Source organism: Sphingomonas citri, from assembly GCF_019429485.1.
In the GTDB taxonomy this organism is placed as follows: Bacteria; Pseudomonadota; Alphaproteobacteria; order Sphingomonadales; family Sphingomonadaceae; genus Sphingomonas; species Sphingomonas citri.
On record NZ_JAHXZN010000007.1, the window covers coordinates 111,286 to 165,384 of the forward strand.

General features: G+C 72.1%; 55 protein-coding genes and 1 riboswitch (1 of these 56 only partly in view). Of the genes, 29 read left to right on the forward strand and 26 right to left on the reverse strand.

All coding sequences use genetic code 11. The features are described from left to right. A protein-coding gene (locus KZ820_RS16860) for a ubiquinol-cytochrome C chaperone family protein (RefSeq protein WP_258048282.1) crosses the window boundary here: on the forward strand, positions 1–177 show its 3' portion. Its footprint begins 294 nt before the window's first position; 177 of the gene's 471 nt are visible here — the last part of the coding sequence; its start codon lies beyond the left edge, outside the window; the stop codon is at positions 175–177. Further along, positions 174–701 carry a YceD family protein gene (locus KZ820_RS16865; protein WP_219749829.1) on the forward strand — a complete coding sequence of 176 codons (528 nt, stop codon included), beginning with the start codon at positions 174–176 and terminating at the stop codon, positions 699–701. The genes KZ820_RS16860 and KZ820_RS16865 overlap by 4 nt, the downstream gene beginning before the upstream one ends. A 12-nt stretch (positions 702–713) precedes the next feature. Here the strand turns inward: KZ820_RS16865 and KZ820_RS16870 are convergent, their stop codons facing one another. Further along, positions 714–2,168, reverse strand: coding sequence for a S41 family peptidase (locus tag KZ820_RS16870; protein WP_219749831.1), 1,455 nt, complete (start codon positions 2,166–2,168; stop codon positions 714–716). Between the two features lie 129 nt (positions 2,169–2,297). On the opposite strand from KZ820_RS16870, the gene KZ820_RS16875 reads away from it, so the two are divergent. Continuing rightward, positions 2,298–2,654: a hypothetical protein gene (locus KZ820_RS16875; protein WP_219749833.1), complete on the forward strand. Its 357-nt coding sequence runs from the start codon at positions 2,298–2,300 to the stop codon at positions 2,652–2,654. A gap of 19 nt (positions 2,655–2,673) precedes the next feature. Here the strand turns inward: KZ820_RS16875 and KZ820_RS16880 are convergent, their stop codons facing one another. Next, positions 2,674–4,143 (reverse strand): M23 family metallopeptidase, encoded by a 1,470-nt coding sequence (locus KZ820_RS16880; RefSeq protein ID WP_308462259.1) that lies wholly within the window; start codon positions 4,141–4,143, stop codon positions 2,674–2,676. A gap of 203 nt (positions 4,144–4,346) precedes the next feature. Here KZ820_RS16880 and KZ820_RS16885 point away from each other — a divergent pair, with 203 nt between their 5' ends. From KZ820_RS16885 to KZ820_RS16900, 4 genes are all read left to right on the forward strand, one after another. Further along, positions 4,347–6,842 (forward strand): helicase-related protein, encoded by a 2,496-nt coding sequence (locus tag KZ820_RS16885; protein WP_219749835.1) that lies wholly within the window; start codon positions 4,347–4,349, stop codon positions 6,840–6,842. Positions 6,843–6,856: 14 nt separating this feature from the next. After that, the gene (locus KZ820_RS16890) at positions 6,857–7,147 is read left to right on the forward strand and encodes an RNA-binding S4 domain-containing protein (RefSeq protein WP_219749992.1); all 291 of its coding nucleotides are present in this window, start codon (positions 6,857–6,859) and stop codon (positions 7,145–7,147) included. 54 nt (positions 7,148–7,201) lie between these two features. Then, complete coding sequence (gene fdxA, locus KZ820_RS16895; protein ID WP_183922656.1) at positions 7,202–7,543, forward strand: ferredoxin FdxA; 342 nt, start codon at positions 7,202–7,204, stop codon at positions 7,541–7,543. Positions 7,544–7,607: 64 nt separating this feature from the next. Next, complete coding sequence (locus KZ820_RS16900; RefSeq protein WP_219749837.1) at positions 7,608–8,408, forward strand: glutaminyl-peptide cyclotransferase; 801 nt, start codon at positions 7,608–7,610, stop codon at positions 8,406–8,408. Positions 8,409–8,445: 37 nt separating this feature from the next. Here KZ820_RS16900 and KZ820_RS16905 read toward each other — a convergent pair whose 3' ends face one another. Further along, positions 8,446–9,225, reverse strand: a complete 780-nt coding sequence (locus KZ820_RS16905) for a sulfite exporter TauE/SafE family protein (protein WP_308462260.1) — start codon at positions 9,223–9,225, stop codon at positions 8,446–8,448. Positions 9,226–9,341: 116 nt separating this feature from the next. Continuing rightward, positions 9,342–10,484: a non-hydrolyzing UDP-N-acetylglucosamine 2-epimerase gene (gene wecB / locus KZ820_RS16910; RefSeq protein WP_219749840.1), complete on the reverse strand. Its 1,143-nt coding sequence runs from the start codon at positions 10,482–10,484 to the stop codon at positions 9,342–9,344. A gap of 53 nt (positions 10,485–10,537) precedes the next feature. On the opposite strand from wecB, the gene gnd reads away from it, so the two are divergent. From gnd to KZ820_RS16930, 4 genes are read left to right on the forward strand one after another with little or no spacing between them, the layout of a single operon-like run. Beyond that, a complete protein-coding gene (gene gnd, locus KZ820_RS16915) occupies positions 10,538–11,566 on the forward strand; it encodes a phosphogluconate dehydrogenase (NAD(+)-dependent, decarboxylating) (protein ID WP_308462261.1) in 1,029 nt (342 codons plus the stop codon). After that, complete coding sequence (locus KZ820_RS16920) at positions 11,566–12,372, forward strand: Cof-type HAD-IIB family hydrolase (protein ID WP_219749844.1); 807 nt, start codon at positions 11,566–11,568, stop codon at positions 12,370–12,372. Before gnd ends, KZ820_RS16920 begins: the two co-directional genes overlap by 1 nt. Then, entirely contained in the window at positions 12,373–13,125 is a 753-nt protein-coding gene (locus KZ820_RS16925; protein ID WP_219749846.1) for an HAD-IIB family hydrolase, read from the forward strand. A 22-nt stretch (positions 13,126–13,147) separates the two neighbouring features. Further along, positions 13,148–13,474, forward strand: a complete 327-nt coding sequence (locus KZ820_RS16930; protein WP_258048283.1) for a hypothetical protein — start codon at positions 13,148–13,150, stop codon at positions 13,472–13,474. Between the two features lie 127 nt (positions 13,475–13,601). Here KZ820_RS16930 and KZ820_RS16935 read toward each other — a convergent pair whose 3' ends face one another. Next, positions 13,602–14,396: a 3'(2'),5'-bisphosphate nucleotidase CysQ gene (locus KZ820_RS16935; RefSeq protein WP_219749848.1), complete on the reverse strand. Its 795-nt coding sequence runs from the start codon at positions 14,394–14,396 to the stop codon at positions 13,602–13,604. Next, the gene (locus tag KZ820_RS16940; RefSeq protein ID WP_219749850.1) at positions 14,389–15,735 is read right to left on the reverse strand and encodes a TldD/PmbA family protein; all 1,347 of its coding nucleotides are present in this window, start codon (positions 15,733–15,735) and stop codon (positions 14,389–14,391) included. The genes KZ820_RS16935 and KZ820_RS16940 overlap by 8 nt, the downstream gene beginning before the upstream one ends. 247 nt (positions 15,736–15,982) lie before the next feature. Between KZ820_RS16940 and KZ820_RS16945 the strand changes: the two genes are divergently transcribed. From KZ820_RS16945 to KZ820_RS16955, 3 genes are read left to right on the forward strand one after another with little or no spacing between them, the layout of a single operon-like run. Next, complete coding sequence (locus KZ820_RS16945; protein ID WP_183922676.1) at positions 15,983–16,294, forward strand: hypothetical protein; 312 nt, start codon at positions 15,983–15,985, stop codon at positions 16,292–16,294. Positions 16,295–16,308: 14 nt separating this feature from the next. Then, positions 16,309–17,160, forward strand: a complete 852-nt coding sequence (locus KZ820_RS16950) for a hypothetical protein (RefSeq protein ID WP_258048284.1) — start codon at positions 16,309–16,311, stop codon at positions 17,158–17,160. Continuing rightward, positions 17,157–17,531: a Rap1a/Tai family immunity protein gene (locus KZ820_RS16955; RefSeq protein ID WP_308462262.1), complete on the forward strand. Its 375-nt coding sequence runs from the start codon at positions 17,157–17,159 to the stop codon at positions 17,529–17,531. The genes KZ820_RS16950 and KZ820_RS16955 overlap by 4 nt, the downstream gene beginning before the upstream one ends. A gap of 24 nt (positions 17,532–17,555) precedes the next feature. Here KZ820_RS16955 and KZ820_RS16960 read toward each other — a convergent pair whose 3' ends face one another. From KZ820_RS16960 to KZ820_RS16975, 4 genes are all read right to left on the reverse strand, one after another. Then, positions 17,556–17,939 carry a hypothetical protein gene (locus KZ820_RS16960; protein WP_219749852.1) on the reverse strand — a complete coding sequence of 128 codons (384 nt, stop codon included), beginning with the start codon at positions 17,937–17,939 and terminating at the stop codon, positions 17,556–17,558. A gap of 131 nt (positions 17,940–18,070) precedes the next feature. Beyond that, positions 18,071–19,021, reverse strand: coding sequence for a phytoene/squalene synthase family protein (locus KZ820_RS16965; protein ID WP_219749854.1), 951 nt, complete (start codon positions 19,019–19,021; stop codon positions 18,071–18,073). Between the two features lie 24 nt (positions 19,022–19,045). After that, positions 19,046–19,627: an LOG family protein gene (locus KZ820_RS16970; protein WP_219749856.1), complete on the reverse strand. Its 582-nt coding sequence runs from the start codon at positions 19,625–19,627 to the stop codon at positions 19,046–19,048. Positions 19,628–19,687: 60 nt separating this feature from the next. Next, positions 19,688–20,089, reverse strand: coding sequence for a hypothetical protein (locus KZ820_RS16975; protein WP_219749858.1), 402 nt, complete (start codon positions 20,087–20,089; stop codon positions 19,688–19,690). Positions 20,090–20,195: 106 nt separating this feature from the next. Here KZ820_RS16975 and KZ820_RS16980 point away from each other — a divergent pair, with 106 nt between their 5' ends. After that, positions 20,196–20,540 (forward strand): MmcQ/YjbR family DNA-binding protein, encoded by a 345-nt coding sequence (locus KZ820_RS16980; RefSeq protein ID WP_219749860.1) that lies wholly within the window; start codon positions 20,196–20,198, stop codon positions 20,538–20,540. Positions 20,541–20,568: 28 nt separating this feature from the next. Here KZ820_RS16980 and KZ820_RS16985 read toward each other — a convergent pair whose 3' ends face one another. Genes KZ820_RS16985 through crtY form a run of 3 tightly spaced genes read right to left on the reverse strand, consistent with a single transcriptional unit; the run spans position 20,569 to position 23,558 of the window. Further along, positions 20,569–20,919, reverse strand: a complete 351-nt coding sequence (locus tag KZ820_RS16985; protein ID WP_219749862.1) for an energy transducer TonB — start codon at positions 20,917–20,919, stop codon at positions 20,569–20,571. Between the two features lie 9 nt (positions 20,920–20,928). Beyond that, positions 20,929–22,401 carry a phytoene desaturase gene (locus tag KZ820_RS16990; protein WP_219749864.1) on the reverse strand — a complete coding sequence of 491 codons (1,473 nt, stop codon included), beginning with the start codon at positions 22,399–22,401 and terminating at the stop codon, positions 20,929–20,931. Continuing rightward, positions 22,398–23,558 (reverse strand): lycopene beta-cyclase CrtY, encoded by a 1,161-nt coding sequence (crtY, locus tag KZ820_RS16995; protein ID WP_219749866.1) that lies wholly within the window; start codon positions 23,556–23,558, stop codon positions 22,398–22,400. Before crtY ends, KZ820_RS16990 begins: the two co-directional genes overlap by 4 nt. A 225-nt stretch (positions 23,559–23,783) precedes the next feature. Here crtY and KZ820_RS17000 point away from each other — a divergent pair, with 225 nt between their 5' ends. Together KZ820_RS17000 and KZ820_RS17005 are read left to right on the forward strand one after the other, a co-directional pair. Further along, the gene (locus KZ820_RS17000; RefSeq protein WP_219749868.1) at positions 23,784–24,329 is read left to right on the forward strand and encodes a peroxiredoxin; all 546 of its coding nucleotides are present in this window, start codon (positions 23,784–23,786) and stop codon (positions 24,327–24,329) included. A 164-nt stretch (positions 24,330–24,493) separates the two neighbouring features. Further along, a complete protein-coding gene (locus tag KZ820_RS17005; protein WP_219749870.1) occupies positions 24,494–25,528 on the forward strand; it encodes a GGDEF domain-containing protein in 1,035 nt (344 codons plus the stop codon). 217 nt (positions 25,529–25,745) lie between these two features. Here the strand turns inward: KZ820_RS17005 and KZ820_RS17010 are convergent, their stop codons facing one another. After that, on the reverse strand, positions 25,746–26,963 hold the full coding sequence (locus KZ820_RS17010; RefSeq protein WP_219749872.1) for an argininosuccinate synthase: 1,218 nt from the start codon (positions 26,961–26,963) through the stop codon (positions 25,746–25,748). Between the two features lie 117 nt (positions 26,964–27,080). On the opposite strand from KZ820_RS17010, the gene KZ820_RS17015 reads away from it, so the two are divergent. Further along, complete coding sequence (locus KZ820_RS17015; protein WP_219749874.1) at positions 27,081–27,515, forward strand: EF-hand domain-containing protein; 435 nt, start codon at positions 27,081–27,083, stop codon at positions 27,513–27,515. Between the two features lie 112 nt (positions 27,516–27,627). Here KZ820_RS17015 and KZ820_RS17020 read toward each other — a convergent pair whose 3' ends face one another. Then, entirely contained in the window at positions 27,628–28,854 is a 1,227-nt protein-coding gene (locus KZ820_RS17020; protein WP_219749876.1) for an SAM-dependent methyltransferase, read from the reverse strand. A gap of 97 nt (positions 28,855–28,951) precedes the next feature. Here KZ820_RS17020 and thrC point away from each other — a divergent pair, with 97 nt between their 5' ends. The 3 genes from thrC to KZ820_RS17035 all read left to right on the forward strand — a co-directional run bounded on the left by thrC (position 28,952) and on the right by KZ820_RS17035 (position 32,341). Next, a complete protein-coding gene (gene thrC, locus KZ820_RS17025; protein WP_219749878.1) occupies positions 28,952–30,349 on the forward strand; it encodes a threonine synthase in 1,398 nt (465 codons plus the stop codon). A 5-nt stretch (positions 30,350–30,354) separates the two neighbouring features. Continuing rightward, the gene (locus KZ820_RS17030; protein ID WP_219749880.1) at positions 30,355–31,224 is read left to right on the forward strand and encodes a class I SAM-dependent methyltransferase; all 870 of its coding nucleotides are present in this window, start codon (positions 30,355–30,357) and stop codon (positions 31,222–31,224) included. Between the two features lie 691 nt (positions 31,225–31,915). Continuing rightward, a complete protein-coding gene (locus tag KZ820_RS17035) occupies positions 31,916–32,341 on the forward strand; it encodes a DUF1810 domain-containing protein (protein WP_219749882.1) in 426 nt (141 codons plus the stop codon). Between the two features lie 7 nt (positions 32,342–32,348). Here the strand turns inward: KZ820_RS17035 and KZ820_RS17040 are convergent, their stop codons facing one another. The 4 genes from KZ820_RS17040 to KZ820_RS17055 all read right to left on the reverse strand — a co-directional run bounded on the left by KZ820_RS17040 (position 32,349) and on the right by KZ820_RS17055 (position 39,246). Then, complete coding sequence (locus KZ820_RS17040) at positions 32,349–33,746, reverse strand: efflux transporter outer membrane subunit (protein WP_219749884.1); 1,398 nt, start codon at positions 33,744–33,746, stop codon at positions 32,349–32,351. A gap of 26 nt (positions 33,747–33,772) precedes the next feature. Then, positions 33,773–36,955 carry an efflux RND transporter permease subunit gene (locus KZ820_RS17045; RefSeq protein ID WP_219749886.1) on the reverse strand — a complete coding sequence of 1,061 codons (3,183 nt, stop codon included), beginning with the start codon at positions 36,953–36,955 and terminating at the stop codon, positions 33,773–33,775. A gap of 79 nt (positions 36,956–37,034) precedes the next feature. Next, positions 37,035–38,291, reverse strand: coding sequence for an efflux RND transporter periplasmic adaptor subunit (locus tag KZ820_RS17050; protein ID WP_219749888.1), 1,257 nt, complete (start codon positions 38,289–38,291; stop codon positions 37,035–37,037). A gap of 427 nt (positions 38,292–38,718) precedes the next feature. Next, a complete protein-coding gene (locus KZ820_RS17055) occupies positions 38,719–39,246 on the reverse strand; it encodes a sterol desaturase family protein (RefSeq protein ID WP_219749890.1) in 528 nt (175 codons plus the stop codon). 50 nt (positions 39,247–39,296) lie between these two features. On the opposite strand from KZ820_RS17055, the gene KZ820_RS17060 reads away from it, so the two are divergent. After that, a complete protein-coding gene (locus KZ820_RS17060) occupies positions 39,297–40,904 on the forward strand; it encodes a lysine--tRNA ligase (RefSeq protein ID WP_219749892.1) in 1,608 nt (535 codons plus the stop codon). A 12-nt stretch (positions 40,905–40,916) separates the two neighbouring features. Here KZ820_RS17060 and KZ820_RS17065 read toward each other — a convergent pair whose 3' ends face one another. Genes KZ820_RS17065 through hemC form a run of 3 tightly spaced genes read right to left on the reverse strand, consistent with a single transcriptional unit; the run spans position 40,917 to position 43,365 of the window. Continuing rightward, on the reverse strand, positions 40,917–41,753 hold the full coding sequence (locus tag KZ820_RS17065; protein ID WP_219749894.1) for a mitofilin family membrane protein: 837 nt from the start codon (positions 41,751–41,753) through the stop codon (positions 40,917–40,919). A 43-nt stretch (positions 41,754–41,796) separates the two neighbouring features. Beyond that, on the reverse strand, positions 41,797–42,456 hold the full coding sequence (locus KZ820_RS17070; protein ID WP_219749896.1) for a uroporphyrinogen-III synthase: 660 nt from the start codon (positions 42,454–42,456) through the stop codon (positions 41,797–41,799). Between the two features lie 6 nt (positions 42,457–42,462). Continuing rightward, a complete protein-coding gene (gene hemC / locus KZ820_RS17075) occupies positions 42,463–43,365 on the reverse strand; it encodes a hydroxymethylbilane synthase (RefSeq protein ID WP_258048285.1) in 903 nt (300 codons plus the stop codon). 149 nt (positions 43,366–43,514) lie between these two features. Between hemC and tsaD the strand changes: the two genes are divergently transcribed. Both tsaD and KZ820_RS17085 read left to right on the forward strand, forming a co-directional pair. Further along, positions 43,515–44,540: a tRNA (adenosine(37)-N6)-threonylcarbamoyltransferase complex transferase subunit TsaD gene (gene tsaD, locus KZ820_RS17080; protein WP_219749898.1), complete on the forward strand. Its 1,026-nt coding sequence runs from the start codon at positions 43,515–43,517 to the stop codon at positions 44,538–44,540. Further along, the gene (locus KZ820_RS17085; RefSeq protein WP_219749900.1) at positions 44,537–45,514 is read left to right on the forward strand and encodes an NAD(P)H-dependent glycerol-3-phosphate dehydrogenase; all 978 of its coding nucleotides are present in this window, start codon (positions 44,537–44,539) and stop codon (positions 45,512–45,514) included. Before tsaD ends, KZ820_RS17085 begins: the two co-directional genes overlap by 4 nt. A gap of 118 nt (positions 45,515–45,632) precedes the next feature. On the opposite strand, the gene KZ820_RS17090 is transcribed toward KZ820_RS17085, so the two are convergent. Further along, a complete protein-coding gene (locus KZ820_RS17090) occupies positions 45,633–46,454 on the reverse strand; it encodes an inositol monophosphatase family protein (protein ID WP_219749901.1) in 822 nt (273 codons plus the stop codon). 46 nt (positions 46,455–46,500) lie between these two features. Between KZ820_RS17090 and KZ820_RS17095 the strand changes: the two genes are divergently transcribed. The 3 genes from KZ820_RS17095 to KZ820_RS17105 all read left to right on the forward strand — a co-directional run bounded on the left by KZ820_RS17095 (position 46,501) and on the right by KZ820_RS17105 (position 48,620). Further along, positions 46,501–47,367: a sterol desaturase family protein gene (locus KZ820_RS17095; protein WP_219749903.1), complete on the forward strand. Its 867-nt coding sequence runs from the start codon at positions 46,501–46,503 to the stop codon at positions 47,365–47,367. Next, a complete protein-coding gene (locus KZ820_RS17100) occupies positions 47,342–47,662 on the forward strand; it encodes a DUF2141 domain-containing protein (protein WP_373369035.1) in 321 nt (106 codons plus the stop codon). Before KZ820_RS17095 ends, KZ820_RS17100 begins: the two co-directional genes overlap by 26 nt. A 73-nt stretch (positions 47,663–47,735) precedes the next feature. Next, a complete protein-coding gene (locus KZ820_RS17105) occupies positions 47,736–48,620 on the forward strand; it encodes a MipA/OmpV family protein (protein ID WP_258048286.1) in 885 nt (294 codons plus the stop codon). A 205-nt stretch (positions 48,621–48,825) separates the two neighbouring features. On the opposite strand, the gene KZ820_RS17110 is transcribed toward KZ820_RS17105, so the two are convergent. From KZ820_RS17110 to KZ820_RS17120, 3 genes are all read right to left on the reverse strand, one after another. Next, a complete protein-coding gene (locus KZ820_RS17110) occupies positions 48,826–50,262 on the reverse strand; it encodes an NAD-dependent succinate-semialdehyde dehydrogenase (RefSeq protein WP_219749905.1) in 1,437 nt (478 codons plus the stop codon). 101 nt (positions 50,263–50,363) lie between these two features. After that, positions 50,364–51,068: an anti-sigma factor gene (locus KZ820_RS17115; RefSeq protein ID WP_219749907.1), complete on the reverse strand. Its 705-nt coding sequence runs from the start codon at positions 51,066–51,068 to the stop codon at positions 50,364–50,366. Then, complete coding sequence (locus KZ820_RS17120) at positions 51,058–51,636, reverse strand: sigma-70 family RNA polymerase sigma factor (RefSeq protein WP_373369036.1); 579 nt, start codon at positions 51,634–51,636, stop codon at positions 51,058–51,060. Before KZ820_RS17120 ends, KZ820_RS17115 begins: the two co-directional genes overlap by 11 nt. A 132-nt stretch (positions 51,637–51,768) precedes the next feature. Here KZ820_RS17120 and KZ820_RS17125 point away from each other — a divergent pair, with 132 nt between their 5' ends. Both KZ820_RS17125 and KZ820_RS17130 read left to right on the forward strand, forming a co-directional pair. Further along, complete coding sequence (locus KZ820_RS17125; protein ID WP_219749909.1) at positions 51,769–52,791, forward strand: ferritin-like domain-containing protein; 1,023 nt, start codon at positions 51,769–51,771, stop codon at positions 52,789–52,791. 58 nt (positions 52,792–52,849) lie between these two features. Then, on the forward strand, positions 52,850–53,863 hold the full coding sequence (locus KZ820_RS17130; RefSeq protein WP_219749911.1) for a ferritin-like domain-containing protein: 1,014 nt from the start codon (positions 52,850–52,852) through the stop codon (positions 53,861–53,863). Positions 53,864–53,965: 102 nt separating this feature from the next. Then, positions 53,966–54,077: riboswitch (TPP riboswitch) on the forward strand. Positions 54,078–54,099: the final 22 nt, after the last annotated feature.

Genomic DNA, 54,099 nt, shown 5'->3' on the forward strand with positions numbered 1-54,099 from the left:
GAGGGGCTGGCCGCGCCGGACGATGGCGCGCTCGACGCCGCGCTGGTCCGCAATCTTTACCGCGGCGCGCAGCCCGACGCCGCCGCGCTGGCGCATGTGCGCGGCGAGCTAAAGGCATTGCGCCGCGACCTCGACCTGCTCGGCGTGCCCGAACTGATGGAAGGACGAATGGCGTGACGACCGAATTCTCCCGCCTGGAGCGGCTCGACACGATCGGCGGTGAGGATCGCACCGTGACGATCACGGCCGACGCCAACGAGCGCGCCGCGCTGGCGCACCGCTTCGACCTGGTCGGGGTCGAGCGTCTCGAAGGCGCGTTCGCGGTCCGGCGCGATCCCGCGGGCGTGCTGGTGCGCGGCACCGTCCGCGCCGCGGTGGTGCAAGCCTGCTCGGTCACGGGTGACCCAATGCCCGCGACGATCGACGAGCCCGTTTTGCTGCGCTTCGTCGCGCCGGGCGCGGGGGGGGACGACGAGATCGAGCTCGGCAGCGACTCGATCGACACGGTCGAGCTCGAAGGCGGCGGGGTCGATCTCGGCGAGGTCGCCGCGGAGACGATGGCGCTGGCGCTCGATCCGTTCCCGCGCAGCCCGCGCGCCGAGGCGGTGCTACGCGAGGCGGGTGTGCTGAGCGAGGAGGAGGCCGGCCCCTTCGGCGCGCTCGCCGGGCTCAAGGCCAAGCTCGCCGCGCCGAAGGACTGAGCCTCCGGACGATCAGAACAGGCCGGGCTGGTCGCGCTGCGCCGCGTTCGGGTGCGGCGCGATCAGCGGGCGGTTGGCCGGCGCGAACAGCTGAGTCGAGCGGCTCGCACTCGCGCTCGTCCCGATCGGGGTGCAGCTGCGCCCGGCGATATAATCGAGCGCGGTGCGCAGCGAGAGTTCGGCGGGATCGCCGAGCGCATGGGAGACGTCGTCGTCCGCCTGGCAGCTCGCCTCGACCTTGGTGGCGAGGCCGTTGAAGTAATCGCCCTGCCGCGCCGAATTCTGCAGCGCGAGCGAGACCGCGAGGAGGCGGTCGTCGGTGCACGAGGGATTGTCGAACGGGATCTGGCCGACCGGCTTGCCGTAGGTGTTGCTGCCGATGAGCGCGACGCTGCTGTGAAGGTAGGGGATCAGCGCGTTGATCACATATTCGCTCGCCGAGGCGGTCGCACCGGTGCCGATGAAGGCCACGCGCGTGGGCGCGATCGCCTGCGCCTCCTGACGGAAATAGCGGATCCGGTCCTGGCTCGACTTGGACGGGCGATAGCTGGTGTAGGCCTGCACGTCCGAGGTCGAGCGTCCGCCGCCGAGCAGGTCGGTGAAGGTCTCCGCGGTGGCGAGCAGTCCGCCGCCATTGTAGCGCAGGTCGATCACCAGATCGGTCACCCCCTGCGAGCGGAAGGTGGCGAAGGCGCTGCGCAGCTGGTCGTCGGCGCTGGCGATGAAGGTGCGCAGGTTGATGTAGCCGACCTTGCGACCACCCGAGTCGAGCACCTTTGCGCCGTAGCGCGACGATAACGGTGCCAGCGAATAGTTCGCGGTCGTGAGCGTCACCACCCGCGTCCCGGCGGCGTCGCTGACGCGCAACACGCGCGCGCTGCCCGGCGTCGTGTCGTCGAACGGCGCGTTGAGCGCGTCATAATCGTTCTTGGCGATGATGTCGCTGATGTCGCGGAGGTTGGCGGTCGAGGTCCCGACCGCGAGGATCTCGGTGCCGCGATCGATGCCGGCGGCGAACGCGGGCGTGTCCTCGAACGCCTCGCGCACGAACAGCCGGTTGCTCGCGGTCAGCGCGAGCCGCACGCCGATGCCGGCCGTCTTGCCCGAGGCATAATAGGCCGCGTCGGCCGACGCCGAGGTGACATAGGTGAAATAGCGATCGCGATTCTGCGCCCGAGCCGGTGCGGTGAGCGCGTCGACATAGTCGTCGAGCGTGGTGTAGCTGCCCGGGTTGACGTTGCTCGCGAGCAGCTCGGGGTACCGATACCATTCGTTGAGGATGGAGAAGGCCCAGTCCTGCCGCGCGCGCAGCGTGCAGCCGCCGGTACTGCCGCTACTGCCGGTGCCGCCGCCCACCGCGGCCGATCCGCCGCTTGGGGCGGCAGCGCTGCCACGATCATCGCCGCCGCCGCACCCCGCCAGCATCCCTGCCAGCGCGAGCGCGCCCACCCACCGCGGTGTACGCATCACTTACTCCTACGAATCCAGCGCATTGGTATCGTGACACCAGCTACTTGTATATGGCGCCGCCGGTCGGCCGCGGCGGAGAACGCCCCGGACTGGCGCCATCGCGCCGCGATCTGCTAGCGTGCCGCCATGATCGCGCGCCCATTCCTCCCGCTCGCCCTCCCCGTCCTGCTCGCGCTCGCCGGCTGCGGCGGTGGCGAGACCGCCAACCAGGCCACCGCCGCGGTGCCGCGCGGCGACTATGTCGCGAAGATGCAGGCGCTCAACGAGAAGGAGCGCAACGTCGCGCTGTTCCGCGCGATCCGTGACGCGGGCCGCTCGTGCCAGCAGGTCGACCGCTCGGTGCCGACCGACCCGGTCGCGGGCAAGGCCGCCTGGGTCGCCACCTGCGACGACCAGTCCGCCTGGCTGATCACGCTGGACGACTCGGGCACCGCCACCGTGACCGACGCGCGCGCGATCGCGGGGCGCAGCGCGACCGGCTGAGCCGCCGGCCCGCGCGCATCTAACCGATCAGCCGCGCGATCTTGGCGCGCATCGCGCGGATCGTCTCGGCCGGCAGCGTCTGCACGCTCGACAGCGACAAGGTGCGCGGGTTGACCGTCTGGCCGTTTTTCCACACCTCCCAGTGCAGGTGCGGCCCGGTCGAGATACCCGTCGAGCCGACATAGCCGATCACCTGCCCGCGCCGCACGCGCGCGCCCTGCGCCACCGCGAAGCGGCTCATGTGACCGTAACCGGTGACCAGCCCGCCGCCGTGCGCCAGCTTGATGAAATTGCCGTAGCCGCCGGCGCGCCCGGCGAACTGCACGACGCCGTCGACCGCGGCGTAGATCGGGCTGCCGTAGGGCGCGCCGATGTCGGTGCCCTTGTGCATCCGCATGAAGCCGAGCAGCGGGTGCATCCGCATCCCGTAGGTGGAGGTGATCCGCCCCGCCACCGGCATCCCCATCGCGCCGCGTCGCTCGATCGTGCCCGAGGGATCGAGCATCTGCCCGCCTTCCCCGTCCTTGTCGCCCCAGCGCACCAGCCGCAGCTGGCGGCGACCGTGCGCCAGCCCGGCGTATTGCAGCTGACCCACCTCGACCTCGCCGGTCGCGGCGCGCGCCTGGTCGGCGACGATATCGAAGCGGTCGTCGCTGGCGAGCTGTCCGATCGGCAGCTGCGCCGCGATCGCCTTGATATAGGTCTCGACCACGCGCGCCGGGACGCCCGCGGCCCGCGCCGAGCGGTAGAGGCCGGCGCCGACCGTGCCGGTGACGTGGAGCGGCGTGCGATCGATCGCGATCGACTGGCGATCGAGCACCAGCCCCTCGCCGGCACGCTGCACCACCAGCTTGAGGTCGAACGCGGCGCGGAAGGCGAGCCGCTCGAGCGGGCGCGGCTGGAACTTGGTCGGGCGGCGACCGAGCGTCAGCGCCAGCACGGTGCCCGGCTTGAGGGAGTCGAGCGCGACCGCATCGCCGACCAGACCCGCGATCCGCCCCGCCTCGCCGCCGCCGACCCCGGCGCGCTGCAGCGCGGTGCGCAGCGTGTCGCCGTCGGCGAGCGCGGCGCTGAGCTCGATCTGCGGGCGCTCGGGCGTCTCGGCGAGCGGGCGCACCAGCGCGGTCGCCGCCATGCGCCGGCCGGTGGTGGCGCCGAGCGCGAGCGGCGCGATCCCCTGGGTGCGCGCCTCCTCCAGGCTGGCGCGGTCACCCGGTACGGCGCGGTCACCGGTGATCGCGGGCAGGCCGGGGTTGAGCTGCCACGCCCCCCAGCACAGCGCCGCGCAGGTGGCGAGGCCGCGCCACCAGGTGCGGCTGCCGATGTCCTGGCCGAGGTCCGGGACCCAGTCGATGCGTGCCAGCGCGACGCGGGCGCGGTCGAGCGCGCCGCGCTCGGCGAGCGGCACCAGCTGGCGCCCGAACGCGCGACCGTTGCCGCGTCCGCCGGCGCCCGCCAGCTCCATGCCCTGATCGTCGCGCAAGAACACGTCGGCCGCCGCCTTCCGTCACGCGCCGGACCTACCCCTCCGGCGCTTGGGTGGCAGCGTTGTGGAGAAGAGGTGCTAAAGTCAAATTAACCGCGTCCCGCCACGGTGATCGCTGCGGCGGACCGGTCGTGTCCGGCGGCGGGCCGCGCCGGAGACTGAGCGCGATTGCATCCGGTGGACACAGACCCGATGTAGTCTGGGTCATGTCGCTCACCCCTCGCCCGCACGACAGCTCGCGCGTGATCGCGGTGCTGGGTCCGACCAACACCGGCAAGACGCATCTCGCGATCGAGCGGATGTGCGCGCACGCCAGCGGCATGATCGGCTTCCCGCTGCGGCTGCTGGCGCGCGAGGTGTACGACCGCGTCGTCGCGATCAAGGGGCCGGAGCGGGTCGCGCTGATCACCGGCGAGGAGCGCATCGTCCCTCGGGACGCGCGCTGGTTCCTCTGTACCGCGGAGAGCCTGCCGCTCGAGCGCGACGTCGCCTTCGTCGCGCTCGACGAGGCGCAGCTCGGCGCCGACCGCGAGCGCGGCCATGTCTTCACCGACCGGCTGCTGCGCGCGCGCGGGCGCGAGGAGACGATGATCCTCGGCTCGGAGGCGCTGCGCCCGGTGCTGCGCGCCCTCGTACCCGAGGCGGAGATCATCGAGCGGCCGCGCTTCTCCACGCTGAGCTACGCCGGCGCCAAGAAGCTGTCGCGGCTGCCGCGGCGCTCGGCAATCGTCACCTTCTCGGCCGAGGAGGTCTATGCCACCGCCGAGATGCTGCGCCGGCTGCGCGGCGGCGCCGCGGTGGTGATGGGCGCGCTGTCCCCGCGCACGCGCAACGCGCAGGTGGCGATGTTCCAGGCGGGCGAGGTCGACTATCTCGTCGCCACCGACGCGATCGGCATGGGGCTCAATCTCGACGTCGGCCATGTCGCCTTCGCCGGCTTGTCCAAGTTCGACGGCCAGCAGCGCCGTCGCCTCACCGTCGCCGAGATGGCGCAGATCGCGGGTCGCGCCGGGCGCCACCAGCGCGACGGCACGTTCGGCGGGCTGACCGAGGAGGGGCCGGAGGCGTTCGAGCCCGAGGAGGTGGCCGCGATCGAGGCGCACCGCTTCCCGCGGCTCGACTGGCTCTACTGGCGCGACGGCACGCCCGACCTCTCCTCGATCGACGCGCTGCTGGCCTCGCTCGCGCGTCGCCCCGATCACGAGCGCCTCCGCGCCGCGCCCGAGGCGACCGACCTGCGCGTGCTCAAGCGGCTCGCCGAGGAGGCGGGGGTGCGCGACCGCGCGCGCGGCAACGTCGCGCGGCTGTGGGCGGCGTGCGGCATCCCCGATTTCGCCAAGCTCGGTATCGACCCGCACGCGCGATTCGTCGGGCGCGTGTTCGGCTATCTCGCGCAAGGGTACGTGCCGCACCAGTGGTTCGCCGACGAGGTGGCGCGGCTCGACCGCGTCGAGGGCGACGTCGAGACGATCGCGGGGCGGATCGCGGCGATCCGCAGCTGGGCCTATATCGCGCAGCGGCCCGACTGGCTGGCCGAGCCGGCGCACTGGGCCGCGCGCACGCTGGCGGTGGAGGAGCGGCTGTCGGACGCGCTCCACGAGAAGCTCACCCAGCGCTTCGTCGACAAGCGTACCACGGCATTGGCCAAGAAGATCGGCAGCGGCGTGGGCGCGCTGCCGGTCGAGATCGACGCCGAGGGCGAGGTGACGATCGACACGCACGCGATCGGGCGGCTGGAGGGGTTCCGCTTCATCGTCGCGCCCGACGCCACCGCCGCGGACAAGCGGCTGCTGCTCGCCACCGCGGAGAAACGGCTCGGCGCCGAGCGGCGGCGTCGCGCCGACGCGCTGGTGGCGCGCGACGACAGCGGCTTCGCGCTGGACGAGGACGGCGTGATCCTGGCGGACGGGCTGGCGGTGGCGCGGCTCAAGCGCGGTGCGTCCCTGGCGCGGCCGCAACTCGCGCTCGATGCGGCGCTCGACTGCCTCGATCCGGCGGTGCGCGAGTCGATCGCGACTCGGCTGCGCGCGTGGCTGACGGCGGCGATCGGCCGCGCGCTGCGCAGCGTCGCGGCAGCGGCCGAGGCGGCGCGCGCGCCCGCGGCGAGCCCGGCGCTGCGCAGCGTCGCGGCGGCGCTGGAGAGCGGCGCGGGCTTCGCCGAGCGGCTGCCGCTGCGCGCCGCGATCGAGTCGCTCAGCGCCGGCGACCGCCACTGGCTGCGGCGCCAGGGCGTGACGATCGGCGCGCTCGATCTGTTCGACCCGCGCTTGCTCAAGCCCGGCGCGCAGGCGTGGCGCCGCGCCTTGCTCGCCGCGGCGGGGACGCCCGCGCCGCCGTTGCCGCGCGCGGGCGCGACGACGCTGCCGCGCGGCAGCGCGGGCGCGGTGCCGCTGATGGGCTATCGCCCGCTCGGCGCGCAGGCGGTGCGGATCGACCTGGTCGAGCGCGTCGCGCGCGCCGCGCACGACGCGCGCGCCGCCGACGGCCGTGCCCCCTTCGCACCCGATCCCGCGCTGGCGGTGTCGATCGGGCTGGAGTCGGCGACGATCGCGCGGCTGATGGCCGAGCTCGGCTTCCGCCCCGCGTCCGTCAGCGCCGAGGGGCCGCCGCACTATGTCTGGCGCGGCCGTGCCCGCGCGCGTGAGTCGCGGCCAGCGCCCGACAATGCCTTCGCCGCGCTGGCCGAGCTGGTGCGGCGGTGAGCGGCGGCGAGGCGATGCGGCTCGACCGCTATCTGTGGTTCACCCGGCTCGCCAAGACGCGCGACGTCGCGCAGGCGCTCGCCTGCGACGGCCGGCTGCGCATCGACGGGCGCGCGATCGACCGCGCGCATGCGCCGGTGCGCGTCGGCAACATCCTCACCTTCTACCACGCCGGACGGGTGCGCGTGCTGCGCGTCGAGGCGCTGCCGGGGCGGCGCGGACCGGCGCCCGAGGCGCAGGCCTGCTACCAGGAACTGGTCGCCGGCGCGGGTGAGAACGGGTCGCAACGCGGTGACGAGCGTTGACGCGGGCGTGATGCGGCGCAAAAGCGGCGCGCGAGAAGCGAGGATATCCCGATCATGACCTACGTCGTCACCGACGCGTGCATCCGCTGCAAGTACATGGACTGCGTGGAAGTCTGCCCGGTCGACTGTTTTTACGAGGGCGAGAACATGCTCGTCATCAACCCGTCCGAGTGTATCGACTGCGGGGTGTGCGAGCCGGAATGCCCGGCCGAGGCGATCCTGCCCGACACCGAGAGCGGGCTGGAGCAGTGGCTCGAGCTCAACAACACCTTCTCGGCCCAATGGCCCAACGTCACGCGCAAGCTCGACCAGACCCCGCCCGACGCCGATTCGTTCAAGGGCCAGGACGGCAAGTTCGACAAGTTCTTCTCGCCCGAGCCCGGCAAGGGCGACTGAGTCGGCGCGAACCGGACGGCCAGCGCGGTTGCCGGTCGCGGCGCGCGCGCGTACCGCTGCGCGCATGATCCGCCGGTACGTCCCCGCGCCGCTCGCGCTGCTGCTCTCGCTCCCCGCCACGGCGTCGGCCGCGCCCGCGCCTCAGGCGGCACCCGCCGCCGCCGAGGCGCGACCCCCGGTGGTGGTGCCCACCGTCGTCGCGAGCTTCCCGCACGATCGCGAGGCCTTCACCGAGGGGCTGATCTGGCACGGCGGCGCACTCTACGAGAGCGTCGGGCTCGAGGGCCGCTCCGATGTCCGCCGCGTCGAGCTCGCCACCGGGAAGGTGGTGAAGCGCGCGGTCATCCCGCCGGCGCAGTTCGGCGAGGGGTTGGCGGCGTGGAAGGACCAGCTCGTCAGCCTCACCTGGCATGATGGGATCGCGCATCGCTGGGCGGCGGCGACGCTGCGGCCGCTCGGCACGGCGCGCTACAGCGGCGAGGGCTGGGGGCTGACGAGCGATCGCACCGCGCTGATCCGCTCCGACGGCAGCGCGACGCTGACCTTCCACGATCCGGTCACGCTGGCGGTGAAGCGGACGCTCAAGGTGACCTATATGGGTCAGCCGGTCGACCAGCTCAACGAGCTGGAGTGGGTCGAGGGCACGATCCTCGCCAATGTCTGGCACCAGCCGATGATCGTCCGGATCGACCCGGCGAGCGGGCGAGTCACTCAGGTGATCGACCTACGCGCGATCGTCGCCGAGGTGGGCGCGCGCGACCCCGAGGCGGTCGCCAACGGCATCGCCTGGGACGCCGCCCAGCGCCGCCTGTTCGTCACCGGCAAGCGGTGGCCGACCCTGTTCGAGATCCGGCTGCCGCGCTGAGGATCGGGCGCGTCGCCGCGGCGGGCCTCGGCTCAGCTCAGGCGAGCAGCCGCACGCCCACGATCAGCAGCACCACCGCGAGCAGCGGGGTGACGATCCGCTCGGGGAGACGGTCGGTGAGCTGCGCCCCCACGACCACGCCGGGGATCGAGCCGAGCAGCAGCGCGCCGAGCAGGTGCAGGTCGATGTTGCCGATCAGCGCGTGGCCGATCCCGCCGAGCAGCGCGACCGGCACGGCGTGGAGGATGTCCGTCCCCACCAGCCTCTTGGCGGTGAGCCGGAAGGGATAGAGCAGCAGCAGCAGCGTCGCCCCGAGCGCGCCCGCGCCCACAGAGGTCAGCGTGATCAGCGTGCCGAGCAGCGCGCCCGCCGCGATCGTCAGCGCCGGCTGGTAGCGCAGCAGCGCCTCGGTGCGCGCGCCCTCGCGCCGCGCGAAGCGGCGTGCCAGCGCGGCGCGAAAGGGCGTGAGCAGCGCCGAGATCACCAGCGTCGCACCGAGCACGCGCACGATCAGCCCGCCGCTCTCGGCGCGCTCGTGATGACTCCACAGCCACCACAGCGTGATCGCCACCGCGGGCAGGCTGCCGAGGCAGAGCCGGCGCACCACCGTCCAGTCGGCATTGTCGCGGCGGTGATGCACCGCGCCGCCGACCAGCTTGGTGATCGCGGCGAACCACAGGTCGGTGCCGACCGCGGTGGCGGGTGCCACGCCGAACAGCAGGATCAGCACCGGCGACATCAGCGACCCGCCGCCCACGCCGGTCAATCCGACGATGGCGCCCACCAGGAAGCCCGCGAGCGTGCTCAGCCAGTCCACGTCGCGCGTACCCCCATCGCATGTCCCGGCGTCATCGCGACCGATGTGCGACGCGGGAGGGCCGCGCGGCAAGCGCAGAAATGCTTGGGGCCGCCGTCGCGGCGGGCGCATCGGGGTTAGTCGCTCCCGTCGCCGGCGTGCAGCCGGGCGAGGATCGCCGCGATGCGCTCGCCGGCGCGGCCGTCGCCGTAAGGGTTGCGCGCGCGCGCCATCGCCGCGTGCGCGGCGGCGTCGTCGAGCAGCCGCGTCGCCGCCGCGACGATGCGCGCCGGGTCGGTTCCGACCAGCCAGGCGCAACCCGCTGCGACTCCCTCGGGCCGTTCGGTGGTGTCGCGCAGCACCAGCACGGGCAGGTCGAGCGCGGGCGCCTCTTCCTGCAGTCCGCCCGAGTCGGTGAGCAGCAGGTGGCTCAGGCCGAGCAGCCGCACCATCGCCGGATAGTCGAGCGACGGCAGCACCGTCACCCCTGGCTCGTGCGCCAGCAGCCGCGCCAGCGCGAGCGCCTGCGGCGCAGGATGCGTGGGCAGCGCCACCGCGACGTCGTCGCGCCGGGCCAGGATCGATACCGCCCGCGCCACCCTCGCTACCGCGGCTATGTCCTTCTCACGCCGATGCACCGTCACGGTGACGACCCGGCGCGTGCCCGCCGCGGCGACGAAGGACGTCACCGAAGCCCCGAGCGATGGCGATGCGCCGACTCGCGCCGCCATGGCGAGCAGCGAGTCGATCCCGCTGTTGCCGGTCACGTGAATCACACCCCGCGGCACGTTCTCGGCGGCGAGCGCGGCGGCGGCGGTGGCGGTGGGCGCGAAGTGGCAGTCCGCCACAGCGGTGATCGCCCTGCGCCAGCCCTCCTCCGGGCGCGGCGCGGCGAGGTCGCCGCTGCGGAGTCCCGCCTCGACATGCGCGACGGGTACGCCGCACAGGTTGGCCGCCATCGCCCCGGCCCAGGCGCTGGACGTGTCACCCTGCACCACCAGCCGCGCCGGCCGCTCCGCCTCGAGCAGCGACGCGATCGACTCGATCAGCGCGCCGAGGAGGGCGCGATGCGGCTGCCCCGCGGACATCAGGTCGAGGTCTACGTCGGGCACCAGTTGCAACGCCGCGAGCGCCTGGTCGAGCAGCTCGCGGTGCTGGCCGGTCACCGCGACGCGCACCGTCACCGCCGCGTGACGGCGCAGCGCCGCGATCACCGATGCCATCTTGATCGCCTCGGGCCGGGTGCCGAATAGGAGCAGGATGCGGGGCGCCGCGCGCATGTTCTCTCATTGTAGCGGGAGGACGACATGCTGCGGCGCGGAACCTAGCGACGGTGCCGCGCGATTCAGCGGCGAGCGAGGAGGGTAGCGGAATGCGACTGGTGATGATCGGCCTCGGCCGGATGGGCGGCAACATGGCACGCCGCCTGATGCAGGCGGGGCATGAGATCGTCGCCTATGACCGCGACACCGACGCGGTCGCCAAGCTCGCCGACGCCGGCGCGATCGCCGCTGCCTCGCTCGACGAGGCGCGCGCGCGCTGCCAGGAGGGCGGTGCCGAGGCGATCTGGTGGGTGATGCTGCCGCACGGCGCGGTGACCGACGGCGTGATCGACCAGATCGCCGGCGGCGCGAGCGCGGGCGAGGTCGTGATCGACGGCGGCAACAGCTTCTACAAGGACGATATCCGCCGCGCCAAGGCGCTCGCCGAGAAGGACGTCCATTACGTCGACGTCGGCACCTCCGGCGGCGTCTGGGGGCTGGAACGCGGCTATTGCATGATGATCGGCGGCCCCGACCAGGTCGTGCGCGATCTCGACCCGGTCTTCTCCGCGCTGGCGCCGGGCGCGGGCTCGATCGAGCGCACGCGCGGCCGCGCCGAGGGGATCGATGACCGCGCCGAGCGCGGCTACATCCATGCCGGACCGGCGGGCGCGGGCCATTTTGTCAAGATGATCCACAACGGCATCGAGTACGGCCTGATGCAGGCCTATGCCGAGGGCTTCGACGTGCTCAAGGGCAAGGCCTCGGAGAAGCTTCCCGAGGACGAGCGCTACGATCTAAACCTCGCCGACATCGCCGAGGTGTGGCGGCGCGGCAGCGTGATCTCGTCCTGGCTGCTCGACCTCACCGCTCAGGCGCTGGCGAGCGACCCGCACCTCGAGAAGTTCAGCGGCAACGTCGCCGACTCGGGCGAGGGCCAGTGGACGATCGAGGCGGCGATGGAGGAGGCGGTGCCGGTCAACGTCCTCACCACCGCCCTGTTCGCGCGCTATCGCAGCCGCGTCGAGCATACGTTCGGCGAGAAGGCGCTGTCGGCGATGCGCTTCGGCTTCGGCGGCCACGTCGAGATGCCGCAATAATGCCGATCCGACTGCTGGTGTCCGACGTCGACGGCACGCTAGTCGACAAGGAGAAGCAGCTCACCGCGGCGACCATCGCCGCGGTGAAGCAGCTGCAGGACCAGGGCGTCGCCTTCACGCTGATCAGCGCGCGGCCGATGTCGGGCATCCGCCCGCTGCTCGACCAGCTCGGCTTCGACGGCGACGTCGCCGCCTTCAATGGCGGGATCATCTTCCGGCGCGACGGCACGATCGTCCACCGCGAGACGCTCCCCGTCGATGTCGCGCGCGAGGCGCTGACGATCGCGGCCGAGTTCGAGGTCGACACCTGGCTGTTTGCCGACGACCGCTGGTACGCTACCGACCCCGACGGGCCGCACACCAGCAGCGAGCGGCGCAGCTCGGCGCAGGAGCCGGTCGTGGCGGAGGATCTCGTCGCCCTGCTCGACCGCGCCGACAAGCTCACCTTCGTCAGCGACGACGAGGCGATGCTCCACGCGCTCTACGCGCGCGTCCACACCGCGATCGGCGACCGTGCCACCGTGGCGCAGTCGCAGGTCTATTACCTCGACGTCACCGCCAAGGGCGCCAACAAGGGCGACGGCATCGCCGCGCTCAGCAAGGCGCTCGGCATCGCGCTGGAGGACACCGCCGCGATCGGCGACCAGGCCAACGACCTGCCGATGCTGCGCCGCGCCGGCCTGCCGATCGCGATGGGCAACGCGCCCGAAGCGGTGAGAAAGGCGGCGCGCGAGGTGACTCGCGCGAACGACCAGGATGGCGTAGCGCACGCCATCGAAACGATTGTTCTGCCGCGGAGACATTGAATGAAGAAGCTCGTCGCCTTCGATCTCGACGGCACCCTCGCGCTCAGCAAACAGGCGCTCAAGGACGACATGGGCGAGACGCTGGCGGACCTGCTGACGGTCGCCGACGTCGCGGTGATCTCGGGCGGCGACTGGCCCCAGTTCGAGAAGCAGGTGGCGAGCCGCCTGCCCGAGCGCGCCGACCGCGACCGGCTGTGGCTGATGCCGACCACCGGCACCAAGCTGTACGTCCACCGCGACGGCGCGTGGAAGACGGTCTACGCCGAGCTGTTCGACGACGCCGAGAAGCAGAAGATCATCCAGGCCTTCGGCCAGTCGCTCGAGGCGACCGGTTTCGTCCCCGAGCAGACCTGGGGCGAGCGGATCGAGGATCGCGGCAGCCAGATCACCTTCTCCGCGCTCGGCCAGCAGGCCCCGCTTGAGGCGAAGGAGACTTGGGACCCCGATTTCGCCAAGCGCAAGGTAATCCAGGCCGACCTGCGCCAACGACTGCCGGGACTGGCGATCAACATGGGCGGCGCGACCTCGATCGACATCACGCGCGAGGGAGTCGACAAGGGCTATGGCCTGCGCAAGCTGGCGGCGGAGAGCGGCATCCAGCTCGGCGAGATGCTCTTCATCGGCGACGCGATCTTCCCGGGCGGCAACGACTATCCGGCGCACGAGGCGGGCGTGGACTGCGTCCGCGTGCGCGACCCGCAGGAGACGATCAGCGTGGTGACCGCGATCGTCGCGTGCCAGAAGCAGGGCTGAGCGCGGCTCTCGGACGCGCGCGATGATCGACGTTCCCGCACTGTACGCGCGCGTCATCCACTGGATTGGCGACGGCACCGGCACGACCGACACGGTGCTGCACATTCACGCGGGGATGGCGGTACTGATCCTGGCACGACTGGTGACGCGGCGCTCGCTCGGCACCTTCGTGCCGCTGTCGGTGGTGGCGCTGGCCGAGCTCGGCAACGAAGTGCTCGACCGGCTCCACTATCATTCGTGGCGCTGGTGGGACACGATCCCCGACGTGATCAACACCTTGTTCTGGCCCACCGTGATCTGCGCGGCGGTGCGCTGGCGCCCGATGCATCGGCGTGACCAGCGGCGTTGAGGCGAGAGAGGGGGGCTAGCGCCCATCCTCCTTTTTCCGTCATCCCGAACCAGGTCCGGGATGACGGCAGTATAAGTCAGTATAAGCCGAGGCGTCTGGTCCCCCTCGCCGACCGGCTTCACCGCCGCTACCCGATAACCGCGCGCGCGCGCCCGGCGAGATGCTTCACCGAGGCGGCGTGAATGCCCGGCGCGGTCACCAGCACGCCGTAAGCGCGCGGGTCGGGCTTGTTGAACAGGATCGGCGCGCCGAGCGCGTCGCTCACCGTCGCGCCAGCCTCGCTCGCCACCAGCACCGCCGCGGCGATGTCCCACTCATTGCCCCAGCGCAGCGTCGCGACGAGATCGGCACGATCGCTCGCCACCATCGCAATCCGCAGCGCGATCGAGTTGGGTTTTTCCACCGCCACCAAGGTGCGATCGGTTTTGGGCAGAGCGTCGACCGGCACGCGCGCGCCCTCGAAGTCGTGGCGGTCGCCCGCCGCCAGGTCGAAGCGCTTGCCGTCCTCGCGCGCCACGGTGGCGCCGGCGCCGGCGCGCGCGAACCAGACCTCGCCGCGCGCGGGCGCATCGAGCACGCCGATCACCGGGCGGCCGTGCTCGACCAGAGCGATCGATACGCACCAGCCGGCGCGACCGCGGATATAGTCGCGCGTGCCGTCGATCGGGTCGACCACCCAGACCCGTTCGCGCGCGAGCCGGTCAGGTCGGTCGGCGGTCTCCTCGGAGAGCCAGCCGGCGTCGGGCAGCAGCGCGCCCAGCCGCGCGTGGAGCATGCGGTCGACGTCGATGTCGACCTCGCACACCGGGCTGCCGGGCGCCTTCTCCCAGCGCGCGAAGTCGGTGCGCCAGCGCGCGAACGCCATCTGCCCCGCCTCACGTGCGATCGCCGCGACCGCGTCGGCCAGCGCGGCGTCAGCCACCCGCCACCGTCATGCCCTCGATCCGCAGCGTTGGCACGTTGACGCCGTGGCGGAAGACGAGATCGTTCGCCGGCGTCAGCCCGCGGAACATGTCCTTCAGGTTGCCCGCGATGGTGAACTCGATCACCGGCCGACCTAGCGCGCCGCGCTCGATCAGGAAGCCGGCGGCGCCGCGGCTATAGTCGCCGGTGACGGGGTTGACCCCCTGACCGATCAGCTCGGTGACGTAGATCCCCTCGACGATGTCCTCGATCAGTGTCTCTACCGGTACGTGGCCCGCCTCCATGTAGAGGTTGCTCGTCGTCACGCCCGGTGCGCCGGCGATGCCGCGCGAGGCGTGACCGGTCGGCTCGAGCCCGAGCTGGCGCGCCGAGGCGCTGTCGAGCAGCCACGTCTCGAGCATGCCGTCGCTGACGATCGACACGGGGGAGACCGGCAGGCCCTCGCCGTCGAACGGTCGCGAGCGCAGCCCGTGCGGGCGGTGCGGGTCGTCGATCACGTTGACGCCGGCGGGCAGGATCGCGGTGCCGAGCGAGTCGAGCAGGAAGCTGGTGCGCCGCGTCACCGCGCTGCCCGAGATGGCGCCGCTGAGATGGCTGAGCAGGCTGACGCCGACGCGCGGGTCGAACACCACCGGCATCGCGCCGCTCGGCGCGCGCCCGGCGCCGACGCGCGCCGCGGCGCGCTCGCCTGCCAGCGCGCCGATCGCCTCGGGCGAGTCGAGGTGGGCGCGGTGTCGGGTGGCGTGGAAGCCATAGTCGCGCTGCATCGCGCCGCCCGCCCCCGCGATCACGCTGGCGGAGAGCGTGTGGCTGGTAGCCTCATAGGCGTCGGCGAAGCCGTGGCTGGTGGCGAGCGCCCAGACGCTCCGCCCCCAGGCCGCGCCCGCGCCCTCGCTGTTCGTGACGCCGTCGACCGCGCGTGCCGCCGCCTCGGCGCGCGCGGCGGCGTCGCGCAGCGCGGGGGGATCTGGCTCGTCGCGGTCGGCGAGATCGAGCAGCGGCGCGGCGCCGTGGAGCAGCCGCGACTCGGGCGCGAGCCCGGCCCAACGATCCTCCGGCGCCTCGCGCGCCATCGCCACCGCGCGCTCGACCAGGACGGCGAGCGACTCGGGCGAGAGATCGGAGGTGGACACGCTCGCCGAGCGCTGCCCGACGAACACGCGCAGCCCCAGGTCGGCGCCCTCCGACCGGCCGACGTCCTCGAGCGCGCCGAGTCGCACCGACACCTCGCTCGAGGCGTTGGCGGCGAACACCGCGTCGGCGGCGTCGGCGCCCGCCGCGCGGGCGCGACGGACGATGTCGGTGGCACGATCCTGCGCCTGGTCGGGGGTAAGCATGAGTGTGATGTAGGTCCGGGATCCGCGCGGTGGCTAGTCCTCGGCCAACGCCTTGCGCCGCGGAATGGATGCGAGCCCGCTGCCCGACTCATGACGAACGTGTCGGCCCGACCCTCGTCACGGCACCTGTCCCGCCTCGGGTCACCGCGCCGTTTACCATCTATTAACGTTTCGTTCAGGCGCCGGAACGTTCTCCTGCCCATGCGCATTCGCGCTATCTGTCCATTTTGGTACGAGAGGTAAGTAGATGCGTTCGAACCTTCCCCGCGTCACGGCCCTGACGCTGATCGCGGTCGGCGCCGTCGGGCTCGGCGGCTGCGCCTCCAAGGGCTTCGTCCGTGACCAGATCGCCACGGTGAATCAGCGTATCGACGGCCTCGACGGCCGCCTGCGCACGGTCGAGGGCACCTCGGGCCAGGCGCTCACCCAGGCACAGGCCGCTGCCGCCCAGGCGCAGCAGAACAGCCAGCGGATCGATCAGCTCGGCACCCGTGTCGACGCGTCGGAGCAGCAGATGCAGCAGCTCCAGCAGCAGCGCGCGCGTCGCCCGCGCGGCTGAGCCACGACGACACGATGCGCGCGCGTCGCGGGGCGGCACGGCCGACCATCATCGATATGGCCGACCGTCCGCTCCGTGGCGCGGGTCGCATGATCGTCGCGACGATCGCGGCGCTGGCATTGTCGGGTACGGCGCTCGCGGCACCGCAGGCATCGTCTGCGCGCAAGCAGGCGACCACCAGGGCCGGAGCCTCCAAGACGACGGCGAAGAAGCCGGCCCGCAAGTCCGCCAAGGCGGCCAAGCCCGTCGCGGTGCCGGCCGAGCCGGTGCCGGCGATGCCGCGATCGGAGAATGCCGAGCGGATGATCGCCTGGGTCGCCGCCGCGCACGACAACGGCAAGCTGCCCTACGCGGTGATCGATAAGCCCGACGCGACGCTGTATCTCTTCGCCGCCAACGGCGACTTCCTCGGCGAGACGCCGGTGCTGCTAGGCGTCGGCATCGGCGACGATTCCACCCCGGGTGTAGGCGCCAAGAACCTCGACGATATCGGCCCGGCCGAGCGCACCACGCCCGCCGGTCGCTTCGTCACAAAATTCGGCCGCGCCTTCGGGCGCCAGCGCGTGCTGTGGGTCGACTACGCCAATGCGGTGGCCATGCACGTCGTCACCAGCCTCCACAAGAACGAGCATCGCGTCGAGCGCCTGCTGTCGCCCTCGCCCGAGGACAATCGCATCTCGTTCGGCTGCATCAACGTCGGCGCGCGCTTCTACAATGGCAAGCTCCGCCCGCAATTCGAGAAGCGCGGCGGCATCGTCTATATCACGCCCGACGTGAAGCCGCTCGACGAGGTCTTCCCGCGCGTGCGGCTGCTGCCTTACCTCGCCGCGGCCGACGCGGCGACCGGGTCGGGCGCGGCACGGTGAGTGCGCTGCTGCTCGCGGCGCTGCTCGCCGCGGCGGATCGCCCGGTGGTGGTGAGCTCGCTGACGACGCCCCAGCTGGTCGAGCTCTGCCGCGGCAAGGACGACGATCCCACCGCCGACTTCTGCACCGGCTATATGCTCGCCGCCTTCGACGCGCTGTCGAGCGCGCGCCAGATCTGCCCCGCGCCCGATCGCAGCTCCAACGTCGCGGTCACCGCGGCGGCGCGCAAATATCTTCGGAAGCAGGGCAAGAAGTCGAGCGCGGCACCCGCCTTCGTGGTGCGTCAGGGCCTCAAGGAAGCCTTCCCCTGCAAGGCCGCGCCGAAACCCAAATCCACGTCGAAGGCCAAGCCGACCCGCAAGCGGCGGTGACGCGGCCTGCCGGCTGAGCCCGTCTCATCGCCGCTCGTCGGCGGTGGGAACATCGGCCCGGTTGTTCGCGGGCGCGTCGCGGTCGCGCAGCCGCTCGCCCGCGTCGCTGAGCGCGTCTCCGGCGCGGTCGCGCGCACGGTCGGCGTGGCGGCGCACGTCGCTCTCGAGCCGGCGCGAGGCGTCATCGATCCGGTCGGCGGCGCGGTCGAGCGAGCGCGCCGCGACGCCGTCGACCTGGTTCGCCATCGTGTCGGTGAGCGAGTCGACGCTGTCGGCAACATTGTCCGCAGCGGCGCCGATCTCGCCCGCGATGGCGTTGCCGGTGCGGTCGGCATGTTCCTCGACGCGGTCGCCGCAGGCGGCGAGGGCCAGGGCGGCCAAGGGGGCGATCAGGGCGTATCTCGTCATCGGGTGCGGGCTCCTCTCACCTGGATCAATGACCCGCGCCCGTGTTGGTTGCGCCATCGAGGGAGGGCCTTCCGCCTCGCGATGACGCATGTGGCTTCGGGCTCGAGCGTGCGTCGGAGCACGGCTCGGCGCTACGTGAGCAGCGATGATCGCGGCCGGGTCCATAGCCGCGGGTCGCGCGGCGTGTCGGCGATCCGCTGCCGCCGCGCCGCCTGCCATGCCGCGCGCGCGATCCATTCGAGCTTCTCGCGCTTGCTCGTGGTGACGCGATGGTCCCAGGCGTGCGCCCCGCGCGCCGCCACGCGCCGCGCGATGTCGCCGTAGATCCCCGCCGCCGCCAGCACCGCCCAGGCCGAGCGGTACGACAGCGCCTTGGTGCCGACGCGCGCGCTCGCCTCGTGCAGCTCGGCGCGAGTCGCCAGCCGGCGCGCCAGCACCACCAGCCGGTCGCGGAACGGCGGCTTCATGTGCTGCCCGGGCGGCACGTCCATCTCGGCGAGCCACTCGTCGGGCAGGTAGCAGCGCGCCACCCGATCGTCCTCCTCGATGTCGCGCGCGATATTGGCGAGCTGGAAGGCGAGGCCGAGGTCGCAGGCGCGGTCGAGCGTCGCCTCGTCCTCGGGGGGCACGCCCATCACCACCGCCATCATGCACCCCACCGCTCCGGCGACATGGTAGCAGTAACGGTACAGGTCGGCCTCGGAGCGTGGATGCCAGTCGTCGGCATCGAGCTGGAAGCCGTCGATCAGGTCGGTGACGAAGCGATGTGGCAGCCGCGTCTCGCGCGCGACCACGCCGAGCGCGTCGAACGCGGGATCGCGGGTCGGCTCGCCCGCGAGCGCGGCAGCGCTGAGCCGGCGCACCTCGGCGACCCGCGCGGGCGCGTCGGCGACGGCGCGACGGTCATGACCGTGATCCTGCCCGTCGACGAGATCGTCGCAACGCCGGCACCAGGCGTAGAGCAGCCAGGCGCGCTCGCGTATCTCCGGCGCGAACAGCTGCGACGCGGCGGCGAAGCTCTTCGAGCCGCGCGCGATCGACTCGCGCGCCGTGGCCACCAGCGCGGCGCGCGCGTCGGTCACGCGACCCCCCTCACCGAAGCGCGCTCACAGGTCGCTGGCGGCCATGCGGACGATCGGCTGGGTCGGCGCGTGCGCCGCCATGGCGTCGAGCAGCTTCTCCAGCGTCTCGCCGACGATCAGCAGCTCGCGATGCTGCGCGCGCAGGAATCCGACCTCGCCCATCTTGGCCCAGAAGGCGACGAGCTCGTCGTAATAGCCGCGCGCGTTGAGCAGCCCGACCGGATCGGCGTGGTAGCCGAGCTGCGCCCAGCTCAGCGCCTCCCACAGCTCGTCCATCGTGCCGGTGCCGCCGGGAAGCGTCACGAAACCGTCGGCGAGGTCGGTGAAGAGCTGCTTGCGCTGGTGCATGCCGGGCACGACGTGGAGCTCGGTGAGCCCGCGATGCGCCACCTCGGCGTCGACCAGCGCCTGCGGGATCACGCCGATCACCTCGCCGCCCGCCGCCAGCGCCGAATCGGCGATCGCGCCCATCAGCCCGAGCCGCCCGCCGCCGTAAACGACGCCGATGCCGCGCTCGGCGAGAACTCGGCCGACCTCGCGCGCGAGCTCGAGGTAGAAGGTGTCGGCGGGGGTGGCGGAGCCGCAGTAGATGGCGAGGCGCTTCATGCCGCGAGCGCTAGGGGAAGCGCGTGCCCGGGGCAATGGCGCGCGCGGCCGCTCCCGCGCTCAGCGGTGCGATGCCGTCGCGGCGGGCGGGGCCGGGCAGGCGTCACCCGCGCGCGCGACGTAGCGCGGCGGACGACTGTCTTCGACGACGGGCACCAGCGTGACACTGTCCCAGCGCGCGGCGATGCCGCCCGACTCGTAGCGGACGATCCAGACGTCGCCCCGTCGGTCGGCGCGGACGAAGCGGTGGCGCGGCACGCCGGGGTGGCGGACGTCGATCGCGTCATGGCGCTGCCCCGCGTCGGCGATGCCGCCGGGCGCGAGGTAGCGCGACAGCTCGAGCCGCGCCGCCGCCGGCAGCGCGCGCATCGTCCCGACCGTGACAGCGTGCGCGCCGCAGCGGGACGGCGGTGCCGCGGTGGCGGTCGCCACCAGCGCGGCGAGCAACAGGTTGGCGGGCATCACGATCTCCCTCAGCACGCAGCGAAGCAGATGCGGCGGCGCTCGTCACCGTGACATCGCCAGATCGGGGCAGTCGATCTATGCTTGCCCGCGGGAGAGACGCGCCATGAGAGACTGGGACGATGTCGTCGCGACCGGGCTCGCGCTGCCCGGGGTGGTGCTCGGCACCAGCTACGGCAAGCCGGCGCTGCTGCTGCGCGGCAGAATGCTCGCCGCCACGACCGCGCCCGACCGCGGCAGCTTCGTCCTCCACGTCGCGCTGATCGAGAAGGAGATGCTGATCGAGACCGATCCCGCCACCTTCTGGGAGACCGACCATTACCGCGGCTGGCCGGCGGTGCTGGTGCGCTACGGCACCGGCGACGAGGCGCGGATCGCGCTGCTGCTCGAGCGTGCCTGGTGGGATCGCGCGTCGGTCACGCAACGCCGCGCGCGGGGCGAGCGGCCGTGAGTGAGGGCAGTCTCCACGCGCGACGCGCTCACCGCGGCGGCAGGCGCCAGTGCATGGGAAAGCTCGTTTCCGCGGGCACAGCGTTGCCCTTCGCGTCGCGCGCCGGGCGATAGCGCAGGGTGCGCGCGAAGGTGCAACCCGCCTGGTCAAGCGAGCCGGCGCCGCTGCTCTGCGACACGGCGCAAGAGGTGACCCGGCCCTTCGCGCTTACGTGCAGCGACAAGACCGTCGTGCCCTCCTGGCGACGTCGCAGCGCTTCGGCAGGGTAGGGGGACACGCCGAGCGGTCGTCCAGGGCGGCTGTCGACCTCCGGCGGTGTGGCGATCGAAGCTGGCTGCGCCTGCATCGCCGCAAGCAACGTCGCGAATGCGGCGATCATCGTCGTCCCTTACCGCCCGAGCATCAGCGCCGCGGTCGCCTTCGCACTGCCCACCACGCCGGGAATGCCAGCGCCCGGATGCGTGCCCGCGCCGACGAAATACAGGTTGGGGATGGAGTCGTCGCGGTTGTGGACGCGGAAATAGGCGCTCTGCGTCAGCACCGGCTCGAGCGAGAAGGCGCTGCCGAGATGCGCGTTGAGGTCCGCCGCGAAGTCGGTCGGCGCGTAGCTGAACTTCGTGACGATCCGGTCGTGGATGTCCGGGATCAGCCGGCGCCCGACCTCGTCGAGGATGCGCTGCTCCAGGATCGGGCGCACCGTCTCCCAGTCGCCGGTGTATTTGCCCATGTGCGGCACCGGCGCGAGCGCGTAGAAGGTCGAGCAGCCCTCGGGCGCGAGGCTCGGGTCGGTCACGGTGGGGTGGTGAAGGTAGAGCGAGAAATCCTCGCTCAGCACGCCGTGGTCGTAGATGTCGTCGAGCAGCCCCTTATAGCGCGGGCCGAACAGGATCATGTGGTGCGGGATGCCGGGCCAGCTGCCCTTGATCCCGAAGTGCACCACGAACAGCGAGGGCGAGTAGCGCTTGCGTTCGAGCTTCGCCGCGGTCCGCTTGGCCGCGCCCGAGCCGGGCAGCAGGTCGCGGTAGACGTGGAGGATGTCGGCGTTGGCGGCGAGCATGTCGGTCGGTGTGTTCCAGCCGCTGGCGGTCTCCACCGCGGTGACGCGGTCGCCCAGCGTCTCGATCCGCGTCACCGCGTCGTTCAGCCGCAGCGTGCCGCCCAGCCGCTCGAACAACGCCACCATGCCCGCGATCAGCCGGTTGGTGCCGCCGCGCGCGAACCACACGCCGCCGTCGCGCTCCAGCTTGTGGATCAGCGCGTAGATCGCGCTGGTCGTCATTGGGTTGCCGCCCACCAGCAGGGTGTGGAACGACAACGCCTGGCGCAGCCGCTCGTCGGCCACGAACTTGGAGACGATCGAGTAGACCGAGCGCCACGCCTGGTATTTGGCCAGCGCCGGCGCCGCCTTGATCATCGAGGCGAAGTCGAGGAACGCGACATTGCCGAGCTTCTCATAGCCTTCGCGGTAGACGCCGGCGGAATAGTCCAGGAAGCGCGCGTAGCCGGCGACGTCGGCCGGGTTGAGCTTGGCGATCTCGGCGCGCAGCACCGTGTCGTCGTTGGTATAGTCGAAATTGGTGCCGTCGGGCCAGTTGAGCCGATAGAAGGGCTGTACCGCCTCCAGCGCGACGTCGCTCGCCATGGTCTGGCCCGAGAGCGTCCAGAGCTCCTCGAGACAGGCCGGGTCGGTGATCACGGTCGGCCCGGCGTCGAAGGTGAAGCCGTCGCGCTGCCACACATAGGCGCGCCCGCCGGGCTTGTCGCGTGACTCGAGCACGATCGTCTCGACTCCGGCCGACTGCAGCCGGATCGCTAGCGCCAGCCCGCCGAAGCCGGCGCCGACCACCACCGCGCGCGTCATGCCGCGCCCCGCAGCGCGGCGATCGCGCGGCCGAGCGGCACGGGCGGGCGGCCGCTCAGCACACGCGCCTTGTCGAGCGCGGTCGAGCGCGCCGCGTAGAAGCGCGCCACCAAGGGCGCCGGCAGGCGGTAGAAGCGTTCCAGCACGCGGTAGCGCTGGTCGGGGTCGGCGGCCTTGAAGAGCATGAGGTCGAGCATCCGATAGAAGCGCCGCGCCGCCCACAGCCGCGCCGCATAGGAGTAAGTGAGATCGTGGAGCGCCGCACCCGAGAAGTCGTGCTGCGCCGCGACCAGCTGCGCCAGCCGCACCGCGTCGGGCAGCGAATAGCCCGTGGTGGGATGGAACAGCCCCGCCCGAACGCCCGCCTTGGCCAGCTTGCTCCCGCCGCTGCGCCAATAGCCTTCGAAATCGCCGCCATAGACCACCGGCAGCACGCCCTGCTCGCGGTGGATCGTCTCGGTGACGCTCCACCCCTTGTCGGCGGCGTAGCGCTCCACCCGCGCCGCCACCGAGGCGACGTCAAGCGTGGGCGAGTCGCTGTAATAGGTGTCCTCCACCAGCAGCCGGTCGGCGGCGAAGGGCAGCAGGTAGACGAAGCGATAGCCGTCGATCTGCGCCACGGTCGAGTCCATCACCACCGGGCGGGTGACGCCGTGTGCCCCGGCGACGCGCAGCTCATGGCCGACGAACTTCTGCCAGCCGCAGTCGAGCGCCGCGAGATCGCCGGCGCCGCGCGCGTCGATCACGCCGGCGGCGGTCAGCCGGTCGCCGTTGGCGAAGACCACCGCGGTGGGGCTGCACGCCAGCACGCGCCGCCCGGTCATCAGCGCGCGGCGCGGCAGCGTGGCGCGGACGTGCGAGTCGAGCCCGGTCGAGCGAACGGAGTAATAGGCCTGCGCGAGGTGGCGCGCGTGCGCGGGGAAGCGCACGTCGTAGCTCGGCCAGGCATGTGCCACCAGCGGCGCGATCAGGTGCCGGTCGGCGCGCGCGACGTCGCCGCCGAAGAAGGACCAGAGATGGTTGCCGCCGATCGCCTCGCCCGCCTCGATCAGCCGGACGTCGAGCAGGGGATGACGCGCGTGGACCGCCAGCGCGATCAGCGCTCCGGCGAGCCCGCCGCCGACGATCGCCAGGTCACATCTGTGGGTCGCGGGCATGGTCCGGCGCTAACCTATCGCAGCCCCGCGGGGAAGCCCGGTGAGGTGCCGGAGGGGGGAAGGAGGAGGGCGGAGGTAACGGTGATGCGAGGGCGCGCCACCCGCGCCGTCATCCGGGTCAAGCACGCGATGACGGAGAGGACTGGAACAGCCCCGCCGCCGCCCCTGTCCTACCGTGCAGGAGCGCGCTACAGGATATGCCTCATCCTGCTGGAGCCGACCGCCATGCGCCGCGCCGTTCTCACCGCCGTCACCGCCGCTCTCACCGCCGCCTTCGCCGTGCCGGCCGCGGCGACGCTCAAGCCCGGCGCCGCGGCGCCCGATTTCTCCACCCGCGGCGCGATCGCGGGCAAGGTGGTGCCGATCAGCCTGCGCGAGCAGCTCCGCCGCGGTCCGGTGGTGCTGTATTTCTTCCCCGCCGCCTTCACCTCGGGCTGCAACGCCGAGGCGCGCGCCTTCGCCGAGAAGGTCGACGCCTTCCGCGCCGCGGGCGCGACCGTGATCGGCATGTCCGCCGACAACGTCGAGGACCTGCAGCGTTTCTCGTCGAGCGAGTGCGCGGGCAAGTTCGCGGTTGCCAGCGCCGGCCCCAAGGTGGTGGCGGGCTATGACGTCGCGCTCGGCCGCGCGGTAAAGGGCAAGAGCGTCACCAGTCGCACCAGCTACGTCATTGGCCGCGACGGCAAGGTCGTCTTCGTCCACGACGACATGAACCCCGCCGAGCATGTCGCGCTGACGCTCGCCGCGGTGCAGAAGCTCAAGCAGGGCTGATCGCGCCGGACTCGGCGCGGTCAACGCCGAGTCACCATATCTTAGCGAGTCGGGCGCTAGCGTCCCGATCCGGCGGGTCGCGATGGGTGGCGCGCCGTCGGCGCGTGGGGGCGTGCCGGTCAGGGCGAGGCGCGGCTCGACAGGAGCCGATCGGGGGCGAGCGGGTGGCGAGCAGGGCGGTCGACGGGCGGCAGGCGACGGCGGGCGACCGGCTGTTCACCCGCGTCGGCGCGTTCCTGTCGGCGCACCGGCTCAGCCCCGAACCGGCGCATTATGCCTTCGCTTATGCCGTGATCGCGCAGCCCGACGGGCTGATCGCGCGCCGCGTCGCCGAGCTGACCGACGGCGGCGTGCGGCTGACCGCGCGCGACATCGAGCAGCTCGGCGGCACGGCGCTGGGCGGGGCGCCCGCGGCGCTCGCCGACGATGCCGAGATGACCGCCGACGCCGCCACGCAGGAGGCGATGATCGAGCGCGTGCTCCATCAGCTCGACGGTTTCGGCGACACGGTGCGGATCGCGCACGCCGAGGCCAACGACTTCGGCCGCGATCTGGCGCGATCGGCGGCCGAGATGCGCGACGTCGGCGCCGGCGCCGGGGTGGAGGAGATCAGCCGGCTCACCGCGGCGATGATCGAGCGCGTCCAGCACGCCGAAGCCAAGCTGGAGAGCACGCGCCGCGAGACCGAGGAGCTGCGCGCCGCCTTGGACGAGGCACGCGGCTCGGCGCGCACCGATCCGTTGACCGAACTGCCGAATCGTCGCGCCTTCGACGAGGCCTTCGCCGCGCTCGCGCCGGGGGCGCTTGTGATCGTCGCGATGTGCGACATCGATCATTTCAAGCGGATCAACGACAGCTTCGGCCATCCCGTGGGCGATCGCGTGATCCGCACCGTCGCGCGAACGCTGGCGGACGAGGGCGGCTGCCTGGTGGCGCGCTACGGCGGCGAGGAGTTCGCGATGCTGTTCGAGGGCGTGACCCCCGACGAGGCGGCGGCGCGCATCGATCGGGTGCGCGCGCATATCGGCGAACGCCGGCTGCGCGTGCGCGAGACCGGCGAACCGATCGGCACCGTCTCCTTCTCGGCGGGCGTGACGGCGGGGGCGGCGAGCGAAGGCCGCGCCGCGCTGGTGGCGCGCGCCGACGCCGCGCTCTACCGGGCGAAGGAGCAGGGACGCGCGCGGACGATCGTGGCGTAGCGGGGGGGGCAGCCTCGTCATCTCGACGCTGCCGACCTCTCGCTGTTCTGAGGTGGTGGTCGCCAGCCTCTGTTCACGCTCTTGATCGCTCGGGCGCAAACCGGAACGCCCCTCACCTGCCGTCATCCCGAAACAAGTCCGGGATGACGGATGAGTGGAGTGGCGGGAGCGAGGAAGAGGGAGGAACGCGCTTACCGCGTCCGCCCCTCCCGCATCGTCACCGATCGCGCCGACCGAGCAGGCGCAGGCGCAGCGCGTTGAGCTTGATGAAGCCCGCCGCGTCGCGCTGGTCATAGGCGCCCTGGTCGTCCTCGAAGGTCACCACCTTCTCCGAGTAGAGCGAGTGCGGCGACTTGCGCCCGGTCACCACCGCCTGGCCCTTGTACAGCTTGAGCCGCACCGTGCCGGTCACCTTGGCCTGCGAGTGATCGACCGCGGCCTGGAGCATCTCGCGCTCGGGCGAGAACCAGAAGCCGTTGTACACCAGCTCGGCGTAGCGCGGCGCCAGCTCGTCCTTGAGGTGCGCGGCGCCGCGGTCGAGCGTGATCTGCTCGATGCCACGGTGCGCCAGCGCGTAGATCGTGCCGCCCGGCGTCTCGTACATGCCGCGGCTCTTCATGCCGACGAAGCGATTCTCGACCAGGTCGAGCCGGCCGATGCCGTGCTTGCGCCCGAGCTCGTTGAGCTTGGCCAGCAGCGTCGCGGGCGAGCACGCCTCGCCGTTGACCGCGACACCGTCGCCGCGCTCGAAGTCGATCGTGATCGTCTCGGGGGTGTCGGGCGCGTCCTCGGGATTGACCGTGCGCGAGTAGACGTAATCGGGCACCTCGTCCCACGGATCCTCCAGCACCTTCCCCTCGGACGAGGTGTGGAGCAAATTGGCGTCGGTGGAAAAGGGTGCCTCGCCGCGCTTGTCCTTGCTCACCGGGATCTGGTGCGCCTCGGCGAACTCGATCAGCCTGGAGCGGCTGGTGAGATCCCACTCGCGCCACGGCGCGATCACCTTGATGTCGGGGTTGAGCGCGTAATAGCCGAGCTCGAAGCGGACCTGGTCGTTGCCCTTGCCGGTGGCGCCGTGGCTCACCGCGTCGGCGCCGACCTGCGCCGCGATCTCGATCTGGCGCTTGGCGATGAGCGGCCGCGCGATCGAGGTGCCGAGCAGGTAGAGCCCCTCGTACAGCGCGTTGGCGCGCATCATCGGGAAGACGTAGTCGCGCACGAACTCCTCGCGCAGGTCGTCGATGAAGATGTGCTCGCGCTTGATCCCCATCAGCTCGGCCTTGGCGCGCGCGGGCTCGAGCTCCTCACCCTGGCCCAGATCGGCGGTGAAGGTCACCACCTCGCACTGATATTCGGTCTGGAGCCATTTCAGGATCACGCTGGTGTCGAGTCCTCCGGAATAAGCGAGGACGACACGCTTGATCTGGTCGGTCATGGGGCAGGCTCCTTTCGCGCGCGGGCGCTACGCGAGCGCGCCGCGAGAGGCAACTGCAGTGGCGCCGCGCGCGACCGTTCACCGCGCGTACAAGCGCCCGCCGCCAAGCCGCCGCGCATGCTGAGGACGCACACCACGCTCGCCGCCGCGCTCGTCGCGCTGCTCGCCACGCCGGCGCTGACGGTCGCCGCCATGGGGCAGGAGACTCGCGCCACCGCCACCGCCAAGCTCGACTCCGAGTTCGCCGCGTCGGACACGAACAAGGACGGCTATCTCTCGCTCGCCGAGCTGGAAGGGCGGGTGGCCAAGATGAAGATCCGCGGCAAGACGCTCGACGCGGTCCATGCCAAGCGAGTCGCGGCGCTGGTGATGGCGCGCGGCGATCTCGACAAGGACGGGCGGCTGAGCCGCGCGGAGTCGGACCAGCTGATGGGTGCGGTCTTCTCGGCCTATGACCTCAACCATGACGGGAAGGTGGACGCCGCCGAGGCCGCGCGCGCCCGCGCCATGGCGGACGGTGTGGCCAAGGGCGGGGCGGCGCCGAAGAAGTGACGCCGTCCGGTGCTCCTGCGGACGCAGGAGCCCGGAATGACGGGAGGTTTCGCTTGCGGTGCTGGGCCCTCGCTTACGCGGGAGCACGACCGATAGGGCCTCGTGACCGTTCCTACGCGCCCCGCAGCCGCCGCTCCTCCTCGATCATGTAGTCGCGCGTCAGCGGCAGGCCGAACCGATCGCGGCTGAATTGGATCTGGTAGTTCACCAGCGGCCCGTTGGTGAACGAGACGATCGCGCCCGCCAGATAGAAGGTCCACATGCGGAAGAAGCGCTCGTCGTACAGCGCGACGATCGCGTCGCGCTCGGCGACGGTGCGCTCGTACCAGGCGCGCAGCGTCATGGCATAATGCATCCGCAGCACCTCGACGTCGGTGACGAACCAGCGGATGAACTCGTTGGCCTCCAGCACCTCGGATAGCGCGGGGATATAGCCGCCGGGGAAGATGTACTTGTCGGTGAACTTGTCGGTGAAGTTAGGCCCGTCGGCGCGCCCGATCGTGTGGAGCAGCATGACGCCGTCCGGAGTCAGCAGGTCGCGACACTTGCTGAGATAGGTGCGGAAGTTGCGCACGCCGACATGTTCGAACATGCCGACCGAGACGATGCGGTCGAACGGCCCCTCCAGCGCGCGATAGTCGATCAGCTCGAACTTCACCTTGTCGGCGACGCCCGCTTCCTCGGCGCGGCGGCGCGCGACCTTGAGCTGCTCCTCGGAGAGCGTGATGCCCAGCACCTCGGCGCCGGTCTTGGCGTGGATGTAGAGCGCCATGCCGCCCCAGCCGCAGCCGATGTCGAGCACGCGCATGCCCGGCTTGAGCGCCAGCTTGGCGACGATATGCGCCTTCTTGTCGGCCTGCGCCTGCTCGAGCGAGTTGGTCGGATCGGTGTAATAGGCGCAGCTGTACTGTTTGTCGGCGTCGAGGAAGAGGTCGTACAGCCGATCCGACAGATCGTAGTGATGCGCGACGTTGCGCTTCGACGCCTTGGCCTGATTGCCGGTGAGGCGATGGCGGATCTGGCCCTTGACCGTGCGCCAGCGGTTGGCGGCGAGCCGGTTGACGCCATTCTCCCAGCGGCTGTTCGCGGTGGCGAGCAGCAGCAGGTCGAGGATATCGCCCTGCTCGACGATCAGCTTGCCGTCCATGAACGACTCGCCCGCGCCGAGTGCGGGGTCGGCAACGAGCGCGCGATACACCGAACGGTCGGTGATGCGGATCGCGACGGGCTTGAGCGCGGGATCGTCGCTGCCGAAGGTGGCGGTGCTGCCGTCGGGCTTGGTGAGGGTGAGGCGCCCGCGCTTGATCGCGCGGCTGAGGAAGACGTCGATGAGTGCCATCCGACCTCTGCTAATAAGGTTGCATCGCGCAATCCATAGCCTCGGTGAGTCGGCGAGCGTTGCGCACGCGCGCGCCGCGCTCTAGGCGACCTTTCCCATGCGCTACGTCAGCACTCGCGGCACCGCCCCCACGCTCGACTTCGCGGGCGCGACGCTCGCCGGCCTCGCCGCCGACGGCGGGCTCTACGTTCCCGAGAGCTGGCCGACGCTCTCCGATGAGCAGATCGCCGCGCTGGCGGGCAAGAGCTACGCCGAGACCGCGGCGACGGTGATGGCGCCCTTCGTCGCGGGATCGCTGAGCGAGGACGAGCTGCGCGCGCTGTGCGACACCGCTTACGGCCGGTTCGCGCATGACGCGGTGACCCCGCTCGTCCAGCTCGACCATGACCAGTGGCTGCTCGAGCTGTTCCACGGGCCGACGCTGGCCTTCAAGGACGTCGCGCTCCAGCTGCTGGGACTGCTGTTCGAGCGCTTCCTCACCGGCACGACCGAGCATCTGACGATCATCGGCGCCACCAGCGGCGACACCGGCTCGGCCGCGATCGACGCGGTGGCGGGGCGCGCGGGCATCGACATCTTCATGCTCCACCCCGAGGGGCGCGTGAGCGAGGTGCAGCGCCGGCAGATGACCACGGTGGGCGCGCCCAACGTCCACAATATCGCGATCCGCGGCGACTTCGACACCGCCCAGGCGCTGGTGAAGGCGATGTTCAACGACGCCGCCTTCGCCGGGCGTTTCCGCCTCTCCGCGGTGAACTCGATCAACTGGGCGCGGCTGATGGCGCAGGTGGTCTATTACTTCTACGCCGCGGTGCGGCTCGGCGCACCCGCACGCGCGGTGGCGTTCAGCGTGCCGACCGGCAATTTCGGCGACGTCTTCGCCGGCTATGTCGCGGCGCGCATGGGGCTGCCGGTGGCGAAGCTGGTGGTCGCCACCAACGTCAACGATATCCTCGCGCGCGCGCTCACCACCGGCGATTATTCCAGCCGCGAGGTGGTGCCGACCGCGACGCCATCGATGGACATCCAGGTCTCGAGCAATTTCGAGCGGCTGCTGTACGATCTCGGCGGGCGCGACGGCGGCGCCCTGGCGACGCAGATGCGCGGCTTCGAGGCGGAGCGCGCGATGCGGCTGAGCAACGCGCAGCGCGAGGGCGCGGCCGGGCTGTTCGTCGGTGAGCGAGTCGACCCGGACGGCATGGCGCTGGCGATGCGCCACGCCTGCGAGCGTGCCGGGCAGGTGATCGACCCCCACACCGCGATCGCGCTGGCGGCGGCGCGGCGTCACCTCGCGCCCGACGTGCCGATGATGACGCTCGCCACCGCGCACCCTGCCAAGTTCGGCGACGCGGTCGAGCGCGCCACCGGGGTGCGCCCGTCGCTGCCGGCGCGCGTCGGCGACCTGTTCGAGCGCGAGGAGCGCTGCGTCACGCTCGACGCCACCTATGCCGCGGTGAGCGCGCACGTCGCGGCGCACGCCGTCCCGCGCGGCTGAGGGGCATGGACCTCGTCACGCTCACCGGGGAGCCCTGGGCCGATTACGGGCTGATCGATTCGGGCAACGGGCGCAAGCTCGAGCGCTACGGCCGCTTCCGCTTCATCCGCCCCGAGCCGCAGGCGCTCTGGGCGCCGGCGCGCGACGACTGGCGCGCGCACGGCGCCTTCGTGCCGGGCAGCGACGAGGAGGGCGGGGGACGCTGGGATTTCAGCGAGCCGGTGCCGCGCGAGGGTTGGCCGCTGACGTGGGACAAGGTGCGCTTCACCGCGCAGACCACGCCGTTCCGCCACCTCGGCTTCTTCCCCGACATGGCGCCGGTGTGGGCGTGGATGCGCGTGCGGCTCGCCGGAACGGGCTCGCCCGAGTGCCTCAACCTGTTCGGCTATACCGGCGTGGGCACGCTGGCGCTGGCGAGCGAGGGCGCGCGGATGGTGCACGTCGACGCCTCGAAGAAGTCGGTCGAGGCGGCGCGCGGCAATGCGCTGCTCTCGGGGCTGAGCGACGCGCCGGTGCGCTGGATCATCGACGACGCCGCCAAGTTCGTCGCGCGCGAGGTGCGGCGAGGGCGGCGCTATGACGGTATCCTGCTCGACCCGCCCAAATACGGCCGCGGGCCGACCGGCGAGGTGTGGCGGCTGGAGGAGGACCTGCCCGGCCTGATCGCCGACTGCCGCCGGCTGCTCGACGCCGAGTCGCGTTACCTGTTCCTCACCGTCTATGCCGTGCGCATGTCGGCGCTGGCGATCGGCGAGATGCTGCGCCAGGCCTTCGCCGACCTGCCCGGCACGATCGAGGCGGGCGAGCTGGCGGTGCGCGAGGAAGCGCGCGGGCTGGCGCTGCCGACCGCGATCTGGGCGCGGTGGTCACGGTAGGGTCAAAGCTCGGCGCAGGAGCGACCCCGCTGAGCGGACCGGCGACGGCCACCCGCCTGCGCCCGCATGCCACGAGCGCCGTGCGCCATCTCGACTGACGGGCGCGACACCTCCCCCGTCATCCCCGCGGGGGCGGGAATCCAGACGCGCTGACGGCGCGGCTCCACCACCGGCGCTGTGCGTCTGGAGTCCCGCCCTCGCGGGAATGACGGAAAGGGGGCGCGTTCAAAGAACAAGTCCCACCGGACGCTGCCAACCTTTGGCCAATCCCGCCGGATCACGCAGGCGGAATCCGCCATCCCACTGACCGCCTCATCAGAAAGCCGCCTATTTCCGCCGTTTTCTCGACTTGGCACGCCTCCTGCAAAGTGGCTGGCATCGACCGGATGTCCCGGCCGAGCCCCACCAGGGAGACCCACCATGACCGCTCGTTTCGCCGATCTCGCCCGCCCGCTCGCCACCGTCGTCGCCGCGTTCACCGTCGCCGCGTTGATGGTCGGCGCCGCCGTCCCCGTCCTGCCGATCGCCTGAGCGGAGCCGTGACGATGACCCGCCTGCCCTCGCTGCCGCACGCGCTGCTGCTCACCGCCGCCAGCTTCGCCACCACCGCGCTGCTGATCTACGTCGACGTCGCGAGTGCCGTGATCGCCTGATCACGGCACCGCGTCGTGCGGCACGCGTTGCCCGCGGCATGGACCGCAACGCCGACCCGACACTCGATCGCTTCGTCGCCGCGCAGGCGACCAGCTATGCCACCGCGCTCGCCGAGCTCCGCACCGGCGCCAAGTGCAGCCACTGGATGTGGTACATCTTCCCGCAGATCGCCGGCCTCGGCCACAGCGACATGGCGCGGCGCTACGCCATCCGTGACCTCGCTGAAGCGCGCGCCTATCTCGCGCACCCGTTGCTCGGGGCACGCTACGCCGAGAGCGCCGCGGCGCTGCTGGCGCACCGTGGCCACGACGCCGCCGCGATCATGGGCGGGATCGACGCGATCAAACTGCGCTCGTCGCTGACGCTGTTCGACCGGGCTGGTGCACCGGACGCGGTGCGCGAGACGCTCGACGCCTTCTTCGACTCACCCGATCCCGCGACGCTGCGGCTGCTCGAGCGCTGACCTCACGTCACGCCGCGCTCCAGCGCCCGCCGAGCGCGCGGAACAGGTCGACCTGCGCGTCCGCCACCAGCTGGTCCTGCAAAGCCAACGCGGCCTGGGCGTCGGCGAGCGTGCGCTCGGCGTCGAGCTGCGACAGGCTGTCGATCTGCCCCTCGCGGCGTTGCGCGCGCGTGATCCGCGCGGCGCGATCGGCCTGGCCGAGCGCCTGCTGGAGCGCGGCGCGGCGCTCGAGCGAGCGCGCGTAATTGGACAGCGCGGTCTCGGTCTCGCCCAGCGCGGTCAGCACCGTCCCGTCGAAGGTGGCGAGCGCGGCGCGCGTGTCGGCCTCGGCGCCGGCGACGCGCGCGCGCGCCTTGCCCGGGTTGACCGCCCAGTTGAGCAACGGCCCGAGCAGGAAGTTGAGCGGCCCCGCGCCGAAGAGGTTACCGAAGCCGGTGCTGGTCTGCCCGACCGAGCCGCCTAAAGTGATGCGCGGGTAGAGGTCGGCGGTGGCCACCCCGATCCGCGCGGTGGCGGCGGCGAGGCGGCGCTCGGCGGCACGCACGTCGGGGCGGCGCGCGAGCAGGGCCGCGCCGTCGCCGACCGGGATGGCCTGCTCGATCCGCAGCGCGGTGGCGCGCTCGCCCGCCACCGGAGGGAGTTCCTGCGGGGTGCGCCCGGTCAGCGTCGCCAGCCGGAACAAAGCCGCCTGGCGCTCGGCAACGAGCGAGGGGATGTCGGCGCGGCGCTGGTCCCGCAGCGCGGCGATCCGCGCGGTGTCGAGCGGGGTGGTCAGCCCCGCCTCGGTGCGGCGCTCGGTGGTGCCGACCTGGCGGTCGAGCAAGGCGACGATCCGCTCCGCCACCGCGATCCGCGCCGCCGCGGCGGCGGCGTCGGCATAAGCGCGCGTGGTGTCCGCCACCACCGCGACCCGCACCGCGTCGGCGTCGGCGGCGGCCGCGGCGACGTCGCCGCGCGCCGCCTCGACCCCGCGCGAGACTCGGCCGAACAGGTCGACCTCGTAGGAGACGTCGAGCCCGCCGTCGATCAGCCAGGTCTCACCGCTCACCCCGGGCGGGCGCTGCGCCTGCGAGAAGCGGTTGTAGGTCCCGCTGGCACCGAGCGTCGCCTGCGGGGTGCGATCGTTGCGTACCTCGCGGAGCGACGCGCGCGCGCGCTCGAGCCGCGCGGTGGCGACGCGCACGTCGGTGTTGGCGGCGAGCGCCGACTCGACCAGCCCGTTGAGCACGGGATCGTCGTACAGCCGCCACCAGTGATCGTCGGGCGCGGCGGCGAGCGTCGGCCCGCCGGTGCCGAGGAAGGGAGCGGCCGCGCTCGCCGCGGTGGCGGGGGCGCGATAGTCGGGGCCGGCGGCGCAGGCGGCGAGCGCCAGCGTGGCGGTGGCGGCGAGCCAATGCTTGATCATCGTCTCTCTCGTTTCCGTAGCAGGAGTCACTCGGCGGGCTGGAGCGCGGCGTCGTCGTCGCGGCGCGCAAGCCGGCGCCGGGCGAGCCGCGCGCCGAGCGCGCGACACACCACGTAGAAGGTCGGCGTGAAGATCAGCCCGAAGCCGGTCACCCCGATCATCCCGAAGAACACCGCGGTGCCCAGCGCCTGGCGCAGCTCGGCGCCCGCGCCGGTCGCGATCAGCAGCGGCACGGTGCCGAGGATGAAGGCGAAGCTGGTCATCAGGATCGGCCGCAGTCGCACCTGTGCCGCCTGCACAGCGGCCTCGACCGGGCTGACACCGTCGCGCTCCTCCGCCTGCTTGGCGAACTCGACCACCAGGATGGCGTTCTTGGCGGCGAGCGCGATCAGCACGACCAGCCCGATCTGCGTCAGCACGTTATTGTCCATGCCGCGCAGGTTAACCCCCGTCATCGCGGCGAGCAGGCACATTGGCACGATCAGCACGATCGAGAGCGGCAGCAGCAGGCTCTCATATTGCGCCGCGAGCACCAGGAAGACGAACACGACCGCCAACGCGAAGACGATCCCGGCGGTGTTGCCCGCCGCCTTCTGCTGGAAGGCGATGCCGGTCCACTCGGCGCCATAGCCCGAGGGCAGCGTGTCGTGCGCCAGCTTCTCCATCGTCACCAGCGAGCGGCCCGAGGAGTAACCCGGCGCGGTGTCGCCGTCGACCTCGACCGCGGGATAGAGGTTGTAGCGCGTGACGCGGTACGGGCCGGTACGGTCCTGGAAGGTCGCGACCGAGCCGATCGGCACCATCGCGCCCGAGGCCGAGCGGGTCTTGAGGTTGGCGATGTCCGCCGGGGTCGAGCGGAACGGCGCGTCGGCTTGGGCGGTGACACGGTAGGTGCGGCCGATCAGGTTGAAGTCGTTCACGAAGGCGCTGCCGAGATAGACCTGGAGCGCCTCGAACACACGCGCCGGGGGCACGCCGAGCAGGTCCGACTTGGCGCGGTCGACGTCGGCGAAGATGCGCGGCGTGGCGGTGTTGAAGAAGGTGTAGACCTGCGCCAGCCCCTCGGTCTGGTTGGCGGCGCCGATCAGCTTGCCCGCCTCCGCGCCGAGCGCCTGATAGCCCGCGCCCTGGCGATCCTGCACCATCAGGCGATAGCCGCCGGCCGAGCCGATGCCCTGGATCAACGGCGGGGGCACGACGAGGATCCGCGCCTCGTCGATGTCGCCGGTGACCTCGCGCGTCTTCTGCATGATGCCCGCGAAGGTGACGCCGAGCTTCTCGCGCTCGGCGAAGGACTGGAGCGGCACGTACGCCGCGGCGGTGTTGGGCGCGAGCGTCTGCGACGGGCCGTCGAAGCCCGCGAGCATGACGACGCCCTTCACCCCCGCGAGCGGCAGGATGCGCTTGGCGACCTTCTGCACCACCGCGTCGGTGCGCTCGACCGAGGCGCCCGCGGGCAGCTGCACCACGGTGAGGAAATAGCCCTGGTCCTGCGCGGGGATGAAGCCGGTCGGCGTCGCCCAGAACAGCGCCACGGTCGCGGCGATGAGGCCGGCATAGACCGCCATCATCCGCTTCGGCGCACGCACCAGCTTGGCGGTGAGATTGGCATAGCCCAGGCTCAGCCGCTCGAACGCGCGGTTGAACGAGTCACCGGCCGAGCGCAGCGCGCGGGTGACGCGGTTGCCCGAGCCGTGCGCCTCGTGCGGGCGCAGCAGCAGTGCGGCGAGCGCGGGCGAGAGCGTCAGCGACACCACCAGCGAGATCACCGTCGCGGTGGCGATCGTCACCGCGAACTGCTGGTAGAAGGCGCCCGAGAGGCCGGTGAGGAACAAGGTCGGCACGAACACCGCGCACAGCACCAGCACGATCGCGACCAGCGCGCCCGACACCTCGTCCATCGACACCTTGGCCGCCTCGAGCGGGGAGAGCCCCTGCTCGAGGTTGCGCTCGACATTCTCGACCACGACGATCGCGTCGTCGACGACGATGCCGATCGCCAGCACCAGCCCGAACAGCGAGAGCGTGTTGAGCGAGTAGCCGACCGCGGCGAGCACCGCGAAGGTGCCGACCAGCGAGACCGGGATGGCGACGATCGGGATGATCGCGGCGCGCCACTTCTGGAGGAACACCAGGATGACGAGCACGACGAGCACCATCGCCTCGAACAAGGTGTGGATCACCGCGTCGACCGACTGGGCGATGAACTCGGTGGGGTTGTAGATGACGCGATACTCCAGGCCCTTGGGAAAGGACTTGGACATCGCCTCCATCTCGGCGGTCACCTTCTCGGCGGCGGCGAGCGCGTTCGAGCCGGGGCGCTGGAACACCGCCGCGATCACGGTCGGCTGGCCGGAGAGATAGGTGTTCGAATTATAGTCCTGCGCGCCGAGCTCGACGCGCGCGACGTCGCGCACGCGTACCTGGCGACCGCTGCCGTCGGTGCGGATCACCACGTCGGCGAACTGGTTGGGGTCGACCAGCCGGCCCTGGGTCTCGACGTTGAGTTGGAAGGCGTTGCCGTTGCCATAGGGCGGCTGGCCGAGCGAGCCCGCCGCGACCTGGACGTTCTGCGCGCGCAGCGCCGCGACGATGTCGCCCGCGGTGAGGTCGAGCGCGGCGGCGCGGCCGGGATCGATCCACACGCGCATCGCATAGTCGCGGCTGCCGAACAGGCGGACGTCGCCGACGCCGTCGATGCGCGCGAGGCGGTCGCGCACCTGGGTCAGCGCGTAGTTGGAGATGTAACCGCGATCGAGCGACTTGTCGGGCGAGATCAGGTTGACGACCATGAGGAAGTCGGGGCTGGTCTTGCGAGTCACGACGCCGAGCCGCTGCACCTCCTCGGGCAGCCGCGGCACCGCGACGGCGACGCGGTTCTGGACGAGCACCTGCGCGGCGTCGAGGTCGGTGCCGATCTTGAAGGTGACGGTGATCGTCAGATTGCCGTCGCCGGTCGACTGGCTCGACTGGTACAGCATGTTGTCGACGCCGTTGATCTCCTGCTCGATCGGCGCGGCGACGGTCTCCGCCACGGTCTCGGCCGAGGCGCCGGGGTAATTGGCGGTGACGGTCACCGTCGGCGGCACGATGTCGGGGTATTGCGCGACGGGGAGACCCGAATAGGCGATCGCGCCGACGATGGTGATGATCACCGCGATGACGCCCGCGAAGATCGGGCGGGTGATGAAGAAGCGCGAGAGGCGCATGGCAGGCTCCCCGGGTACGAGGATGGATAGGGGCCGCTGGGAAGCGACGGATCGGGGGACGGCGCCGACGCCGCCGTGGTCAGGAGGTGAAGGTGGCCTCGCCGGTGATCGGCGCCGCGCCCGGCGGGGCGTCGCCGCCGCTCGCCGGCGCGATCGTGCCCGAGCGGACCTGCACCTTGGTGCCCGGCATCGCCATCTGGGTGCCGCTGATCACGACTCGGTCGCTGGGCGAGATCCCGCTGCGCACGATCCGCAGGCCGGCGAGCACCGGGCCGAGCGTCACCGGCTTGGCGGTCACGGTGCCGTCGGCGCCAACGGTCAGCAGCGTCTTGCGCGCCTGGTCGGTCTGCACCGCGGCGTCGGGGACGAGCAGCGCGCGCGTCGTCGCGCCCGAGGCGAGCCGCATGTTGCCGAACATGCCCGGCGTCAGGAACTGGTCCGGGTTGCGCAGCACCGCGCGACTGCGGATCGTTCCCGAGCGCGAGTCGAGCCCGTTGTCGGTGAAGTCGAGCCGGCCGTGCCAGCGATAGTCACCCTCGTCCTGCAGCCGCACGTCGACCTCGGGCGCGGAGACGCCCGCGGCGCGCGCGCGCTTGTTCTTGAGGAACAGCGCCTCCGAGCCGTCGAAGGCGAAATAGATCGGGTCGAGCGCGTTGATCGTGGTGAGCAGCGTGCCGCTGGTGTCGCCGCCGGCGACCAGGTTGCCGGGGTCGATGCGCCGGTCCGAGACGCGGCCCGCGATCGGCGCGCGCACCTGGGTGAACTCCATGTCGAGCGCGCGCGCGCGGACCCGCGCCTCGGCGGCGGCGAGCTGCGCCCCGGCGGCGCGGACGCGCGCGGTGAGCTGATCGAGCTCGCCCTTGGAGACCGCGTCCTCGGCGACGAGCCGGCCGGCGCGGTCGAGGTTGGCGCGCGCGAGCAGCAGGTCGCTGCGCGCGGTCGCGACACCCGCCTGCGCCTCGGCGAGCGCGGCGGCGAAGGGACGCTGATCGATGGTGAAGAGCAGCTGCCCGGCGCGGACGGTGGCGCCGTCGGTGAAATGCACCGCGCTGATCGCGCCCGAGACGCGCGGGCGCACCTCGACCGAGCGGCTCGGCTCGAAGCGGCCGACGTAATCGTCCCACTCGGCGACGGTGCGCTGGAGCGGCGGCGCGACGGTGACGGTGGGGGCCGGCGGCGCGGCGACCGCGGGCTGTTCGCGGTGGAGCAAGGTGGCGGCGCCGATCACCGCGACGAGCGGGAGGCCGATCCAGGCGGCGCGACGGGCGGCGCTGGCGCGCGGCGCGGGCGCGGCCTCGACCGAGTCGGCGGGGTCGATGGCGGTATGCATGTTCATGCGCGCGTCTCCTCGACGGCGTGAGGACGGTTCAGGCAGGCGCGATCGGCCATGAAGACGTATCCTGTGCGATGGGCGGCCGACCGCGCTCCGACGCGCGGGATACGCAGCGCGTCGGGCGAGGGCGGACGTGTCCGGTCACGCGGGCACGTGCCCGGCGAGCGGAGAGGGAAAGATCGTTACGCGACGCCGCCCCCGAATCAGGGCGCGGCACACTCGAGGATGGAAAGAGGATCCATAACGGCTCCGTCGATCGCACGGGGGCACGCGGCCACCGTCGTTTCGATACCGTCTGGTATAGAAAGCGACCTGACGTGGGTCAACCGGCTTTTTTGTACCGCGCGGTAGTTTTCTTTGTCGAGACCTGTTGTGCGGCTTGTGAGTGCGATCGTTTGCGACCGATGCGCGTCGCGCCGGCCGGTCCGCCTCAGCGTTCGGCCGGGTCGGACACCAGCTCGGCACCGGTCGAGCGCCGCACCCCGGCGCGGCCGCGGCGCTTGAGCTCGGCCTTGAGCGACTCGGGGCGGGGCGCGACGAGGAAGCCGAAGCTGACCGTCCCATGCTTGGTCTCGACCACGTGGTGCAGCCGGTGCGCCTGAATGATGCGCTTCATGTAAGCCGACTTGGGCAGGTATCGCGTCGGCAGCCTTTTGTGCACGATCACGTCGTGAAAGCCGAAGTAGATCGCGCCATAGGCCGCGATCCCCGCGCCGATCCAGGTGAAGCCCGGCCACCAGCCGAGCTGCACCCCGCCCAGGATCATCACGAACGACGGCACCGCGAAGATCGCGGCGTAGAGGTCGTTGAGCTCCCAGTTGCCGGGGCGCGCGCGATGGTGGCTGGCATGCAGGAACCATCCCGGCCCGTGCATCACCCAGCGGTGCATCACATAGGCGAAGCCTTCCATCAGCGCGACGGTGACGAGGAACAAGAGAAGGGCGGCCCACCAGGACATGCGCGACGATATAGCCATGGCACGCGCGTCTCGCTACGTCGCAGCGCACCATGACCGACGATCTTCGCCCAGACGCGCTCGCGTCCGCCGCCCTCGAGTCCAAGGCCTGGCCGTTTGAGGAGGCGCGCAAGCTGCTCAAGCGCTGGCCCGACGGCAAGCCAGGCGGCGACCCGATCCTGTTCGAGACCGGCTATGGCCCCTCGGGGCTGCCGCATATCGGCACGTTCAACGAGGTGCTGCGCACGACGATGGTGCGCAACGCCTTCCACGCGCTGTCCGACCAGAAGACGCGGCTGATCGCGTTCAGCGACGACATGGACGGGCTGCGCAAGGTGCCCGACAACGTGCCCAACGGCGCGATGCTGGCCGAGCATCTCGGCAAGCCGCTGACGCGCATTCCCGACCCGTTCGGCAAGTTCGACAGCTTCGCCGCGCACAACAACGCGATGCTGCGGCAGTTCCTCGACCGGTTCGGGTTCGAGTACGAGTTCGTGTCGTCGACCGACTATTACACCGGCGGGCGCTTCGACGAGGCGCTCAAGGGCGTACTGCGCCACTACCAGGGCATCATGGACGTGATGCTGCCGACGCTCCGTGCCGAGCGCCGCGCCACCTATTCGCCCGTGCTGCCGGTCAGCCCCACCACCGGCGTGGTGCTGCAGGTGCCGGTCGAGGTGATCGACGCCGCGGCAGGGACGATCGCCTTCACCGACGCGAGCGGCGAGCGGATCGTCCAGTCGGCGCTGGGCGGCCAGGCCAAGCTGCAATGGAAGGTCGACTGGGCGATGCGCTGGGTCGCGCTCGGCGTCGACTACGAGATGGCGGGCAAGGACCTGATCGACTCGGTGGTGCAATCGTCCAAGATCGCGCGCGTGCTGGGCGGCCGCCCGCCCGAGGGCTTCAACTACGAGATGTTCCTCGACGAGAAGGGCGAGAAGATCTCCAAGTCGAAGGGCAATGGGCTCAGCCTCGACCAGTGGCTCACCTACGGGCCGGAGGAGAGCCTCGCCTTCTTCGCCTATCGCGAGCCCAAGAAGGCCAAGGCGCTGCACTTCGGCGTGATCCCGCGCGCGGTCGACGATTACTGGCAGTTCCGCGGCAACTACCCCACGCAGCCGATCGCGCAGCGGCTCGGCAACCCGGTGCATCATATCCACGACGGGAAGGTGCCCGAGGAGACGCTTCCGATCACCTTCGGGCTGCTGCTCAACCTCGTCGGCGTGATGGGGGGCGACGCGACGCGCGAGCAGGTGTGGGGCTATCTCGCCAACTACGTGCCCGACGCCTCGCCCGCGACCTATCCCGCGCTCGACCGGCTGATCGGCCATGCTTTGGCCTATGCGCGCGACTTCGTGGCGCCGACGCTCCACCGCCGCGCGCCCGTCGGGGTCGAGGTGCCCGCGCTTCAGCGGCTCGACGCCGCGCTCGCCGCGCTGCCGGCGGCGGCAAGCGCCGAGGACATACAGAACATCGTCTATGAGATCGGCAAGGCCTCGTTCGGCGAGGCGGGCGGCTTCGCCGAGCTGCGTGACTGGTTCAAGGCGCTGTACGAGACGCTGCTCGGGACCAGCCAGGGGCCGCGGATGGGCAGCTTCATCGCCCTGTACGGCGTGGAGAACAGCCGCCGGCTGATCGCCGAGGCACTGGCGCTGGGGTAAGGCAGGCCTGAGCTACTCTCCCGGCGCCGCCTCCGCCCGCGCCGCGCCCGCGGCGGCGGTGGCCGCGCCCGTGATCGCGGCCGACTCGAGCGTGTCGAGCGCGGCGCGCGCCTCGACGTAGCGCCGCGCCGCCGCGATCCAGTTGCTCGCCTCGGCCGCGCCGGGCAGCCGCTCGACCTCCGCCAGCGCGGTCTCGACGTTGCCCGTGCCGAGCTGGCGCCGCGCGCGCGCCAACCGGTCGGAGGGCAGCGGCGAGGGCGTGCCCGCGCGGTGGATCACCACCAGGCTGCGCAGCTCGCTGCCGATCCCGGCCCACCAGTCGCTCTTCTGCGCCAGCAGCGTCGGCGCCGCGGCGGTGAGCCCCTCGCGCAGGTCCTCCAGCGTCACGGGCGCGCGCGAGTCGCGGATCACGCCGTTGACCTCGCGCGGGAAGGCGGCGCCGAAGCGGCGGCGCAGCTCGCCCTCGAGGTAGCCGAGCCCGACGCCGCGATCGAGTGCGCGCCGCGCCGCGAAGGTGATCAGGATCGCCTCGGCGCGCCCCGCATTGCTCTCCGCCTGCGCGCTCTCGCCGTCGATCCGTGCCGCGCGCGCCTCGAGGTTGGCGAGTTGCGCCGCGAGCGCGGCCTCGCGCAGCGCCAGCGTCGCGACATCGGGGGTGATCGGCGCCACGGTCGGCGCCGTGGTAGGGGCAGCCGACGGCGCGGCGGCGCGGCCGAACAGGCCGGGCGCGTTGCGCGAGGCATAGGCCATCAGCGCGAGCCCGATCGCGAAAGCGATCACCGCGATCACCAGCACCGGCCCCATCCGCGATCGCTGCGCGCCCTGCGCCGTGTCCATCCCGTCGCTCATTCGCGCATCCTCGCCGCCGAGCATCCTTATCTCCGCGCGCGCTTCACGGGTCAATCGCGAGCCCGGCGGCGCATTCCACCAAAGCGAGGTCGGTCGGCGCGCGCGCCGCCGCGCCCGTCTGCCAGCCGCCACCCGCCGCGGCGAGCACCGCCTCGCTCAGCGCGGCGACGCGGACCCGTTCTCGCGGCAGCCCGGCGGCGAGCGCGGCGAAACGGGCCGCCGCGCGCGGCGAGTGAAGCAGCACCACCGCGTCGAGCGCGGCAGCCAGCGCCTCGGCCGGCGGCGTCACCGCCACGCTGGCGTAGACCGTGACGGCCGGCAGCGCGAGCTTGCCCGCGCGGTCGCGGCCGGCGAGGTGAAGCAGCCGCGGATAGGCTTGCGCCTGCGCCACCGCGCCGGCCGCGTCGCCGCTGCCGACCAGCTCGACCGTGAGCCCCGCCGCTCGCGCTGCGCGTGCGGTCGCCGCGCCCACCGCCACCACCGGCAGCGTCGCGAGTCGGGCCAGTCCGGCGCCGGCGTGACGCACCGCGTTGGCGCTGGTGATCAGCAGCGCGTCATAGTCGCGGACGTCGGGCACCTCCCAGGCGCGCGACTCGACCTGGAACAGCGGCAGCGCGCGCGCCTCGATCCCCGCCGCGGCGAGCGCGGCGCGCGTGTGCGCGTTGCCCGGTTCGGGGCGAAGCACCAGGGCGGTGCGCGGCACCGCGGCTCAGCCGAACAAGGCGCGGATCGCGGGCGGCGCGCGCCCGAGCAGCTCGGCGGCGAGCCGCGCGCCCAGCGCCACCGGGTCATCGCCGCGCGCCTCGCCCGACACCTGCTCGGCACCGTCGGGGCTGAGCAGCTCAGCGCGCAACCGCAGCGTGTCGCCGTCGTGCACCGCCAGCGCGGCGACGGGCGAGTGGCAGTCGGCGGCGAGCGCGGCGAGCAGCGCGCGCTCGGCGTCGACCGCGCGGTGCGTCGCGGCGTCGTCGATCGCGGCGACGGCGTCATGCGCGGCGCCCTCGGCGCGGGTCTCGACGCCGACCGCGCCCTGCGCCGGCGCGGGTAGCATCTGGTCGAGCGGGATCGCGGTGCCGGTGTCGTGGCGCCCGAGCCGATCGAGACCCGCCGCCGCCAGCAGCGTGGCGTCGACCTCGCCGGCGGCGAGCTTGCCCAGCCTTGTGTCGACGTTCCCGCGGAATAGCATGGGGCGCAGATCGGGACGCAGCCGGCGTAGCTGCGCGGCACGGCGCGGGCTGCTGGTACCCACCGACGCGCCCTCGCGCAGCGCCGACACGCTGGCGGCGCCGATCAGCCGGTCGCGCACGTCGGCGCGCGGCAGCATCGCCGCCACGGCGATGGCGGCGGGGCGCAGCGTCTCCACGTCCTTCATCGAGTGGACGCAGGCGTCCACCTCGCCGGCCAGCAGCGCGCGGTCGAGCTCGCGCGTCCACAGCGCCTTGCCACCGATCTCGGCGAGCGCGCGATCCTGCACCCGGTCGCCGGTGGTGCGGATCACGACGATCTCGATCGAGTCCCAGCCGTGCGCCGCGCGCAGCGCGTCGCGCACCATCCCCGCCTGGGTGAGCGCCAGCGGCGAGCCGCGGGTGCCGAGCTTGAAAACTTGGGGCAAAGGAGCGGTAATCCGGGCGGCAGCTTCGAAGAAGCGGTCGTTAGAGGAACCCGGCCCGGCTTCACAAGCGGATCGCGACGAGCCGCGGTATACGACGTCGTCGGTATCGCACCTTCGACAACGGCGTGCGCAGCGGCTAGAGCGCGCGCATGCTGATCCTCGGGCTCGAATCCTCGTGCGACGAGACCGCCGCCGCGCTCGTCACCGGTGACCGCCAGGTGCTGGCGCATCGCCTCGCCGGGCAGGAGGCGGCGCACCGGCCGTTCGGCGGCGTGGTGCCCGAGATCGCGGCGCGCGCGCACGTCGAGGCGCTCGAGCCGCTCGTCGCCGCCGCGCTGGCCGACGCGGGGGTGACGCTCGCCGACGTCGACGCGGTCGCCGCCACCGCCGGCCCGGGGCTGATCGGCGGCGTGATGGTCGGCCTCGTCACCGGCAAGGCGCTGGCGCATGCCGCGGGCAAGCCGCTGATCGCGGTCAACCATCTCGAGGGCCACGCGCTGAGCCCGCGGCTCGCCGACGCCGATCTCGGCTTCCCCTATCTGCTGCTGCTCGTCTCGGGCGGGCACTGCCAGCTGCTGCTGGTCGAGGGCGTGGCGCACTATCGCCGGCTGGCCACCACGATCGACGACGCCGCGGGCGAGGCCTTCGACAAGACCGCCAAGATCCTCGGGCTCGGCTTCCCCGGCGGCCCGGCGGTGGAGGCGGCGGCGCGCGACGGTGACCCGCGCGCGGTGCCGCTGCCACGCCCGCTCAAGGGCTCGGTCGAGCCGCATTTCTCCTTCGCCGGGCTGAAGGCCGCGGTGGCCCGCATGGCGCCGCTCCACCCCGCGGCGGACGTGGCGGCCAGCTTCCAGGCGGCGGTGGTCGACTGCCTGCTCGACCGTACCCGCCGTGCGATGGATCGCGCCGCGGAGGCCACCGCGCTGGTGGTGGCGGGCGGGGTCGCCGCCAACGGGGCGGTGCGCGCGGCGCTGGAGCGCCTCGCGGGCGAGCGCGGACTGCGCTTCGTCGCGCCGCCGGCGTGGCTGTGCACCGACAATGCCGCGATGATCGCCTGGGCCGGCGCCGAGCGCCTCGCCGCCGGACTGACCGACCCGCTCGACGTCGCCGCGCGCGCGCGCTGGCCGCTCGACCGGGACGCGGAGAAGGTGCGCGGTGCGGGGGTGAAGGCGTGAGCACGGTCGGCGTGATCGGCGCGGGCGCCTGGGGCACCGCGCTGGCGCAGGTGGCGGCCAGCAACGGCCATGACGTGCGGCTGTGGGCGCGCGACCCCGCGCTGGTGGCGGCGATCAACGCGACCCACGAGAACGCCCCCTATCTGCCCGGCGCCGCGCTGTCGCCGCGGATCAGCGCGACGACCGATCTCGCCTGGGTGGCCGAGGCCGAGGTCAACCTCATGGTCACCCCGGCGCAGGCGATGCGCTCGGTGCTGACGGCGCTGCCCGCCCGCGCGCAGCCGCTGGTGGTCTCCTCAAAGGGGATCGAGGCGAGCAGTCACCTGCTGATGAGCGAGGTCGCCGCCGCCGAGCATCCGGACTCACCGGTGCTGGTGCTGTCGGGCCCGACCTTCGCGCACGAGGTCGCCCGCGGGCTGCCCACCGCGGTGACGCTGGCGGGCGAGGATACCGCGGCGCGCGCGCGAGTCGCCGACCTCATCGCCGCGCCGCAATTCCGCCCCTATGCCAGCGCCGACGTGATCGGCGCCGAGATCGGCGGCGCGGTGAAGAACGTGCTCGCGATCGCCTGCGGCGTGGTCGAGGGCGCGGGGCTGGGGCAGAACGCCCGCGCCGCGCTGATCGCGCGCGGCTTCGCCGAGATGACCCGCTTCGGCCTCGCCAAGGGCGCGCGCGCCGAGACACTCGCCGGCCTGTCAGGGCTGGGCGACCTGGTGCTGACCTGCTCCTCGACCGCCTCGCGCAACTTCTCGCTCGGCGCGGGGATCGGTCGCGGCGAGCCGGCGCGGGCGCTGCTGGCCGAGCGCCGCACCGTGGCCGAGGGCGCCTATACCGCGCCGGTGCTGCGCGAGGCCGCGGCGGCGGCGGGGGTGGAGATGCCGATCACCGCGGCGGTGTGCGCGCTGCTCGACGGCGCGCCGGTGCGCGCGGTGATCGACGCGCTGCTGGCACGGCCGCTCCGCGACGAGGGGTGAGGCGGGCGCTGCTCTTCCGGAGGGCCATGGTGCGGCCTGATCAAGGAAGCTCCTCGACCCTCCCCTTCCAGGGGACGATGATCGGAAGGTCGCTCCACCCTGCCCCGCGAAGACGACTCTAGTGATCGTGCCCGTGCTCATGCTCCTGCACCCCGTGCAGCGCCTCGAGCACGTCGTCGGTGCGCGCGGGATCGCCGATCGCGAGCACGTGCCCGGCACTGGCGCTGGTGAGCGGGTCGCCGTTCCAGTCGCACATTCGCCCGCCCGCGCCCTCCACCACCGGCACCAGCGCGGCGAAATCGTAGAGCTGCAGCCCTGATTCGCAGACAACGTCGAGGTGGCCGCTCGCCAGCAGCCCGTAATTGTAGCAGTCGCCGCCATAGACCGGCCCCTGCCGCGGCGCCCCGCCGCTCGCCGCCGCGACCAGCGCCATATAGTGCGGCACGTCGCCCTCGGCGAAGAGGTGCGGGCTGGTGGTGGCGACGATTGCCCCCTCCAGCGCGGCGCAGGCGCGGGTGCGCGCGGGGGAGCCGTTGAGCAGCGTCGGTCGGCCGGTGACACCGATCCAGCGCTCGCGCTGCACCGGCTGGTCGATGATGCCGAGGATCGGCCAGCCGTCCTCGACCAGCGCGATCAGCGTGCCGAAGATCGCGCGCCCCGCGGTGAAGCTGCGCGTGCCGTCGATCGGATCGAGCACCCACTGCCGCCCGGTGACCCCCTCCTTGGTGCCGTGTTCCTCGCCGACGATGCCGTCGCCCGAGCGCTCGGCGTCGAGCAGCCGCCGCATCGCTTCCTCGGCCTCGCGGTCGGCGCGCGTGACGGGCGAGCGGTCGGCCTTGAGCTCCAGCCCGGCCGGCTGGCGGAAGTAGGGCCGGATCACCGCGCCGGCGGCGTCGGCGAGGCGGTGGGCGAGCGCGATGTCATCGGGGCGGACGGGCATGGCCCTGCCTATCGCGCGCGGCGGCGCTAGGCTAGAAGCCTCGGCCATGGACGCGATCGTGGCTATCTCGCTGTCGGCGCTGGCGATGACGCTCATCGTCGGGGTGCGCTACCTGCTCGCCAGCGGCGGCTTCGCGCTGGCGACGCGGTGGCGCCACCGCGACCTCTACGCCGGGCTCGACCCGCAGATCCGGCGCGAGATCGGCTGGAGCCTCGCCTCCGCCGCGATCTACGGCGTGCCCGCGGGCGTGCTCGCCTGGGGCTGGCAGGCGCACGGCTGGACTCGGATCTACGAGGACGTCCACGCTTATCCGCTCTGGTACCTGCCCGTCTCGGTGCTGCTGTACCTCGTCGCGCACGACGCCTGGTTCTACTGGACGCACCGCTGGATGCACCGCCCGCGCGTGTTCAAGCTGGCGCACGCGGTCCACCACGCCAGCCGCCCGCCGACCGCCTGGGCGGCGATGGCCTTCCACCCGATCGAGGCGGTGAGCGGGGCTGTTGCCATTCCGCTACTGGTGCTCGTGATTCCGATCCATGTCGCCGCGCTCGGTCTGGTGCTGACGATCATGACCGTTATGGGGGTAACCAACCATATGGGTTGGGAAATCTTCCCGAAGTTCATGTGGGGGGGGCGCCTCGGCGGCTGGCTCATCACCGCCAGCCATCATCAGCGGCATCACGAGCGGTACGGGTGTAATTATGGTCTCTACTTCCGCTTCTGGGACCGTCTCTGCGGGACGGACGACGGGCTCGGCGATTTCACGCGTTCGCACCAGCAGGCGCGCGCGCGCGCTGCTCGCGGCGCTGGTGGCGGCACCGCTGGTGAGCGCGGCGCCGGTGGGCTCGCTCGACGTGTCGATCGCGCAGATGCGCTCGGCGAAGGGCATGATCCGCGTGTGCCTCACCGCTGACCCGGCGAACTTCCCGCGCTGCGTCGACGACCGCGACGCGGTGACCCGCTCGATCCCCGCGGGACAACACAGCCTGCGCTTCGCGGCGCTGCCGCGCGGTGACTATGCGGTGGCGGTGATCCACGACGAGAACGGCAACGCCAAGCTCGACACCTTCGCCGGCATACCGAAGGAAGGCTTCGGCTTCTCGAACAATCCCGCGATCCGCTTCGGGCCGCCGCGCTTCAAGGCAGCGCGCTTCACGCTGGCGAGTGATGCAGAAGCGCAACAGGTGAAGATGCACTACATCCTCTGACGATCCGGTGCGGGAGCTAATCTGATCCCGATCAGTTACGCGCCCGACATCAGACCATCAGGGGTTCAACATCTTGCGCGTCCTCTCTCACGCGATCCTCGCCGCCGTGCTCGCCGGCGGCGGGCTGCTCGCCGCGCCGGCGGCGCTTGCCCAGGCGCAGAGCGTCCCGGCCGAGCCCAACCCGACCCCCGATCCGGGCGTGGTCGGCGACACGATCACGGTGGCGGTCGCCGGCGCTTATCTGCCGGATTACGAAGGATCGAACGACTATCGCCTCGTCCCCGGCCCGGCGGCGATCGGCTCGTTCCACAATTTCTCGTTCACGCTGCTGGGCAACCGCGCCTCCGTCGACCTCATCCCCAATCCGAGCGGGCCGAGCTGGGACGTGCAGGCCGGACCGATCGGCGTGGTCAACTTCAATCGCAGCAACAACAAGTCGATCGACGACGCGCGCGTCCGCGCGCTCGGCGAGCGCGATACCGCGATCGAGCTCGGCGGCTATGTCGGTCTGGGCAAGACCGGCGTTCTCACCAGCCCGTACGACAAGCTCTCGGCCTCGCTGAGCTACCGCCACGACGTCAGCGGCGTGCATCGCAGCGGCATCTGGAGTCCGTCGGTCAACTATTTCACCCCGCTCAGCCTCAAGGCGGGCGTGGGCCTGTTCGCCTCGGCCGAGAAGGTGGAGCGCGGCTTCGCGCGGACCTATTTCGACGTCGACGCGGCGCAGTCGGCGGCGAGCGGCCTGCCGCAGTACCGCACGCGCGGCGGGTGGAAGCATTACACCGTCGGGATCGCGGGTACCTATTCGCTCACCGGCAACCTGCTGCGCGGCTGGAAGGCGATCGGCGGGGTGACCTACAAGCGCATGCTGAACGATTTCGGCGACACGCCGGTGGTGTCGGTGGCGGGCTCGCGCAACCAGTGGCTCGCCGCGCTCGGGATCGGCTACACCTTCTGAGGAATCGCCGAGCTCCACGCGAGGTGCGTCTGGCATAATCTCTCGTCGTCCCGGCCGTGAGCCGGGATCCAAGCTTCCGCGAGGGCAACGTCTGCTGTGCGCGGGGCGCGTCGGATCCCGGCCCAAGGCCGGGATGACGGGGGAGGGGGCGTGGACGCTCCCGCCTCCCGTCGCTCAGGGCAAGGTGGGCAGTTCGCTAGACCGCTCAGGCGATGTGCACCGCCTTGGTGACGAGGTGCGCCGCGATCCCCTCGGGCCCGTCCTCCGAGCCGAAGCCGCTGTCCTTGACGCCGCCGAAGGGCGCGTCGCCCCAGCTCAGCCGGACGGTGTTGATCGCGACCATGCCTGCCTCGATCTCGTCGCCGAGCCGGTTCTGCAGGCGGCCGTTCTCGGTGAAGCAATAGGCGCCGAGGCCGTAGGGCAGGCGATTGGCCTCGGTGATCGCGTCGTCGGCGCTGGCGAACGAGCCGATCAGCGCCACCGGGCCGAACGGCTCCTCGTTCATCGCGCTGCTCGACAGCGGCACGTCGGCCAGCACCGTCGGCGTGAAGAAGAAGCCCTCGCCCTCGCCGCGCGCGCCGCCGGTGAGCAGCTTGGCGCCGGCGCCGACCGCCTGCTCGACCAGCCCGGCGATCGCCTCGGGGCGGCGCTGGTTGGCCATCGGCCCCATCTGCGTCGCCTTGTCGAGCCCGTTGCCCAGCTTCAGTGCCTTGGTGCGCTCGGCGAAGCCCTGCGCGAACCGCTCGTAGATGCCCTGCTGGACGTGGAAGCGCGTCGGCGCCACGCAGACCTGGCCGGCGTTGCGGAACTTGTGCGCCACCAACGTGTCGAGCGTGCGCTCGAGGTCGCAGTCGTCGAACACCAGCACCGGGCCGTGCCCGCCGAGCTCCATCGTGCTCTTCATCACCGTGTCCGCGGCCAGCTTGAGCAGGTGCTTGCCCACAGGCACCGAGCCGGTGAAGCTCAGCTTGCGAGTCACCGGCGAGGCGAGCAGGTGGCGCGACACCGCGTCCGGCACGCCGAAGACGAGCTGCGCGACGTCGCCGGGCAGCCCCGCGTCCTGGAAGCAGCGCAGGATCGCCACCGCGGCGCCGGGGGTCTCCTCGCTCGGCTTGAGGATCACCGAGCAGCCCGCCGCGATCGCGGGCGACAGCTTGCGCACCGGGTTCATCACCGGGAAGTTCCACGCGCAGAAGGCCGCCACCGGGCCGACCGGCTGGTGCAGCACCAGCGAGCGCGTGCCGGTCGGCCGCGGCAGCACGCGGCCGTATATCCGCACCGCCTCGCCGGCGTGGAAGTCGAGCAGCGCCGCCGTCGCCAGCACCTCGCCCTTGGCCTCGGCGAAGGGCTTGCCCTCCTCCAGCGTGGCCAGCCGCGCGAGCTGGTCGGCGCGCTCGCGCACCAGCGCGGCGGTACGCGCCAGCACCGCGGCGCGCTCCTGCGGTGCGGTCGAGCGCCAGGCGCGGAAGCCGCGCTCGGCCGCCTCCAGCGCGCGGTCGAGGTCGGCGGCGGTGGCGAGCGGGACGTGGCCGACCGCCCGGCCGTCGGCGGGGTTGAGCACCTCCTGCGTGTCACGCCCGGCGGTGATCCACTCGCCCGCGATATAGAGGCCGAGCGGGGTGTCGTAGGGGGAGTCGGTCATGGTCGCTTCCGTCCGCGTGAGAGGATGCGCGCCGTATAGCGTCGCCGCGCGCGCGGGTCAGGCCATCTCGTCGGGGGCGCGGCTCGGTCTGACGCCCCCGCTCATCCCTCCGCCAGCGCGCCGGCCGCGACCACGGGGCCGGTCGGTGCCGCGCCCGGCGACCCGCCCGGCGGCTCGATCGACACCGCCAGCGTCGTGCCCGCGCGCAGCAGCACGCGCTGCGCCTGCGCGACCACCAGCCGGGTCGGGCGCCTCGCGTCGAGCAGTCCGAGCGCGACCGGTGCGCCGCCCTCGGCGATCGCCCAGAGCTCGGCGCTGCGGCCGCGCGGCACGGTCGCGGCGGCGATCCGCACCTCGCCGCTGGTGCGGTCGACCGCCGCGGCGAGCGGCGCGCGGCCGGGTGCCTCGGCGCCGGCGGGAACGGTGAGCGCGGCGAGCAGCGGCGCCGGCGCCGGGCGCGCCGGCACCGGCACGGGCGGCGGCGGGGGGGCGCGCAACGGCCCCACCACCAGCGCGAGCACCGCGGCGGCGAGCCCGGCGAGCGCGAGCGCGCCCCAGCGGCGCCAGCCGGCGCGCGGCGCCGCGCCGGGCGTGTCGATCGCGGCGAGGACGCGCGCCTCCAGGTCGGGCGGCGGCGGTGCCTCGGGGAACGCCAGCGCGAGCGGTGCGAGCCATTCCTCCCAGCGCGCCACCTCGGCGGCGAAGGCGCGATCGCCCGCCAGCCGCGCGCGCGCCGCGGCCAGCTCGGCGCCGTCGAGAACGCCGAGCGCCAGCTCGGCGGCGAGGGCCTGGTCGTCAGGCGTCATCGGACAGGCACTCGCGCAGCCGCAGCAGCGCGCGGCGTATCAGGCTCTTCATGGTGCCCAGCGGCGTGCCGTCGCGCGCCGCCAGCTCGGCGTAGGTGATGCCGTCGTAGAAAGCGGTGCGCACCGCGTCGCGCGGCCTCGGCTCGAGCGTCTCGAGACAGTCGGCGATCCGCGCGCGCTCCTCCTCCGCCAGCAGCGCGGCCTCGGCGCGCGGAGCCGGATCGACGGGTTCGGCCGCGCTGCCCGGCTCGGCCAGCGGCGCGGTGGCGTGCTGGCGGCGGCGCCAGTCGATCGCGCGGTGGCGCGCGATCGTCGCCAGCCAGGTGATCGGGCTCGCCCGGCCGGGCTCATAGCCGCCGGCGCGGCGCCACACTTGCACATAGACGTCCTGCAACACGTCCTCCGCGGCCTGTCGCTCGCCGCAGATACGCAGGCAGATGCCGAACAGCTTCGCCGAGGTGAGCCGATACAGCCGCTGGAAGGCGTCACGGTCCTCCATCGCCACGGCGAGCAGCTCCCGCACCAGCTCGGCGCGCCGCGCCGCCGCGTCGGAGGGAGCCGCGGTCACGGCTTGGCAGCGCCCGAATATTCCGCCACTCGCTGCATCCTTCGCGTCGCTCCGTCGTATCTGCCGTAACCTGACGTCGGTTAGGAAGTGTGGCAAGCACGGCGCGTCGGGACAACTAGGAAAGGGCCTGTCATGCCGGATCGCCAGCCGTCGATGGAGACGCTCGAGGCGCGCGCGCGCCGCCGCGAGTCGCGCCGCGACTTCTTCACCCATGTCGCCGGCGCGGCCGCGATCGGGGCCACCGCCCTCGCCGCCTCGGCGCAGGCGCAGACCTCGCCCAGCCCGACGCCCACCGCCACCTTCACCGAGGCGGACGTGCTCAACTTCGCGCTCAACCTCGAGTATCTCGAGGCGAACTTCTACTCGTTCGCGGCGACCGGCGCGGCGCTCGCCGCGGCCGACACCGGTGGCAACGTCGGGACCGCCGGGGCGGCGACGGGCGGGCGCGCGGTCAGCTTCCAGGACCCGCTCGTGGCGCAATATGCGCGCGAGATCGCGGCCGACGAGCTGGCGCACGTGCGCTTCCTGCGCAGCCAGTTCAGCGATACCACGCGCGCGGCGCAGCCCGCGATCGACCTCAGCGTCAGCCCCACCAGCGCGTTCAGCGTGGCCGCCCGGGCCGCCGGGCTGATCCAGGCCGGGCAGAGCTTCGACCCTTACGCCTCCGACGAGAACTTCCTCCTCGGCGCGTTCATCTTCGAGGACGTCGGCGTCACCGCCTACAAGGGCGCGGCGCCGCTGATCAGCAACAAGGTCTTCGTCGAGGCGGCGGCGGGCATCCTCGCGGTGGAGGCCTATCACGCCGCGATCATCCGCTCGGTGCTGTACCGCAAGGGGCTGGCGACACCGTCGCTCCGGCTGATCGAGGCGACCACGGCGATCTCCGACGCGCGCGACACGCTCGACGGCAAGACCGCGACCACGGACGCGGTGCGCGGCATCGCGGCCGAGGACGACCAGGGCATCGCGCCGACCACGACGAGCGACGGTACCGTGTCGAACATCGTGCCGCTCAACGAGAACGGCATCGCCTACAGCCGCACGGCCGGGCAGACGCTCAACATCGTCTACCTCAACGCCGCGGCGGTGAGCAGCGGGGGCTTCTTCCCCGCCGGCGTCAACGGCAACATCAAGACGAGCGCGGCATCGGCCTGAGGCGCGTGCGCGCCCCCGATCGCCTTTCCCGTATCGCCCTGACAGAGGGACCGTCATCATGATCAAGGATTCCGTCTTCGCCGCGCTCGAGCTCGCCAACGAGCGGCGTGCCGAGCGCCGCCGCTTCCTCAAGCTCGCCGGCGCCGGTGCCGCCGCGGCCGGCGGGCTCGGCCTGCTGTCCGCCTGCGGCAACGACGACGACGACTCGCCAACGCCGACACCGTCGCCTACCCCGACGCCGAGCACCAGCGGAGTCGCCACCGACGTCGGCATCCTCCAGCTCGCACTCAACCTCGAATATCTTGAAGCGCAATTCTACTCGATCGCGGCGTTCGGCCGGCGGCTGCCCGACGCGAGCCTGACCGGCGCGGTCGGTACGCGCGGTGACGTCACCGGCGGCCGCCAGGTGACCTTCACCGACCCGGTGATCGCGTCCTATGCGCGCGAGATCGCGGGCGACGAGATCGCGCACGTCACCGCGCTGCGCGCGGTGCTCACCGCGGCGGGATCGACGCTGGTGATCGCGCAGCCAGCGATCAACATCGACGGGGGCGCCACCGGTGCCTTCACTGCCGCGGCGCGGGCCGCCGGGCTGGTCGACAAGACGAGCGGCACCTTCGACCCCTACGAGAGCGATCAGAACTTCCTGCTCGCGGCCTTCCTGTTCGAGGACGTCGGCGTCTCCGCCTACAAGGGAGCGTCGCCGCTGATCACCAGCGCGACCTATCTCGAGGCCGCCGCCGGCATCCTGGCGGCGGAGGCCTATCACGCCGGGCTGATCCGCACCGAGCTGTTCTCGCGTGGCGAGACCGCGCGCGCGGCGGCGAACGCGATCGCCACGGCACGCGACTCGCTCGACGGTAGCGCCACGCTCGACGCCGGGATCGCCAACAGCGACGGCACCGCCAATCTGGTGCCCGCCGACTCGAACGCGATCGCCTACAGTCGCTCGTCGGCGCAGGTGCACAACATCGCCTATCTGCGCACCACGGCGGGGATCGGCGGCGGCTTCTTCCCGGCGGGGACGAACAATTCGATCGAGGCGCTGCGCACGTCGGGCGCTACCGCCTGACACGACCGGCCCCGCTCTGCTCGGGGCCGCAGCGAGCGAGCGAAGGCCGCGTCCGCCAGCCGGACGCGGCCCTTTGCTTGTCCGCTCGATCCGGCTATGACGGAGCCTTCCCCGGGGGACCGCCGATGCCGCGGTTGAGAGGAGGGTAGCAGCCCTCGACCCGCCGAACCTGATCCGGTTGACACCGGCGTAGGGAGTGGAGCGGCGTCCCCCGGGCCAACCGTCTTCCCCCGCGA

What these genes read in the sequence shown, in the direction of transcription:
- KZ820_RS16875 (WP_219749833.1), top strand. Translation starts at nt 2,298, where the DNA reads ATGATCGCGCGCCCATTCCTCCCGCTCGCCCTCCCCGTCCTGCTCGCG.
- KZ820_RS16985 (WP_219749862.1), bottom strand. Translation starts at nt 20,919, where the DNA reads ATGATCGCCGCATTCGCGACGTTGCTTGCGGCGATGCAGGCGCAGCCA.
- KZ820_RS16870 (WP_219749831.1), bottom strand. Translation starts at nt 2,168, where the DNA reads ATGCGTACACCGCGGTGGGTGGGCGCGCTCGCGCTGGCAGGGATGCTG.
- KZ820_RS17040 (WP_219749884.1), bottom strand. Translation starts at nt 33,746, where the DNA reads ATGATCAAGCATTGGCTCGCCGCCACCGCCACGCTGGCGCTCGCCGCC.
- KZ820_RS16940 (WP_219749850.1), bottom strand. Translation starts at nt 15,735, where the DNA reads ATGCTTACCCCCGACCAGGCGCAGGATCGTGCCACCGACATCGTCCGT.
- KZ820_RS16900 (WP_219749837.1), top strand. Translation starts at nt 7,608, where the DNA reads ATGATCCGCCGGTACGTCCCCGCGCCGCTCGCGCTGCTGCTCTCGCTC.
- crtY (WP_219749866.1), bottom strand. Translation starts at nt 23,558, where the DNA reads ATGCCCGCGACCCACAGATGTGACCTGGCGATCGTCGGCGGCGGGCTC.
- KZ820_RS16890 (WP_219749992.1), top strand. Translation starts at nt 6,857, where the DNA reads ATGCGGCTCGACCGCTATCTGTGGTTCACCCGGCTCGCCAAGACGCGC.
- KZ820_RS17020 (WP_219749876.1), bottom strand. Translation starts at nt 28,854, where the DNA reads ATGGCACTCATCGACGTCTTCCTCAGCCGCGCGATCAAGCGCGGGCGC.
- KZ820_RS17100 (WP_373369035.1), top strand. Translation starts at nt 47,342, where the DNA reads ATGATCCGCGTGTGCCTCACCGCTGACCCGGCGAACTTCCCGCGCTGC.
- KZ820_RS17015 (WP_219749874.1), top strand. Translation starts at nt 27,081, where the DNA reads ATGCTGAGGACGCACACCACGCTCGCCGCCGCGCTCGTCGCGCTGCTC.
- KZ820_RS16960 (WP_219749852.1), bottom strand. Translation starts at nt 17,939, where the DNA reads ATGACGAGATACGCCCTGATCGCCCCCTTGGCCGCCCTGGCCCTCGCC.
- KZ820_RS16885 (WP_219749835.1), top strand. Translation starts at nt 4,347, where the DNA reads ATGTCGCTCACCCCTCGCCCGCACGACAGCTCGCGCGTGATCGCGGTG.
- KZ820_RS17060 (WP_219749892.1), top strand. Translation starts at nt 39,297, where the DNA reads ATGACCGACGATCTTCGCCCAGACGCGCTCGCGTCCGCCGCCCTCGAG.
- KZ820_RS16925 (WP_219749846.1), top strand. Translation starts at nt 12,373, where the DNA reads ATGAAGAAGCTCGTCGCCTTCGATCTCGACGGCACCCTCGCGCTCAGC.
- KZ820_RS16920 (WP_219749844.1), top strand. Translation starts at nt 11,566, where the DNA reads ATGCCGATCCGACTGCTGGTGTCCGACGTCGACGGCACGCTAGTCGAC.
- KZ820_RS17055 (WP_219749890.1), bottom strand. Translation starts at nt 39,246, where the DNA reads ATGTCCTGGTGGGCCGCCCTTCTCTTGTTCCTCGTCACCGTCGCGCTG.
- KZ820_RS17030 (WP_219749880.1), top strand. Translation starts at nt 30,355, where the DNA reads ATGGACCTCGTCACGCTCACCGGGGAGCCCTGGGCCGATTACGGGCTG.
- KZ820_RS16970 (WP_219749856.1), bottom strand. Translation starts at nt 19,627, where the DNA reads ATGAAGCGCCTCGCCATCTACTGCGGCTCCGCCACCCCCGCCGACACC.
- KZ820_RS16945 (WP_183922676.1), top strand. Translation starts at nt 15,983, where the DNA reads ATGCGTTCGAACCTTCCCCGCGTCACGGCCCTGACGCTGATCGCGGTC.
- fdxA (WP_183922656.1), top strand. Translation starts at nt 7,202, where the DNA reads ATGACCTACGTCGTCACCGACGCGTGCATCCGCTGCAAGTACATGGAC.
- KZ820_RS17000 (WP_219749868.1), top strand. Translation starts at nt 23,784, where the DNA reads ATGCGCCGCGCCGTTCTCACCGCCGTCACCGCCGCTCTCACCGCCGCC.
- KZ820_RS17065 (WP_219749894.1), bottom strand. Translation starts at nt 41,753, where the DNA reads ATGAGCGACGGGATGGACACGGCGCAGGGCGCGCAGCGATCGCGGATG.
- thrC (WP_219749878.1), top strand. Translation starts at nt 28,952, where the DNA reads ATGCGCTACGTCAGCACTCGCGGCACCGCCCCCACGCTCGACTTCGCG.
- wecB (WP_219749840.1), bottom strand. Translation starts at nt 10,484, where the DNA reads ATGCGCGCGGCGCCCCGCATCCTGCTCCTATTCGGCACCCGGCCCGAG.
- KZ820_RS17115 (WP_219749907.1), bottom strand. Translation starts at nt 51,068, where the DNA reads ATGACGCCTGACGACCAGGCCCTCGCCGCCGAGCTGGCGCTCGGCGTT.
- KZ820_RS16980 (WP_219749860.1), top strand. Translation starts at nt 20,196, where the DNA reads ATGAGAGACTGGGACGATGTCGTCGCGACCGGGCTCGCGCTGCCCGGG.
- KZ820_RS17035 (WP_219749882.1), top strand. Translation starts at nt 31,916, where the DNA reads ATGGACCGCAACGCCGACCCGACACTCGATCGCTTCGTCGCCGCGCAG.
- KZ820_RS17110 (WP_219749905.1), bottom strand. Translation starts at nt 50,262, where the DNA reads ATGACCGACTCCCCCTACGACACCCCGCTCGGCCTCTATATCGCGGGC.
- KZ820_RS17090 (WP_219749901.1), bottom strand. Translation starts at nt 46,454, where the DNA reads ATGCCCGTCCGCCCCGATGACATCGCGCTCGCCCACCGCCTCGCCGAC.
- tsaD (WP_219749898.1), top strand. Translation starts at nt 43,515, where the DNA reads ATGCTGATCCTCGGGCTCGAATCCTCGTGCGACGAGACCGCCGCCGCG.
- KZ820_RS17050 (WP_219749888.1), bottom strand. Translation starts at nt 38,291, where the DNA reads ATGAACATGCATACCGCCATCGACCCCGCCGACTCGGTCGAGGCCGCG.
- KZ820_RS16975 (WP_219749858.1), bottom strand. Translation starts at nt 20,089, where the DNA reads ATGCCCGCCAACCTGTTGCTCGCCGCGCTGGTGGCGACCGCCACCGCG.
- KZ820_RS17010 (WP_219749872.1), bottom strand. Translation starts at nt 26,963, where the DNA reads ATGACCGACCAGATCAAGCGTGTCGTCCTCGCTTATTCCGGAGGACTC.
- KZ820_RS17125 (WP_219749909.1), top strand. Translation starts at nt 51,769, where the DNA reads ATGCCGGATCGCCAGCCGTCGATGGAGACGCTCGAGGCGCGCGCGCGC.
- KZ820_RS17095 (WP_219749903.1), top strand. Translation starts at nt 46,501, where the DNA reads ATGGACGCGATCGTGGCTATCTCGCTGTCGGCGCTGGCGATGACGCTC.
- KZ820_RS17130 (WP_219749911.1), top strand. Translation starts at nt 52,850, where the DNA reads ATGATCAAGGATTCCGTCTTCGCCGCGCTCGAGCTCGCCAACGAGCGG.
- KZ820_RS16930 (WP_258048283.1), top strand. Translation starts at nt 13,148, where the DNA reads ATGATCGACGTTCCCGCACTGTACGCGCGCGTCATCCACTGGATTGGC.
- KZ820_RS16950 (WP_258048284.1), top strand. Translation starts at nt 16,309, where the DNA reads ATGCGCGCGCGTCGCGGGGCGGCACGGCCGACCATCATCGATATGGCC.
- KZ820_RS16990 (WP_219749864.1), bottom strand. Translation starts at nt 22,401, where the DNA reads ATGACGCGCGCGGTGGTGGTCGGCGCCGGCTTCGGCGGGCTGGCGCTA.
- KZ820_RS17045 (WP_219749886.1), bottom strand. Translation starts at nt 36,955, where the DNA reads ATGCGCCTCTCGCGCTTCTTCATCACCCGCCCGATCTTCGCGGGCGTC.